We start from the raw sequence: 55,236 nt of genomic DNA, 5'->3' as shown, positions 1-55,236 counted from the left end.
GGTACCCCGTAAGGACCTGGCCAGTGACTGTGACCGCGACCATGTGACGAATTCGCCGGACACGCATGCGAGATTCCGGGGTACAGTGGTAATGCGCCCGCTGAGTGTTCGGCGGGCTTAACGAATGAGGATGCCCGGTCGGTGGCCCGATCGGCTCCGACCCGACAGCCCTCCGGGCGGGCCGCGCAGCTGCGGACTGCACGAGGAGGGAACCTCAGCGGTAAGAGCGCTCGAGCGCCGGCAGTGGTCCCGCGCCCCCGGCCCGCCCGACAAGCGGCCGGCGGTAGTGGCACGGTCACGACCCCCAGCGTTCGCCTCGCGCCGCGTCTCACAGAAGAGGCATAGCCCTGACTACGACTTTCCGAGAGCTCGGGATTCTTCCCGAGACGGCCGAGGCCCTAGAAGCCGTCGGCATCATCAACCCCTTCCCCATCCAGGAGATGACGCTCCCCGTCGCCCTCTCCGGCACGGATGTCATCGGCCAGGCCAAGACCGGCACCGGCAAGACGCTCGGCTTCGGCCTCCCGCTCCTGGAGCGCGTGATCGTCCCCGCCGACGTCGAGGCCGGCCGCGCCACGCCCGAGCAGCTCACCGAGGCGCCGCAGGCCCTCATCGTGGTCCCCACCCGCGAGCTGTGCCAGCAGGTGACGAACGACCTCCTGACGGCGGGCAAGGCGCGCAACGTCCGCGTCCTCGCCATATACGGCGGCCGTGCGTACGAGCCGCAGGTCGAGGCCCTCAAGAAGGGCATCGACATCGTCGTCGGCACGCCGGGCCGCCTCCTGGACCTCGCGGGCCAGCGCAAGCTCGACCTCAAGCACATCAAGTGCCTGGTCCTCGACGAGGCCGACGAGATGCTCGACCTGGGCTTCCTGCCCGACGTCGAGAAGATCATCAACATGCTTCCGGTGAAGCGCCAGACGATGCTGTTCTCGGCGACCATGCCGGGCGCCGTCATCGGCCTCGCCCGCCGGTACATGTCGCAGCCCACGCACATCCGCGCCACCGCGCCGGACGACGAGGGCCAGACCGTCGCGAACACCAAGCAGTACGTGTACCGCGCGCACAACATGGACAAGCCCGAGATGGTCTCGCGCATCCTGCAGGCCGAGGGCCGCGGACTCGCGATGATCTTCTGCCGTACGAAGCGGACGGCCGCCGACATCGCCGAGCAGCTGGAGCGCCGGGGCTTCGCCTCGGGCGCCGTCCACGGCGACCTCGGGCAGGGCGCGCGCGAGCAGGCGCTGCGCGCGTTCCGCAACGGCAAGGTGGACGTGCTCGTCTGCACGGACGTCGCCGCGCGCGGCATCGACGTCGGTGGCGTCACGCACGTCATCAACTACCAGTCCCCCGAGGACGAGAAGACCTATCTGCACCGCATCGGCCGCACCGGCCGCGCGGGCGCCAAGGGCATCGCGATCACGCTGGTCGACTGGGACGACATCCCGCGCTGGCAGCTCATCAACAAGGCGCTCGACCTCGGCTTCAACGACCCGGTCGAGACGTACTCCAGCTCTCCCCACCTCTACGAGGACCTCGACATCCCCGCGGGCACCAAGGGTGTCCTGCCGCGCGCCGAGCGGACCCGTGCGGGTCTGGGCGCCGAGGAGATCGAGGACCTCGGCGAGACGGGCGGACGCGGGCGTGGCGGCGGTCGCAGGGACCGCGGCCGGCCGGCCGCGGCGGCCCCGGCCCAGGCTCCGGAGCAGGAGCGCCCGGCGCGTACGCCGCGCCGTCGGCGCCGCACCCGGGCCGGCAACCCGCTGGACACCGCGGCGGCCACGCCGGTGACCACGGAGGCCCCCGAGGCACCGGCACCCACCGCCGCGGAGCCGCGCACCCCGCGGCGGCGCCGCAGGACGCGTGGGGGCGGCGGCGCGGACGCGGCGGTCGCCGAGGCCGTGATCCCCGAGACGGTCGCCCCGGAGGCAGTGGTCCCCGCTGCGGTCGTCGAGACGGCGGTCGCCGAGGCGGCGGTGGCCGAGGCTCCCGTCGCCGAGAAGCCGAAGCGGCGCACCCGCAAGGCCGCGCAGCCGGCGGCCGAAGCCGAGGCTCCCACCGAGGCCCCGGCCGAGGAGAAGCCGAAGCGCCGGACGCGGAAGGCCACGAAGCCCGTGACCGAAGCCGCGGTCGCCGAGACCCCGGCCGAGGACAAGCCCAAGCGCCGCACCCGCAAGACCGCCGAGCCCGTCGCCGAAGCCGAGGCCCCCACCGAAGCCCCGGCCGAGGAGAAGCCGAAGCGCCGGACGCGGAAGGCCACGCAGCCCGTGACCGAAGCCGCGGTCGCCGAGACCCCGGCCGAGGACAAGCCCAAGCGCCGCACCCGGAAGACCGCCGAGTCCGTCGCCGAAGCCGCGGTCGCCGAGACCCCGGCCGAGGACAAGCCCAAGCGCCGCACCCGCAAGACCGCCGAGCCCGTCGCCGAAGCCGAAGCCCCCACCGAGGCCCCGGCCGAGGACAAGCCCAAGCGCCGCACCCGCAAGGCCACGCAACCCGTCGCCGAGGCGGAGATTCCGGCGCAGTCGTCGGAGGAGCCGAAGCCGCGTCGCCGTACGCGGAAGGCGGCTGCCGCTCCGGAGTCGACGACCGAGGCCGCCGTCGCCGCGCCCCGGCGCCGTACGCGCAAGAAGGCAGAGCCCGTGGAGACCCCGGAGAGCTGATACTCCGCCCCTCCGCAACGCGAAAGGCCCGCCCCCGCCGGGGTGGGCCTTTCGCGTTGCCCGGCACCCGAGGCCCCGAGCCGTCGGCTCACCCCGCGGACCGGCGCCCGCCCCGCTGTCCTCGGCGACCCGCCCACTCCGGAGTACCGGGCGGGCGGACGGACGAACGGGCGGGAAACCCGCCGCGAAACGGCGAGAACAGGGAGACGCGCGGCGCAACGCCCGCCCACCCCGCGGAGTACCGACACAGCAGAGGCCCCCACCCCCAAGGCCCAGGGGCCGGCATTAGCCTCGGTGTCATGAGCCGGCCCCCCACCTTCACGCCCCCGCCCTGCGCGGCGGCCCGCCCCCTCCACACCCCGCGCGGCACCTTCGCCACGCTGGACGCGGCCCCTGCCGGGGGCGCCGAGGCGCGAGGGACCGTCCTGCTGCTCCCCGGCTTCACCGGCAGCAAGGAGGACTTCATCGCCCTCCTGGAGCCCCTGACCGCCGCCGGCTACCGCGCCGTCAGCGTGGACGGCCGGGGCCAGTACGAGACGGCGGGCCCCGCGGACGTGGCGGCGTACGCCCAGGAGGAGCTGGCCCGCGACGTCCTCGCCCAGGCGGCGGCCCTGGGCGCCCCCGCCCCGCCGCACCTGCTCGGCCACTCGCTCGGCGGCCAGATCGCCCGCGCTGCCGTACTCCTCGCCCCGGACGCCTTCGCCTCGCTCACGCTGATGTCCTCGGGCCCCGCGGCGATCGTCCCCGCGCAGCAGGCCCGCGCCAAGATGCTGGCGGACGCCCTCGCCGTGCTGTCGATGGAGGAGGTCTGGCAGGCGATGCGCGCCATGGAGCCGCCGCCCCCGCAGGACGCCGACACGGGGGGCGCCACGGCCGAGGGGGACGACGACAGCGAGGCCCTGCGCGCCCGCTGGCTGCGGCACAACCCCGCCCAGCTCATCGCCACCGGCGGCCAGCTCTCCCGGGAGCCGGACCGCGTGGCCGAACTCGCCGCCGCGCCGCTGCCGAAGCACGTGGTCTCGGGCGAGCGCGACGACACCTGGCCCGTACCGCTCCTGGATGACATGGCGAGCCGCCTGGGCGCCCACCGCACGGTGATCGGCGGCGCCGAGCACTCCCCCAACACGGACCGCCCACGGGAGACGGCAGCGGCCCTGACGGCCTTCTGGGACGGCCTGCGGTAAGGCGCCGGTCCCGGCCCCCGCACAGCCCCCGCGCGCAGGGTGTACGTACCCCCTGCGCACGCCCTCAGTACAACGTCTGCAAGTGCTCCCAGAACCCGTCCCGCAGCGCCCTCCGCAGATCGGACTGCCCCCGCAGCGAGTACTGCAACAGCCGCTCGGCCTCCACCAGCAGCTCCTGGTCCACGGAGCCGGGCAGGTACGGGTGGCCCGGCAGCAGCCCGGCCAGCGCCTCGCGCCCCCGCGCGGAGAGCCACTTCGCGGCGATCTGCGCGCCGACGAAGCGGACGTCCTCGCGGGAGGGCCGCTGCGCGGTGGGCCCGGCCTCGTACGTCGTGACGGCGCGCCGGCTCACGTACGGCTTGAAGAAGTCCAGGTCGAACGTGCGCTGGCTGTCGACCTCCCACAGCAGCGGCTCGGCCTGGTTGCGGCCCTCGGGTGCCTCGATGCCCCAGAGGTGGACGCGCGCGCCGTACCCCTGCGCGGCCTCGACCGCCGAGACGAGGTCCTCGTCGCCGCCGATGAGCGCGGCGTCGCTGATGGCGCGGTGCCTGGCCAGTGATTCCAGGTCGCTGCGGATGAGGGAGTCGACGCCCTTCTGCTGGTTGTTGGCGTTGAGGTTGCCGAGCCTGACCTTGACGTCGGGCAGCTCCGCGATCGACTGCTGTTCGGTGGTGTGGATGCGGCGCCTCGCGCCGTCGTACCAGTAGACCCGCAGCAGCCTGCTGTCGGCGAAGATCGTGCGGGCCTTGTCGATGAGCGCCTCGATGAGCCCCTCGGCGTCGAGGTCGAAGGCGCGCCGGTCCTCGGTGCCGGTGGCGAGCCGTCCCGCGGCCGCGTACAGGTATCCCGCGTCGACGAAGATCGCGTGCGTGGACGGCGTCTTCGCCACTTCGGCGAGCATGCGTTCGAGCAGCCCGTTGGTGCGCTCCAGCTGAGCGCTGATGTCAGCGGCACCGGGGCCGTGCTCGGCTGCGCTGTGGTCGGCGTCGTTCATAGGAGACCCAGTCTCCCGCTGGTCACACAGCGAACACAACCGGTGCCGCTACTCGCAGGTAATTAGGTACTCGAAAAATTTCCTTAGCGTAGGGAATGTTTGCAGGGGGCAACTCGTTTTACCCATCAGGAACGCTGGGCACAGTAGCCCGGCAACCCGCACTTATCGGACAGGCAACGGCCTGGCCGTCCCAGTAGTTCTCCTTCAGGAGGATGACCAGACGAAGGGAGAAGCCCTATGCGCTTCGAAATCATGCGACTCGACGACGTCGACGGCAACGCCGTGGACAGCACCGTCGTGGACGCCGCCTCCGTCAACCGGATCGTGCAGCAGGCCGCAGCGATAGGCCAGCGCATCTACATCCGCCCGGCCGACTCCTCGGCCTCGTAACGCAGACGACGCAGCAGACGACGAAGGCCCCCGTGCGGACCGGAGGAATCCGGGTTCCGCGCGGGGGCCTTCGTACGTGCGTCACGCGCCGTTGATCACCTGCGTGACCCCGTTGATGATCTGCTGTACGGCGATGGCGGAGAGCATCATGCCGGCGAGCCGTGTCACGAGGACCACCCCGCCGTCCTTGATGACGCGGATGATCAGCAGCGAATACCGCATCACCAGCCAGAGCACCACGTGCATCGCCACGATCGCCGACCAGACGGAGACCTGCGTACCGACGCTGTCGGCGTCCTGGACGGCGAGGATGACCGACACGATGGCGCCGGGCCCGGCGAGCAGCGGCATGCCGAGCGGGACGAGCGCGACGTTGACGTCCTTGGTCTGCTTCGGCTCGTCCGTCTTGCCGGTGAGCAGGTCGAGCGCGATGAGCAGCAGCAGGAGGCCGCCCGCGATCATCAGCGCGGGGACGGAGACGTGCAGGTAGTCCAGGATCTGGTGGCCCACGAGGCCGAACACCGAGATCACGCCGAAGGCGACGCAGACGGCCTGGAAGGCCATCCGCTGCTGCACCTTGGCGGGACGTCCCGCGGTGAGGCCGAGGAAGATCGGGGTGATGCCCGGCGGGTCCATGATCACGAACAGGGTGAGGAAGAGGGAGCCGAAGACGGCGACGTCGAACACAGTGATGCCTTGCAGAGAGTCGTAGCAGGTCGTACGAAGGGCCGCGCCGACCGGCGCCGGGCGCGAGGGCACGGCGGCCCGCCGCCGCGGAACGGTGGGGAGCGGTGAGGGAGAAGAGGGTCTTACGCGGCCGGGCTTCCGCCCGCGCCCGGTACGGGGAAGGCGCCCGTGGCCCGGCGGGTGATCTCGCCGTAGACCTCGGGGTCGGTGGTGAACTCCCCGAGCACGCACGTCTTGCGGCTGCCGTGGTAGTCACTCGATCCGGTGGCCAGCAGGCCGAGGTCCGCCGCGAGGCCGCGCAGCCTGGCGCGGGTCTCGGGGGCGTGGTCCATGTGGTCGGTCTCGATGCCGTCGAGGCCCGCCGCGGCGAGCTCCCCCACGACGGCCTCGGGCACGGTCCGGCCGCGCTTGGCGGCGGCGGGGTGCGCGAAGACGGTGACACCGCCGGCCGCCTTGACCAGGCGGACGGCGTCGAAGGGGTCGAGCTCGTGCTTCTCGGCGTAGGCACGGCCGCCGTCGGCGAGCCACTGCGGGGTGAAGGCGTCGGAGACGGTGGGCACGACGCCCAGCTCGACGAGGGCCTCCGCGATGTGGGGGCGGCCGACGGAGCCGTCCCCCGCGATCCGCGCCACCTGCTCCCAGGTGACGTCCACGCCCAGCTCACGGAGGCTGGCGATCATCGTCTTCGCGCGCGGCACCCGGTCGTCGCGGACCAGCTCGCGCTCACGGGCGAGTTCCGGCTCGTCGGGGTCGAAGAGGTACGCCAGCATGTGCACGCCCACGCCGTCGAGGCGGCAGGAGAGTTCCGCGCCGGTGACGAGGGTCAGCCCCGCCGGCTCCGGCAGTCCGCGCACGGCGGCGATCGCCTCCGCGTGGCCCCGCGTGGTGTCGTGGTCGGTCAGCGCGACGACGTCGAGACCCGCGGCGGCGGCGTTGCGCACCAGCTCGGCGGGGGTGTCCGTGCCGTCGGAGGCGGTGGAGTGAGTGTGCAGATCGATGCGCACGATGCTGACTCCAGGCTCTGACGTGGGCGGACGGCGGGGACGCTCAAGGATAACGGGACCCGGACGCTCCCCCGGCCGCTGCCGACGAGGCGTCCCTCACGGCGACCGCGGCGCCCCCGGGGCCGAAGCCGCCGTGAAGCCCCGCGGAACCGCCGAGGTCACGGGGTGAGCAGCCGCGGCGACAGCGCCCCGCACGGCAGCAGGTCCACCTCGGCGCCCGCGTCCCGCAGGTCGGTGAGGACCAGTTCGTCGTACATCAGGAGTCCCGACTGCTCCGGCCAGGCGATGGCCCACAGCCACAGGCCGCGCGCCTCGCCCGCGAAGACCGCGCGGTCGTCCGGCGTTCCCGACACGTGCCAGAGCGCCGTGGGGCGCCCCGCGGCGAGCACCTTGGTCTGCGGTGGCTTGTCGACGTTCATACAGGGCCCCGGATCGGGTCCTTCGATGCCCGCGTACCGCGCGCCGAGGCCGACGCCCAGCTCCTCCGCGACGAGCACCAGCTCGCCCACGCCGCCGAGCGGGGCGGGCCCCGAGCAGGCCACCGCGGTCGCCCTGCCGCCGCTCCTGTCGTCTCCCGCGCAGGCCACGCCCGTGAAGAGCCAGCCGACCGGCAGCGGCCACGGCATCCACACCGGGACCTGGGTCCGGTGCACCACGACCTGGACCGCCTCGACGCTCGGCGGGATCACGGGCTGCAGCGGATACACGGTGCCGTGCGCGTCGCACTGCCAGGAGTCGGCAAAGAGACCGGGAGCCCTGACCCGGCCACCACACTTCGGGCAACTGGGTTCGCCCCTCATGCTGCCCAACGGTCCTCCCCGGCCGCCCCCTCGTCAAGGACGATCACCCGTCCGGTGGCCCTGTCACCGGGCAAAACTAGATGTAACTTGCATTCATTAGCCTCGCTAACTTAATGTATGTATACGTCAACGATTTCTGTCGACCGCTGTGGAGACAGCGAAGGAGCGGCTGTATGAACAGCAGCACAGGGGTTCCCGCGGAAGGGGACCCGTTCGACGCCGGGGCGGGCGGCATCCTGCGCCAGCCGAAGGCCGTGTGGGCCACGGCAGGCGCGTCCGTCGTCGCCTTCATGGGCATCGGGCTCGTCGACCCGATCCTGCCCTCCATCGCCGAGGGCCTGGACGCGAGCGCGAGCCAGGTCTCCCTCCTGTTCACCTCGTACTTCCTGATCACCGCCCTCGCGATGCTGGTGACCGGCTTCGTCTCCAGCCGCATCGGCGGCAAGAAGACCCTGCTCCTCGGCCTCGCCCTGGTCGTGGTGTTCGCCGGCCTCTCGGGAACCTCGGGCTCGGTCGGTGAACTCGTCGGATTCCGGGCCGGCTGGGGACTCGGCAACGCGCTCTTCGTGTCGACCGCCCTCGCCGTCATCGTCGGCGCGGCGGCCGGCGGCAGCGCCGCCGCGATCCTGCTGTACGAGTCCGCGCTCGGCCTCGGCATGGCCTGCGGACCGCTGGTCGGCGCGCTGCTCGGCGACGCGAGCTGGCGCTACCCGTTCTTCGGCACCGCCGTGCTGATGGCGATCGGCTTCCTCTGCATCACGGCGTTCCTGAAGGAGCAGCCGCGGCCCGCGAGGAAGACCTCGCTGCTCGACCCGGTCAAGGCGCTCGGCCACGGCGGGCTCGCCTCGGCGGCGGCCTCGGCGTTCTTCTACAACTACACGTTCTTCACCGTGCTGGCCTTCACGCCGTTCGTGCTGGACATGACCCCGTACAAGTCCGGCGCGGTCTTCTTCGCCTGGGGCGTGCTGCTCGCGGTCTTCTCGGTGCTCGTCGCGCCGCGGCTGCAGGAGCGGTTCGGGTCGCTGAGGGTGCTCGGCGGTTCGCTGGTGCTGCTCGCCGCGGACGTGCTCGTGCTCGGCTACGGCAACCACACCACCGCCATCGTCTGCACGATCCTGTCCGGCGCCTTCATCGGCGTGAACAACACCGTCTACACCGAACTCGCCCTCGGCGTCTCCGACGCGCCGCGCCCGGTGGCGAGCGCCGGCTACAACTTCGTGCGCTGGTTCGCGGCCGCTGCCGCGCCGTTCTTCGCACCGAAGATCGAGGAGTGGAGCGACATCCACATGCCGTTCGTGGTCGCGGCCGTCACGGCGGTGCTCGGCGCGGTCGTCGTCCGGCTGCGCCGCGCGTCGCTGACGCGCGAGGCCGAGGAACTGGAGCCGAAGCACGCCTCCGAGGACGGCGTCGGCGCCTTCGCCGGCTGACCCGCCCGGCCGACCCGCCTCTCGGGGACCCCCATGCGGCCCCTGAGGGGACGTCGGCCCAGTTCCTGAGGGAGCCTCAGCTCAGCTCCTGAGGGAGCCTCAGTCCGGCTTCCGAGGGGGCCGGGCTTCAAGTTCGGCTTCTGAGGGGGCCTCAGTCCAGCGGTACGGACTTGCGCAGCGGATCGCGCAGATCCGTACCGCTGTTCAGCCAGCGCTCCTGGAGGGCCGCCGCACCGTGCACCCGCTTCCACGCGGCCTCGTTCGGCGTCATGGGCAGCAGCGGCAGAAAGCGGACCGGGTCCATGGGGGCGTCCAGGTCCAGGTCCTCGACCAGCCCCCCGGACTCCGCGACGAGCACCGAGGTGAACGGCGCGCCGGGCCACAGCGGCTCCCCGACGTCCAGTGAGGCGCCGGGCGCCACGACGAGGCCCTCCACCTGCGGCGAAGCGGCGAGCACCGCGAGCGGGCGCAGCACCTTGTCCGTGTCGGCGAGACCGCCGCGTACGGAGAGCACCAGCTCGGCGCGCGGACCCTTGACCGGGTCGGCGAGCGCGGCGGTCGGGTCGGTCATCGGCTGGGCGGACATGCCGAGCGTGGCGTAGCGCACCACGTCGCCGTCCGTGAACCGCAGCACTTCCACGCGGTCGGTGCCGAGGAAGGTCACCGCGGCGCGCGCGCCGGGTTCTCCGAGGCCAGTGCGGAGACGGGCCTCGACCAGCGCAAGAACATCTGCCATGACGCGAGCATAGAACTCGTCAGGGGAGGGCAAAGCGGGGGCTTGACACTTCAGTCGGCTGATAGTGTTGGCAGCTGGCTCAGGGCAGCACGCAGAAGCGTCGCTTTCAAGCCCTGCAGACAGACACTGACTCTGCGCCACGGGCGCAGAGGGCGCATGGGACTTCCCTTACGGGGGACCGGCCGGAGGAGGTGGGGCTGCAATGGACCGAAGTCGACCGTGCAGTACCACCCGCTCTTCCGCCCGGTGATCCACGCAGCCCGGTAGCTGCGCACGCACACACACGCACCTCACGCACTGTTCGTGCCGTGTGCGACGGAAGAGCACTTCGTTTTCACCTGATCTGTCTGAGTTATCTGATCTGTGTCAGTAGCGAAGCTGCCACCGCGACGGTGCGGTGCTCCCCGCTTTGCGGACGTGCCAAACATTTCTTTCGCAGGACGTCCCCATTCCGGGCAGTTCCAACCGTTGCAGGCGGCCTCCGTCGAAGGAGCCTGCCCATGTCGATGATCCGCGACCTCCGTGCCGCCGTCCGCCCCTCGCTGCGCAAGGAGGGCGGCCCCTACTCCGGCTCGTACGACTCCTACGACGCCACCCGCGACGCCGCGTCAGCCGTCGTCGACTGCGCCGTCTACCGCGACGGACGGCGCCTGGAGTGCGCCGACACCCTCTCGCCGCACGAGGCGATGCTCCAGGTGCGCCGCGAGGGCGGCTTCGCCTGGATCGGGCTGCACGAGCCCACCGAGGCCGAATTCGCGGGTATCGCCGCCGAGTTCGGGCTGCACCCGCTGGCCGTGGAGGACGCGGTCCACGCCCACCAGCGGCCCAAGCTGGAGCGGTACGACGACACGCTCTTCACCGTCTTCAAGACCATCCACTACGTCGAGCACGCCGAACTCACGGCCACCAGCGAGATCGTGGAGACCGGCGAGGTGATGTGCTTCACCGGCCGGGACTTCTTCATCACCGTCCGGCACGGCGGACACGGCTCGCTGCGCGCCCTGCGCCGCCGTCTCCAGGAGGACCCCGAGCTGCTCGCCAAGGGCCCCTCCGCGGTCCTGCACACCATCGCCGACCACGTCGTCGACGGCTACATCGCGGTCGCCGACGCCATGCAGGACGACATCGACGAGGTGGAGACCGAGGTGTTCTCCGCCCCGAGCAAGGGCAAGGGCTCCGCGCGCGGCGTCGACGCCGGGCGGATCTACCAGCTCAAGCGCGAGGTCCTGGAGTTCAAGCGGGCCGTCTCCCCGCTCCTGCGGCCGATGCTGCTGCTCAGCGAGCGGCCCATGCGGCTCGTCGACCCCGACATCCAGAAGTACTTCCGTGACGTCGCCGACCACCTGACGCGCGTCCAGGAGCAGGTCGTCGGCTTCGACGAACTGCTCAACTCGATCCTCCAGGCCAACCTCGCGCAGGCCGCCGTCGCGCAGAACGAGGACATGCGCAAGATCACCTCGTGGGCGGCGATCATCGCCGTGCCGACGGCCGTCTGCGGGGTGTACGGCATGAACTTCGACCACATGCCGGAGCTGCACTGGCGGTTCGGCTACCCGATGGTCCTCTGCCTCATCGGCGGCGTCTGCTACGCGATCCACCGGACCCTGAAGCGCAACGGCTGGCTCTGAGCGCCGGTCACTCCGCCCTTCGGTCGCCCCGGGCGCCAGTCGATAGGCTGCCGCCATGACTGCTGACCCGTTGCTCGACCGCGCCCTCGTCGAGGAGGCCACCAAGAAGTCCGGCCTCATCTGGGTGCGGGGCGAGGGATCGCCCGCCCGGGCGCTGTGGCACGTCTGGCACGAGGGCGCCGCGCACCTGGTCGGCGACGGCCCCGGTGAGCAGCCGCTGCCGGGCCTCGTCGACGGGGGCTCCGCCGAGGTGACCGTACGCAGCAAGGACAAGGGCGGGCGGGTCGTCGCCTGGACGGCCGAGGTCCGCGAACTGCCGCCCGGTTCCGAGGCGTGGGAGGCGGCCGTCGCCGAGCTGAAGGGCAAGCGGCTCAACGCGCCGGACGCCGAGCGGATGACCGAGCGGTGGGCGCGGCAGTGCAGGGTCGTGCGGCTGGCGCCGAGCGGTGTCGTCCCGGGGCTGCCCGACGACTCCCTCGCCGCGGCGCCGCTGCCGAGCGCGGCGACCACCCGGCTGCCGGCCCCGGTGGCCCTGCCCCGGCTGCTCCTCAGGCGGAGGCGGGGCTGACGCCCCCGCGTTCCCGGCCGTCCCGCGGCCGCTACGACGTCGGCAACTGCTTGCCGTAGTCGACCATCTCGGACGTGCCCGGCTCCCGCAGGGGGAAGTCCTTGTTCCACTCCGTCAGCTTCAGCGTGCCCGCGTGGCCGCCGCGCTCGAACCGCAGCGGGTACGGCCGGCCGTCCAGGGCGACGCTGAGCGTGCCGCCCGCGCCCTGATCACCGGTGATCTTGATGGTGCGTATGGCGCCCGTCTTGCCGCGGTCGCCCTTGGCCAGCTTGCCGTGCAGCGTGAGCATGCCCGCGAGGAGCACGCCCTTGTCGGTGAAGCCGCTGAGCTGCTCGTACGCCGGGTCGCCCTTCGGCACCTTCACATACTTGCCGTCCAGCTTGGCGGCCGCCGCCTGGTCCGCCTTCCGCGGCTGCTCGCCGTCGCCCTCGTGCGTCCAGAACTCCGAGCCGGCCTTCAGGAACAGCTGCTCGCCCACACGGAGCAGCTGGAACGTCTGCCCCTTGGAGGTGACGGAACCAGTGCCTCCGTCGTCCTTCAGCCGCATGTCGAGGGAGTAGGTGTGCCCCTTGCTCACCACCGTGCCGGAGAGCCTGACCCCCGACGCCGCCTCCGCGACCTTGCCGGCCCTGCTCTGGATCTTCGAGGCCGAGAGCCTGCCGACGCCGTTCGTGCCCGCGTCCGGGTCCTCGCCGCCGCCACCGCACCCGGTCAGACTCGTGGTGCCCGCGACCACACCGGCGCACACCGCGCCCACGAACGCTGCCCTGCGGACTCGGCTGGCCAGGGGAAGTGCGGTCACAGGTGGCGCTGCCTCTCGTGCGGACGGCCTACGGCTACGGCAGTACGGCAGCGTACCTGGGCCGGACGAGTGACCCGGCGCCAGTCCGTACGGACCCTCCGCCGGGGCGTCGGCGACCGGGACGGGCTAGCCTGAAGTCCGTATTGGCGGACGAAACGCCGGAAACCCGCAGCAGGAGGAGGCGCACGCATGGCGGCAGGCGCCCCCCGGGTGTTCGTGTCACACCTCTCCGGCATCTCCGTCTTCGACCCCAACGGCGACCAGGTCGGACGCGTCCGCGACCTCGTGGCGATGCTCCGGGTGGGCCGCAGGCCCCCGCGGCTGCTCGGCCTCGTCGTCGAGCTGGCGACCCGGCGCCGCATCTTCCTGCCCATGACGCGCGTCACCGGCATCGAGTCCGGCCAGGTCATCACCACCGGCGTGCTCAACGTACGGCGCTTCGAGCAGCGGCCCACCGAGCGGCTCGTCCTCGGCGAGATGCTCGACCGCCGGGTCCACCTCGTCGAGACCGGCGAGGAGGTGACCGTCCTCGACGTGTCGGTCCAGCAGCTTCCGGCCCGCCGCGACTGGGAGATCGACCGGATCTTCGTACGCAAGGGCAAGGCAGGCACCTTCCGGCGCAAGGGCGAGACGCTCACCGTCGACTGGGGTGCTGTGGACGGCTTCTCCCTGGAGGAGCACGGGCAGGGCGCCGAGAACCTCCTCGCCACCTTCGAGCAGCTGCGCCCCGCCGACCTCGCCAACGTCCTGCACCACCTCTCCCCCAAGCGCCGCGCCGAGGTGGCCGCCGCCCTCGACGACGACCGGCTCGCCGACGTCCTCGAAGAGCTGCCCGAGGACGACCAGATCGAGATCCTCGGCAAGCTGAAGGAGGAGCGCGCCGCCGACGTCCTGGAGGCCATGGACCCCGACGACGCCGCCGACCTCCTCGCCGAGCTGCCCGAGGAGGACAAGGAACGCCTGCTCACCCTGATGCAGCCGGCCGACGCCGCCGACGTGCGCCGCCTCATGGCCTACGAGGAGCGCACCGCCGGCGGGCTGATGACGACCGAGCCGATCGTGCTGCGCCCCGACGCGACGGTCGCCGACGCCCTGGCGCGCGTCCGCATGGAGGACCTCTCCCCCGCGCTCGCCGCCCAGGTCTACGTCTGCCGTCCGCCCGACGAGACGCCGACCGGCAAGTACCTGGGCACCGTGCACTTCCAGCGGCTGCTCCGCGACCCCCCGTACACGCTCGTCGGATCGATCATCGACGACGACCTGCAGCCCCTGGCGCCGGGCGCCGACCTGCCCACCGTCGCCGGGTTCTTCGCGGCGTACGACATGGTGGCGGCGCCCGTCGTCGACGAGGGCGGCTCGCTGCTCGGGGCGGTCACGGTCGACGACGTACTGGACCACATGCTGCCCGACGACTGGCGTGAGACGGAGTTCCATCTGGAGGAGGAGGCGGCGGACCATGGCGGCGGCTGACCGGGAGCGCGAGAACCGCGCCGAGCCGCGGACCCAACGGTTCCGCCTCGACCAGCCGCGCACTCCGCGCCCCAAGCTGCTGCCGGACTACGACCCGGAGGCGTTCGGCCGGCTCTCGGAGCGGATCGCGCGCTTCCTCGGCACCGGCAGGTTCATCGTCTGGATGACGGTCGTCATCATCCTGTGGGTGGTGTGGAACGTCACGGCCCCCGGCCACCTGCGCTTCGACCAGTACCCGTTCATCTTCCTGACGCTGATGCTCTCCCTCCAGGCGTCGTACGCCGCCCCGCTGATCCTCCTCGCGCAGAACCGCCAGGACGACCGCGACCGCGTCAACCTCGAACAGGACCGCAAACAGAACGAGCGGTCGATCGCGGACACCGAGTACCTCACCCGCGAGATCGCCTCGCTGCGCATGGGACTCGGCGAGGTGGCGACCCGCGACTGGATTCGCAGCGAGCTCCAGGACCTGGTCAAGGAGCTGGAGGAGCAGCGGATCGGGCAGCATCCCGAGAGCCGGCCGGAGAACCGCGTGGTATTCCCGTCCGACGGCGGACGGGGACGTGACGCAGACGACCGCTGACGGGCCTTTCCCGCCGGGGGTTACCGCGCCGTACTATCGGTTCCATGGCTACGGAAGACGCGGTGCGTGAAGCACTGGCGACGGTGAACGACCCCGAGATCCACCGACCCATCACCGAGCTGGGGATGGTCAAATCGGTGGACATCGCGGCCGACGGGACGGTGGCCGTCACCGTGTACCTCACGGTCTCCGGCTGCCCGATGCGCGAGACGATCACCAAGAACGTGACGGACGCGGTCGCCGCCGTCGAGGGCGTCACGCGGGTCGACGTCACGCTCGACGTGATGAGCGACGAGCAGCGCAAGGAGCTGGCGGCCGCCCTGCGCGGCGGGACCGCCGAGCGCGAGGTGCCCTTCGCCAAGCCCGGCTCGCTGACCCGTGTCTACGCCGTCGCGTCCGGCAAGGGCGGCGTCGGCAAGTCCTCGGTCACGGTGAACCTCGCGGCGGCGATGGCCGCCGACGGCCTCAAGGTCGGCGTCGTGGACGCGGACATCTACGGCCACTCCGTGCCGCGCATGCTGGGCGCCGACGGCAAGCCCACCCAGGTCGAGAACATGATCATGCCGCCGTCGGCGAACGGCGTGAAGGTCATCTCCATCGGCATGTTCACCCCCGGCAACGCCCCGGTCGTCTGGCGCGGCCCGATGCTGCACCGCGCCCTCCAGCAGTTCCTCGCCGACGTCTACTGGGGCGACCTCGACGTCCTGCTCCTCGACCTGCCGCCGGGCACGGGCGACATCGCGATCTCCGTGGCGCAGCTCGTGCCGAACGCCGAGATCCTCGTCGTGACGACGCCGCAGCAGGCGGCGGCCGAGGTCGCCGAGCGGGCGGGTTCCATCGCCGTACAGACCCACCAGAAGATCGTGGGCGTGGTGGAGAACATGTCGGGGCTGCCCTGTCCGCACTGCGACGAGATGGTCGACGTGTTCGGCACGGGCGGCGGCCAGAAGGTCGCCGACGGGCTCACGCGGACGACGGGCGCCACGGTGCCGGTCCTCGGCTCCATCCCGATCGACGTCCGTCTGCGCGAGGGCGGCGACGAGGGCAAGCCGGTCGTCCTGACCGACCCGGACTCCCCCGCGGGCTCGGCCCTGCGTTCCATCGCCGGCAAGCTGGGCGGCCGTCAGCGCGGCCTCTCGGGCATGTCGCTGGGGATCACGCCGCGCAACAAGTTCTGAGGAGCCGCCGTACCCCGAGAGCGCGCCGCGGGGCGCTCTCGGGGGCGCGCTCCGGCTCGCCGCCGGTCAGGCGTACGCGCTGATGTCCTTGACCACGGCGAAACCCAGACCGTACGGGCTCATGCCGCGCCCGTAGGCACCCAGGTGCACGCTCTCCTTCGTGGAGCCCGCGATGACCCAGCCGTACTCGGACTCGCGGTAGTGGAAGGGTGTGGGGACGCCGTCCACCGGCAGGGAGAGCGACGACCAGTCGGCGCCCTCCAGATCGTCCGCGAGGACCCACGCCGTCTCGGTCTGCTGGTCCAGCCAGTCGTCGCGCAGCGTGTGTTCCATCTGGCTCGGCCAGGTGTGCGACAGGAGCCCCACCCCGGCGAGCCAGGCCGCCGACGAGACCGACGTGGCCTCCAGGACACCGGTGCCGTCCGCGGTGCGCCGCACCGGATTGGCCGCGACCGTCACCACGACCGTGAAGCGCTCGTTGTCGCTGTTGCCGATGGTGCCCTCACCGCGGACCGACGGCTCCTCGCCGTGGCCGATCGAACCGTGCTCCACCGAACCGTCCGCCGTCGCGCCGACCTGCATCAGCCAGCGCGGTCCCGTGAAGGCCTCGTCCAGGCCGTACCAGGGGAAGGGCGCCAACAGGTAGCCGTCGACCGTGCGCCGGGCGGAGGGCGCCGCTTGTGCGGTGCCGTCCGCGACCGCCGCCTTCGTGCCCACCCGACTCGTCGTCTCCATGTACCCGGCCGCCTCCTCGCTCTCGTAGGTCCGGAGCGGCCCGCCCCCCTCGGGCGTCCTCACGCCGGACAACAAGGCAGGATAGCCACACCGGTGGGCGGCGACGGGTCAGGCGAGGCCTCAGGTGGCGTCCGCGTCGAACGGGGGACGGTCGCCGGAGGAGGGGTTCGCGGGCTTCTTCTGCATGTCCACGCGGGTGCCGGACGAGGAGGCGGCGGTCTCCGCGGAGGCCGGGGACGTGGAGTCGGAGTCGCTGTCGCGGCCGTGCACGGCGTCCGCGACCTCGTTCATCTCCTTCTTCAGGTCGAAGCCGTTGCGGATCTCCTTGAGCCCGAGCTCGTCGTTGTCCAGCTGCTTGCGGATGAACTTCTTCGGATTCAGGTCCTCGAACTCGAAGTCCTTGAACTCCGGGCCCAGCTCCTGCCGTATGTCCGCCTTCGCGCTGTCCGAGAACTCCCGGATCTTGCGGATCGTGCGGGAGACGTCCTGGATGACCTTCGGCAGCTTGTCGGGACCGAAAATGAGCACGGCGAGGACGACCAGCGTCACTATCTCGAGTGCGCCAATGTCATTGAACACCTTGAGCTCCTTGCGATGTCCTCAGGCCGGACCGCGTCCACGGTACCCGCCACCGGTGTCTGTCCGGTAGCCGCTGCACCACAAACCGGATCAGTCGCCGCTCGCCGCTCCGAGCACCAGGGTCACCTCCCGGTCACTGCCGTCACGCTCCACCGTGAGGTCGAGGCGGTCCTTGGGCCGGTGCGCGCGGACCTTGACGATCAGCTCGTCGCTGGAGTGCACGGCCTGGCCGTCCACCTCGGTGATGACGTCGCCGGGCTTGAGGCCCGCCTTCTCGCCGGGGCCGTTCTCGCTGACGGAGGGGCCGCCGTCCTTGCCCTTGTCCGCGATGCGGGCGCCGTCGCCCGTGAACTCGGTGTCGAGCGTGACCCCGATCACGGGGTGCGTCGCCTTGCCGAAGTTGATCAGCTCCTCCGCGACGCGCTTGCCCTGGTTGATGGGTATCGCGAAGCCGAGGCCGATGGAGCCCGCCTGGCCGCCGCCCTGCTCCGAACGGTCGCCGGCGGAGCGGATGGCGCTGTTGATGCCGATGACGCGTGCCTTCGAGTCGACCAGCGGACCGCCCGAGTTGCCCGGGTTGATCGGCGCGTCGGTCTGCAGGGCGTCCACGTACGAGGTGTCGCTGCCGTCGCCCTTCTCGCCGCCCGCGGTGATGGGCCGCTCCTTGGCGCTGATGATCCCCGAGGTCACCGTGTTCGCCAGGTCGAAGGGGGCGCCGATCGCCACGACCGGGTCGCCGACCCGGACGTTCTCGGAGTTGCCGAGGGTCAGCGGCTTCAGGCCCCGGACGCCCGAGACCTTGACGACCGCCAGGTCGTAGCCCGAGTCGCGGCCGATGACCTCCGCCTCGGCGGTCTCGCCGCCGCTGAACGTCACCGATATCTCGCCGCCGGTGCCCGCGGGCTCGACGACGTGGTTGTTGGTGAGGATGTGGCCCTTGCCGTCCAGGACGAAGCCGGTGCCCGTGCCCTGCGCCGAGTCGCCCCGGACGTGCAGGGTGACCACGCCGGGCAGGGCCGCGGAGGCGATCCCGGCCACGCTGCCCTTGGGGCGGTCCTTGGACTCGGTGCCGGACTGGCTCAGCTCGATGTCGCCGACCCCGCCGTTGCGCTCGACGTAGGCGCCGATCGCGCCGCCGATGCCGCCGGAGACCAGCGTGACCATCATGACCCCGACGAGAAGCGTCCGCCGGACCCGCTTGCGCTTCTTCTCCTCGCCCTCCGGGGCGGGGGCCCCGGTCTGCTGGAGCGGCGCGTTCCACGGATCGTACGGCTGCCGGGGCGGCCCCTGGGGTGCGCCCTGGTACGGCGTGGGGGCGGCGTGCGCGACCGCTGCGGGGAGCGGGGTGCCGTGGCCGGGGGTGGCCTGCGGTTGCGGGGTGCCGTGCGTCGCCGCCGGGAGGGGCGTTCCGTGGCCGGGCGTGGCCTGGGGGTGCGGGGTGCCGTGCGGTGGCGTGCCGCTGTGCGCGACCGCCGCCGGGAGCGGGGCGCCGTGGCCGGGCGTGGCCATCGGGTGCTGTACGGGGGGCGCGGGCGCCCAAGGGCCGGGCTCGCCGTAGGGCGGCGTGCTGTACGGGTCCGGGTCGTGCAGGGGCCGCGCCCGCTCGTCGTCGGCGGCACCGCCGGGTGCCTGCGCGCCGGGCGACGGGGTGCCGGGCGGCGGGGTGCCGGGGACCTGGCTGCTCCCCAGGGGCGGCTGCGGCTGCGGCTGCCCGGTAGGCGGCTGGGGCTGGGGCTGGGGCTGGTCAGCCAGGGGCTGCGGTTGACCTGCGGGGTGCTGGGCGCTCGGCGGCTGCGGCTGACCGGCCGGGGGCTGGTCAGCCAGGGGCTGCGGTTGACCTGCGGGGTGCTGGGCGCTCGGCGGCTGACCGGCCGGGGGCTGCGTGCTCGGTGGCTGGTCCTGTGGCTGGTCGGGCGACGGCGCCGGAGCCTGTGGTGACTGATGGGCCGTTCCCGGCGTCTCCGTCCGGGGGCGGCTCCACCAGGCCCCCTGCGTGGGCTTGCCCTCGTCCATGCTCTCCCCACAACTGGCCCGCGGCGCACGCCGATACGAATCTCAACTCCGCGCCCGCCAAGTCCCCCCGGCGGGCACGGCCCACCGAGATTCAACCAGGTTCCCGCGCGTGTGCGCAGGGCGCCGTCGCGTCAGCGGAGCGCGGCCGTGCCCCGCGACGGGCCCGGACCCGGTGCCGCCGCGGTGGTGTCCGACGAGTCGGCGCCCCCCGCCTGCACGGACCTGAGCGCCGGCGGCACCGTCACGCCGGGCGGCGCGGCGCCGCGGTGGCCCGGCTGCGGCGGGCTTATCAGCGGGGAGACAGCGGCGGCGCCCGCGAGGAGCGGCGCCGTCACCGCGTACGCCGACGTCCGTGGGCGCAGCGGCTGCGCGGGGCCTCCCGGCAGCAACGGCCCCGTCACCTCGGCCGGCGCGACCGGCGCCGCGAGGGCACCGGGGCGCTGGCCCTGCACCGACAGCGGATTACCGGCCCCGCGGCGGCGCACGGAGTCGGGCGACACGGCGGAACCCGCGCCCTGGGGGCGCTGCGGCGTGACGTTGCTGTTGGCCTTGGAGCCGCCGGCCCTGGTGTCGCTCGTGTCGGCGGGGACGCCCGCCGTGACGCCGCCGAGCGCGATGGCGGCCAGGGACACCGCGCCGGCCGCGGCGAACGCGAAGCGGCGTCCGCGCCAGAGCGAGCGGTCGCCCTCGTGCCGCGTGACGTCATGGATGCGGAAACCGCGCCCCTCACCGGGCAGGACGGCCGCGTGGGCACCCGAGGGGACATACCCCACGAAGCCTTCGGTGTTCACGCCGAAGAGTCCGGCCCTCGGCAGCCCGGCGGAGCCGGCCCCGGTGGCGAAGCCCTCTCCGTCGCCCGGGGGTCTGGGACCGTCGGGCGGCTCCATGCCACCGGCGGGCAGGCCCTGGAGACGGGCCAGGAAGCTCTCGCTGGGCGGCGGCGGTGCCGCCTGCGCGAAGACGCTCTTCAGGCGGCGCTGTGCGTCGGCCTCGGTCTTGCACATCGGGCAGGTCGCCAGATGCGCGAGGACGCGCTCGCGCGCGTCATGACCCAACTCACCGTCCACCAGGGCGGCGAGCCGGTCTCCCAGATGCTGCTCCGCGTCGGCCAGGGGCCGCTCGGCGGGATTCGCCCGTGATCCACTCACGCGGTCGCGCCCCCTCCTCCCAGCGCCACGGCTCCGGGGGCCCCCACTGCCTGGAGGGCAGGGGTGTCGGCACCGAGCGCACGGCGCTCCGCGCGGGCCTCGGGAGAGCGGTGCTTGAGGGCCTTGCGGAGCTGGGAACGGCCCCGGTGGATACGGCTGCGGACCGTGCCGAGCTTGACGCCGAGGGTCGCGGCGATCTCCTCGTACGACAGTCCTTCGATGTCGCAGAGGACCACCGCGGCGCGGAACTCGGGCGCGAGGGTGTCGAGCGCCTGCTGGACGTCGGCGTCGAAGTGCGTGTCGTTGAACACCTGCTGCGGCGAGGGCTCGCGGCTGGGGAGGCGCTCGGCCGCGTCGTCCCCGAGGGCGTCGAAGCGGATGCGCTGCTTGCGGCGCACCATGTCCAGGAAGAGGTTCGTGGTGATGCGGTGCAGCCAGCCCTCGAACGTGCCCGGCGTATAGGTCGAGAGGGACCTGAAGACACGGACGAAGACCTCTTGGGTGAGGTCCTCGGCGTCGTGCTGATTGCCTGTCAGGCGATACGCCAGGCGGTACACGCGGCCGCTGTGTGTGCTGACGATCTCCTCCCATGTGGGCGGAGTCCACGCCTGCGATTCCGCGTCAGCGGCAAAGGTCGCGGTCTGAGCGGAGTCGTTGGCACGGATGCGGTCAGCGGTGTCGGTCACGGATTTCGGCTCACCCGCCAATCCGAGAAAGCGCCGGAGCACTCCTCCCCGATCCGCGGACGCAGCCGCACCTCCCCTGTCGGCTCTGGTGGTGTCCAGTGGAGCCCCTACCATAACCACCTCGCCCGTTAGCTCCGGATAAGCGTTTTTACGTGAATTTGGTACGGGCTTCTCAGCGGTTGTCCTGCCGCTTCGAGGCGCCCGCTTCAAGACTTGATCCATCCGTGACCCCCGCCGTCCTCACACCCCCTATTAACGCCCGGCCTCATCTGCGGGTTCCCGGCGCCAACGGATACAGTCACGGCCAGGCAACCACGGGGACAGGAGAGGGCCATTACCGGCAACCGGCAGACGAGCTGGGCGTTCGCCGACGCCTTTGTCGCCGAGGACGAGGCGCTGCGCTGGGCCCGTGACCGGGCCCGGGAGGCAGGGCTGCCCTCGGTGTCGCCCGGCACCGGCGCCGCGCTGCGGATGCTCGCCGCCACGGTTGACGCGAAGGCAGTGGCCGAAATCGGTACGGGGACCGGGGTGTCGGGCATCCACCTGCTGCACGGCATGCGGCCCGACGGGGTCCTGACCACGGTCGATCCCGAGCCGGAGCGGCAGCAGTTCGCCCGCCAGGCCTTCCGGGCCGCCGGCTTCGCGGGGAACCGGGCACGGTTCATTCCGGGGCGGGCGCTGGACGTCCTGCCGCGGCTCGCCGACGGCGGTTACGACCTCGTGTTCTGCGACGGGGACCGCATGGAGTCCCTCGAATACCTCGCTGAATCGTTGCGCCTGCTGCGGCCGGGTGGGCTCGTCTGCTTCGAGGGGGCCTTCGCGGACGGGAGGACCGTCGATTCCGGGCCGCAGCCCGTCGAAGTCCTCTGTCTGCGGGATCTGCTGCGGACCGTGCGGGAGAGTGTGGAGCTCGTGCCTTCGCTGTTGCCTGTGGGGGATGGGTTGCTCTGTGCGGTCAAGCGGTAGCTCTGCGGTGGCCTTGGCGGTTCTTGCGGGGTGCCTCGCGGTTCCGTGCTGCAGCTCTTGGCTCTGTGCGGTGCCCTGTGGTTCCGTGCTGCACCTCTAGGCTCCGTACGGTTTTGTGGTTCCGGGCCGCGCCTTTCAGCTCTGTGCGCGGTTCCTCGCGCCCCTGACGGGCCTCGCCTACGCCGTCCCGTGCCGCGCCTCTTGGCTCTGTGCGCGGTTCCCCGCGCCCCTTTCCGCCCCGCCGCGTGGTTTCGTGCCGCACCTTTCAGCTCTGTGCGCGGTTCCCCGCGCCCCTGACGGGCCTCGCCCACGCCGTCCCGTGCCGCGCCTCTTGGCTCTGTGCGCGGTTCCCCGCGCCCCTTTCCGCCCCGCCGCGTGGTTTCGTGCCGCACCTTTCAGCTCTGTGCGCGGTTCCCCGCGCCCCTGACGGGCCTCGCCCACGCCGTCCCGTGCCGCGCCTCTTGGCTCTGTGCGCGGTTCCCCGCGCCCCTTTCCGCCCCGCCGCGTGGTTTCGCGCCGCGCCTCTTGGCTCTGTGCGTGGTTCCCCGCGCCCCTTTCCGGGTCTCGCCTCTCAGTGAAGGGCCCCCGGCCAGGAAAAAGCACTGCCCCGGGTCCGCTCGGGAGCCGGGGCAGTGGGAAGTTTGGGCGCGCTTCCGCGTCAGCCGACGACCTTCTTCAGGGCGTCGCCGAGCGCGTCGGCCTCGTCCGGAGTCAGTTCGACGACAAGTCGTCCGCCGCCTTCGAGCGGAACGCGCATGACGATGCCCCGCCCCTCCTTGGTCACCTCGAGCGGGCCGTCGCCCGTCCGCGGCTTCATGGCCGCCATGCTCGTTCCCCTTCCTGAAACCAGCTCATCGCAGCCGACAACCCAGGTGTCACCGGCATCGAACATATTGCTTCCAGGCCATTATCCCGCATGGCGGGACCCGATGACCAACATCGGTCGGCATCGCTTGCGCAACGCGCGCCCGCAAAACCACCCAATTCGGCGATGTGCCTGCGATACTTCGCCGCCCCGCATGCCCCGTCGGCCCGCAATTGTTAGACGCAGGTCACATATCCGCCCTCATGCCGGACCTCGATGATCTCCGTCATGCTGAGGAGCCACGTACCGGACAAACGGAAGGGTTCACCATGGCCGACAGCGTGCTCTACGAGGTCAGCGACGGACTCGCGACGATCACGATCAACCGTCCCGAGGCCATGAACGCCATGAACACGGAGGCCAAGGCCGCCCTGCGGGACGCCATCAGGTCCGCCGCCGACGACCCCGCCGTGCGCGCCGTGCTGCTGACCGCGACCGGGCGCGCCTTCTGCGTCGGCCAGGACCTCAAGGAGCACATCGGCTCCCTCATGGCGGACCGCGAGGCCGGCACCGGGCAGACGATGAGCACCGTCAAGGAGCACTACAACCCCATAGTGCGCGCGCTGGCCGGCATGCCGAAGCCGGTCGTGGCCGGGGTCAACGGCGTCGCCGCGGGAGCCGGCCTCGGCTTCGCGCTCGCCGCCGACTACCGCGTGGTCGCCGACACCGCCAAGTTCAACACCTCCTTCGCCGGGGTCGCCCTCACCGCCGACTCGGGCGTCTCCTGGACGCTGCAGCGCGTGATCGGCCCCGGCCGCGCCGCGGACCTGCTGCTCTTCCCGCGGAACATCACCGCGCAGGAGGCGTACGACCTGGGCATCGCCACCAAGGTCGTGCCCGCGGACCAGCTCGCCGCCGAGGCCGCGAAGGTGGCCCGCGCCCTGGCCAAGGGCCCGACCCTCGCCTACGCCGCGCTCAAGGAGTCCCTCGCCTACGCGGCGGAGCACTCCCTGGACGAGGCCCTGGACAAGGAGGACGAGCTCCAGACCAGGGCGGGCGCCTCCGAGGACCACGCCATCGCCGTCCGGGCCTTCATCGCCAAGGAGGAGCCGAAGTACCTGGGCCGCTGACCTTCGGGCTACGGTCTCGGCGCCTCGCGGGCCACGCAGTCCGCGAGGTGGTCGTTGACCAGGCCGCAGGCCTGCATCAGGGCGTACGCCGTGGTGGGGCCGACGAAGCGGATGCCCCGCTTCTTGAGCGCCTTGGAGAGGGCCGTGGACTCCGGGGTGATCGCCGGGACGTCGGAGAGCGACCTCGGGGCCGGGCGCGAGACCGGGTCGGGGGCGAACGACCAGATCAGCTCGTCCAGTTCGCCCTCGGACCAGCCGGCGAGCACGCGCGCGTTGGCGAGCGTCGCGTCGATCTTCGCGCGGTTGCGGATGATCCCGGTGTCGGCGAGGAGCCGCTCGCGGTCCTCGTCGGTGAACTTCGCGACCGAGGCGATCTCGAAGCCCGCGAAGGCCGCGCGGAAGCCCTCGCGGCGGCGCAGGATCGTGATCCAGGACAGGCCCGACTGGAAGGCCTCCAGGCTGAGCCGCTCGTACAGGGCGTCGTCGCCGCGGACGGGGCGGCCCCACTCGGCGTCGTGGTACAGCACGTAGTCCTCGGTGGACAGGCCCCAGGGGCAGCGCAGGCCGCCGTCGGGCCCCGCGACCGCGTCGCTCGTCGTGCTCACTTGTCGTCGCCTCTCTCGCCGCGCTCGTCGTGGACTCCCTCGGAGGGGCGTGGCGCGTCGTCGAACCCGTCCTCGGCGCGCGGCGGGGCGGTGTACGGGTCGTCCGCCCGCCTCGGCGCGTACCCGTCGAAGAGGGACGGGCCCGCCACCGCCGTGGCCTGGGCGCCCGCGAGGGCCGCCTCCAGCTCGGCGATGCGGGCGTCCCGCTCGGCGAGCTCCGCGCCCAGGCGGCTGAGGGCCTCGTCGACGTCCACCATGTCGTAGCCCCGCAGGGTCAGGGGGAAGCGCAGCGCGTCGACGTCGGCGCGGCGCAGGGGCCGGTCGGGGGGCAGCGGGTCGGTGAGGCGCTCGGGCGCGGCGTCGGGCAGGGCCCCGCTCTCGCCGCCGCCCACGACGGCGAGGGTCACCGCGCCGACCACCACGACGAGGGCGATGACCAGGAACAAGAACAAGACCATGGCTGCAGGCCCCCACGCTCGACTGCCCGTGCTGAAAGTGTCAGTGTCCGATCGTGCCATGCGGCTGTGACAGTTAAGGTCGCAGGCGGCCGAACCGCGACGAGGACCCAGGAGGGCCACAGGGGATGCTCAGGCTTGGACGGCGCGAGTTCGACGCGCACGAGCCGGTGATCATGGCGATCGTGAACCGGACACCGGACTCGTTCTACGACCAGGGGGCGACGTTCCGGGACGAGCCGGCCCTGGCCCGCGTGGAGCAGGCGGTGGCCGAGGGCGCCGCGATCATCGACATCGGGGGCGTCAAGGCGGGCCCCGGCGACGAGGTGTCCGCCGAGGAGGAGGCGCGCCGTACGGTCGGCTTCGTCGCCGAGGTGCGCAAACGCTTCCCGGAGGTGGTGATCAGCGTCGACACCTGGCGGCACGACGTCGGCGAGGCCGTCTGCGAGGCGGGTGCCGATCTGCTGAACGACGCCTGGGGCGGGGTCGACCCCCGGCTCGCCGAGGTCGCCGCGCGGCACGGGGCGGGGCTCGTGTGCACGCACGCGGGCGGGGCCGAGCCGCGCACGAGGCCGCACCGCATCGCGTACGAGGACGTGATGGCCGACATCCTGCGCGTGACGGTCGGCCTGGCCGAGCGCGCGGTCGCCCTCGGGGTGCCGCGCGACGCGGTCCTCATCGACCCCGGGCACGACTTCGGCAAGAACACCCGGCACAGCCTGGAGGCCACCCGCAGGCTGGGCGAGATGGTGGAGACGGGCTGGCCGGTCCTGGTCTCGCTCTCCAACAAGGACTTCGTGGGCGAGACCCTGGACAAGCCGGTCAAGGAGCGCGTCATCGGCACCCTGGCGACGACGGCGGTCTCCGCCTGGCTCGGCGCGCAGGTCTACCGCGTCCACGAGGTCGCGGAGACGCGCCAGGTGCTCGACATGGTGGCGACGATCGCGGGGCACAGGGCCCCCGCCGTGGCGCGGCGCGGACTGGCTTGAGCGGCCCCGCGCGGGCCTCGGCACGCGCGCGGGGGCCCCGACGGGCTCCCGCGCGCGTGGGGGCTACTTCCCGACTTCCTTCGTCACCAGGGAGATGGCCTCTTCCACGTCGTCCGTGACGTGGAAGAGGAGGAGGTCGGCCTCGGAGGCCTTGCCCTGGGCGATGACGGTGTTCTTCAGCCAGTCGACCAGGCCGCTCCAGTACTGCGTGCCGAAGAGGACGATCGGGAAGCGCGTGACCTTGCGGGTCTGCACCAGGGTGAGCGCCTCGAAGAGCTCGTCCAGGGTGCCGAGGCCGCCGGGCAGGACGACGAAGCCCTGCGCGTACTTCACGAACATCGTCTTGCGGACGAAGAAGTACCGGAAGTTGACACCGATGTCGACGTACGGGTTGAGCCCCTGCTCGAAGGGCAGCTCGATGCCGAGGCCGACCGAGGTGCCCTTGGCGTCGACGGCCCCCTGGTTGGCGGCCTGCATCGCGCCGGGCCCGCCCCCCGTGATGACCGCGAAACCGGCCTCCACGAGGGCTCTGCCGATCTCCACGCCCGCCGCGTACTCCGGTGAGTCCATCGGGGTGCGCGCCGAGCCGAAGACGCTGATCGCGGGCGGCAGTTCGGCGAGCGTGCCGAAGCCCTCGATGAACTCCGACTGGATGCGCAGGACCCGCCAGGGGTCGGTGTGGACCCACTCGGAGGGGCCGTCGGAGTCGAGGAGACGCTGATCGGTGGTGGTTCCGGCCTGCACCTTGTCGCGCCGGCGCAGCACCGGGCCCACCTGCTTCTCGTCGGGGCGCTTCCCGGCAGCGGGGACGTCGTGGTCGGTCATCGTCTGCTCCCTCCATGCGTACGGAACCACAGCCTAGGTCCACGCAGGTGACGACCGAGGGACCTCGGGATGTCCGGCACCGTGCCGGGGGACCCGGTCACGACGTCAGCCAGTTGCGCAGCCGCTCCTCCGCCTCGGGGATGAGCGAGGCGCGTACACGCTCGTCGACCTTGTGGGCGAGCAGGGGGTTTCCCGGGCTGAAGTTGACCGCGGGCACGCCGAGCGCGCTGAAGCGGGAGACGTCCGTCCAGCCGAACTTGGGGCGGGCCTCGCCGCCGACGGCCGCCATGAAGGCGGCGGCCGCCGGGTGGTCGAGGCCGGGGCGGGCCGCGCCCGTGTGGTCGTCGACGACGAACTCGTCGACGCCGCAGTCCGCGAAGTAGTCGCGCACGAAGGCGAGGGCGTCCTCCTCGCTGCGGTCGGGCGCGTAGCGGAAGTTGACGGTGACCGTGCACTCGTCGGGGATGACGTTGGTGGCGACGCCGCCCTCGATGCGGACGGCGTTGAGGCCCTCGTGGTACTCCAGGCCGTCCACCACCGGCTTGCGCGGCTCGTACGCGGCGAGCCTGACGAGGATCGGGGTGGCGGCGTGGATGGCGTTGGAGCCCATCCACGCGCGCGCGGAGTGCGCCCGTACCCCCTTGGTCCTCAGCAGCACCCGCAGGGTGCCCTGGCAGCCGCCCTCGACCTGGCCGTCGGTCGGCTCCAGGAGGACCGCGAAGTCGCCCGCGAGCCAGTCGGGGTGCGCCTCGGCGATGTGCCCGAGTCCGTTCAGGTGGGCGGCGACCTCTTCGTTGTCGTAGAAGACGAAGGTGAGGTCGCGGTTGGGCTCCGTGACCGTCCGGGCGATGCGCAGCTGCACGGCGACACCCGACTTCATGTCGCAGGTCCCGCAGCCCCACAGGACGCCGTCCTCGTCGAGGCGCGAGGGCACGTTGTCCGCGATCGGCACGGTGTCGATGTGCCCGGCGAGGACGACCCGTTCCGCGCGGCCGAGGTTCGTGCGGGCCACCACGTTGTTGCCGTGCCGGTCGACGGTGAGGTGCGGCAGGCCGCGCAGGGCCGTCTCGATGGCGTCGGCGAGGGCCGCCTCCGAACCGCTCGGCGACGGGAAGTCGACAAGGCGGGCGGTCAGCTCGGCGGCGTCCAGCGTGAGGTCAAGCGGGGTCTGAGACATGCGGACGACCCTAACCTCCGAGGGCGGGACGGCCCGTCGGCGGACTCCAGTACCTTGGACGCGTGCCAGAGCCACCCACCATCCCCCGGCGCGGCCGCCTCACCCGTCTCGGCACCGCGGTCGCGGTGCTGCTCGCCGTCGCCGGCTATGTCGCCGTGCAGTACGTGTACGGCGGCAAGCCCTCCCCCCGGTGCACGGTGGTGTCGGCCAACGGCGACGGCGCCTCGTACGAGTTCACGGCCGAGCAGGCGGAGAACGCCGCGACGGTCGCCGCCGTCGGCACCTCGCGCGGCATGCCCGAGCGGGCCGTGACCATCGCCCTCGCGACCGCCCTCCAGGAGTCGGGCCTGCGCAACATCCGCTTCGGCGACCGCGATTCGCTCGGCCTCTTCCAGCAGCGCCCCACGCAGGGCTGGGGCGACGAGCGCCAGATCATGGACCCGGCCTACTCCGCGGCGCGGTTCTACGCGCACCTGGCCGAGGTCCCCGGCTACTCGCGGCTGCCCCTCACGGTCGCCGCGCAGCGCGTGCAGCGCAGCGGCTATCCGCAGGCCTACGCCAAGCACGAGCCGGACGCCCTGCTGCTCGCCGCCGCGCTCACCGGCCGCGCGCCCGCGACGTTCAGCTGCGAGGGCCGCCCCGGCGCGGCCCCCGGCGGCCCCGCGGAGGTGCGGGCCGCGCTGGAGCGTGACTTCGGCCGTGCCGTGCGCCCGGAGGCGGCCGGGGGCCGCACGGTGACGGTCCCGGTGCCCGCCACCGCGGCGGCGGGCGGCGAGGCGCCGCGGCGCGGCTGGGAGCTGGCGCACTGGGCTGTGGCGCAGTCGTCGGCGCTGGGCGTGGAGCGCGTCTCGTACGCGGGCCGTGAGTGGCGCGCGGGCGGTTCGGGTACGTGGCACGAGGTGGCGGCGGGCAGGGCCGCGGGCCCCGGTGCGGCCGACCGGGTCCGGATCGTCACCGCGCAGTAGTGCGACCCGTCCCCCTGCGGGGGCATGGAGACCGTCCTTCGGCGGGCGGGCGGTCACTCCGCCCCCGACCTGCTGCGCCTGCCCCTGATCCCTTGGGGGCAAAGGGAATGAAGGATTCTGCGGGTGTCACGAGACGTGCGTTCTCTGCCCGCTTTTGTCCGGAGCCGATTATGCGACGCATTGCCGACTCTTTACGTTGGCCCGCCGTAACCAATCGGGGCCTTGAGCGGTATTCACTGCGTCCGAGCGCCGGAACCCATCCGGTGGGACGCCGGGGACGATCCGGCCGGACACCTCACCGTCTTCTCCCGTCTGAAGGAGCATCATGTCCCTCCCCCTGACCCGCCGGATCGCCCGCGCGGCGCTGCTCAGCGCTGCGGGAGCAGCTTCCGTGGTCGGTGCGGCCGGCTCCGCAAGCGCCCTCCCCGCCGCTCCCGACCTGGGCGGGCTCACCGCGCTGGACACCGCGAACCTCGGCAACACCGTCGACGGCGCCGCCCAGAACACCGGCAACCTCGCCGGTGAGGCCGGCAGCAAGGCCGTGAAGAAGTCCGTGCCCGCCGCCACGAAGATCGTCGGCCAGAGCGCCAAGACGACGACGCCGGTCGCCCAGAAGGCCGTCGGCGACGTCGCCGGCGCCGCGGGCAAGGTCGTCGGCGACACCGCGGGCACGGCCACCGAGGGCGGGCTGCCCACCGACGCGCTGACCGAGGGCGGGCTGCCGACCCAGGGTCTGCCGCTCGGCTGATCGAGCGACCCCCATGACGTAGGGCCCCGAGCCACTCGGCTCGGGGCCCTACGTCATGCCCCGCTTCTTGGCTTCTTGGCTTCTTGGCTTCTTGGCTTCTTGGCTTCTTGGCAGCCCTATGCCATGTCCGGGCGTCCCTCAGAGCGCCAGGCGTTCGACCGCCGCCGCCACGCGCTCGTCCGTCGCCGTCAGCGCCACCCTGACGAACCGCTCGCCCGCGGGACCGTAGAAGTCGCCTGGCGCCACCAGGATGCCCAGGTCCGCGAGATGGCCGACGGTGTCCCAGCAGGACTCCCCGCGCGTGGCCCACAGGTAGAGGCTCGCCTCGCTGTGCTCGATGCGGAAGCCGTGCTTCACCAGGGCCTCGCGCAGGGCGGTGCGCCGGGCCGTGTACCGCTCGCGCTGCTCGCGCACGTGCTGGTCGTCACCGAGCGCCGCCACGACGGCCGCCTGGGTGGGCGCCGACGTCATCATGCCGCCGTGCTTGCGGATCTGCAGCAGATCGCCGAGCACGGCCGGGTCACCGGCGATGAACGCGGCGCGGTAGCCGGCGAGGTTCGAGCGCTTGGAGAGCGAGTGGACGGCGACGATGCCCTCGTAGGAGCCGCCGCACACGTCCGGGTGCAGGACGGAGACCGGGTCGGCCTCCCAGCCGAGCTCCAGGTAGCACTCGTCGCTGACGAGCAGCACGCCGTGCTCGCGCGCCCAGGCCACGGCCCGCCTCAGCTCGTCCCCGGAGAGGACGCGGCCGGTCGGGTTGGAGGGCGAGTTGAGCCAGAGGAGCTTCATCCCGGCCGGGTCGAGGCCCGCCACCGCGGCGTCGGAGGCGAACACGTCCGGGTCGTAGGTGACGTATTCGGCCCTGGCCAGGCGCGCGCCCACCTCGTACGTCGGGTAGGCGAGCCGGGGGTGGGCGACGACGTCGCCCGGACCGAGGCCCAGCTGCGTCGGGAGCCAGGCCACCAGCTCCTTGGAGCCGACGACCGGCAGGACGTTGCGGTGCGTGAGGCCGGCCGCGCCGAGGCGCCGCTCGCACCAGCCGGTGAGCGCGTCATGCAGCTCGGGCGTGCCCCACACCGTGGGATAGCCCGGCGAGTCCGCCGCCGCGATCAGCGCTTTCTGGATCAGCTCGGGCACCGGGTCGACCGGCGTGCCCACCGAGAGGTCGACGATGCCGCCGGGGTGGGCGGCCGCCGTGGCCTTGTAGGGCTCCAGCTTGTCCCAGGGGAAGGTGGGAAGGCGGTCGGAAACTGCGGACACGTACGGACTCCCGGCTTGCGTGGATGGACAAACGCCCCGGTCCCGTACGCGGGACATGCCGTACGGGACCGGGGCGGCGCTTGACGCCGCTGCTACTGGTTCTGCGGCGGCAGGGCGGCGATGAAGGCGTGGTCGCGCTCGATCAGGCCGAGCTTGCTCGCGCCGCCGGGCGAACCCAGCTCGTCGAAGAACTCGACGTTCGCCTTGTAGTAGTCCTTCCACTCCTCAGGAGTGTCGTCCTCGTAGAAGATCGCCTCGACCGGGCACACCGGTTCGCAGGCTCCACAGTCGACGCATTCGTCCGGGTGGATGTACAAGGACCGGGAGCCCTCGTAAATGCAGTCGACCGGGCACTCCTCGATGCACGCCTTGTCCTTGACGTCGACACAAGGCTGCGCGATGACGTAGGTCACGCTGTCGTTCCTCCTCGATACGGGCGTTGGCGGGCCGTCCTCAGGCTCCGCTCGCCTGGCGCGCGGGAGCGCGGCGTCGTCGATGCCCGCCCCTAGTATCTCCGTTCCTGGGCATGATCCGAACAGGAGGGGCTCGAGAACCGGTGGAATTCACTGCGGGCGGACGGCTTGAGGTCCGCATCACTGCCGCTGACGTGGGCAAACGTGTATCAGTCCGGCGTCGGACCGACCCCGGCGAGCGCGGCGGCGGTTTCACCGACACGGTCGGCGTTCTCACATCGTGGGACGACGGTGTGGTGCTCATCACACGAAGGGGTGGCGAGAGCGTCCGGATCGCGGAGGACACGCTGGTCGCGGGCAAGGTCGTGCCCGCCGCGCCGGCGCGCAGACGCGGCCCCGCCGCCTCCTACGAGGAGCTGGCGCGGGTCTCGGCGCGCGCCTGGCAGCCGGTGGAGAGCGAGCCGCTCGGCGACTGGGAGCTGCGGGCCGCCGCCGGGTTCACGCGGCGGGCCAACTCGGCGCTGCCGCTCGGCGACCCAGGACGGCCCCTCGACGAGGCGCTCGATGAGGTACGGGAGTGGTACGGGGCGCGCGGGCTGCCCGCGTACATCCAGACCGCGACCGGTGCCGAAGGCACCCAGGAGATGCTCTGCGCGGAACTGGCGGCACGGGGCTGGGAGCGCGAGGTCAGCGCGGAACTGCACATCGGCGCGCTCGCCCCCGTCGGGGATCTGGACGCGGAAGGGGCGCGCGTGGAACTCTCGCGCTCCTGCGACGAGGGGTGGCTGCGGCGCTACGGCCGGACCGGGACTCCGGGACCGCATGTGCGCAAGGTGCTGGCGAGCGGGCCCTCGGTGTGGTTCGCTTCCGTGCCCGGGAGCGGTGACGTCCCGGCCGCCATCGGCCGGTGCGTGGTCGACGGACGCTGGGCGGGGTTCATGGCGGTCGAGGTGGACCCCGGGCGCCGCAGGCAGGGGCTCGCCACCTCGGTGATGGCCGCACTGGCCCGGCAGGCGCTGTCCGACGGCGCGTCGGCGGCCTGGCTGCAGGTCGAGAACGGCAATGACGGCGCGCGGGCGCTGTACGGCGGGATGGGCTTCGCGGCGCATCACACGTACCACCACTACCGGCACGGACGGGCCTGAGCGGGCAGCGGGGCGGCCGGGCACGACACGGCACACAGCAACAGCGCCCCACCGGGGCATGAGACACGAGGCACGTATGCACGCGGAGTCCGGCGAATGGCGGCGGCGGTTCGCCGAGGAAGTACGGTCCGAACGGCCCGGTCTCGCCCTGCTGTGCCTGCTGATCGGCACGGAGGCGGACCCCTCGCTCGGCCAGGAGGGGATCGACACCGCCGAGATCGAACTCGACCGGCTGGCGGGGCTGCTGCCCTTCCGGCCCGGCGGGCCCCGCGCGTGGGCGTCCGCCCTCGCCGAACTCCTGGGCGAGCAGTGCGGCTTCCAGGGCACGCCGAGCGACTACCAGCGCCTGGACTCCTCCCTGCTGCACCTGGTCCTGCGGCGCCGCAAGGGGCTGCCGATCCTGCTGTCCGTGGTGTGGATGGAGGTGGCGCGGCGCGCCGGCGCCCCCGTCTACGGCGTGGCGCTGCCCGGCCACTTCGTGGTCGGCTTCGGACCGCGGGACGAGCAGGTGCTCGCCGATCCGTTCGACGGCGGCCGCATCCTGACCGGGCAGGACGCGGAGATGCTCGTGGCGGGGACCGCGGGCACGGGGCTCCAGCCCTCGATGCTGACGCCCGCCGACCCGCTCAACATCATCCAGCGCATCCTCAACAACATCCGCGCCTGGGCCGCCGCCCGCCCCGAGCGCTCGGAGGTCGCGCTGTGGGCGCTCGACCTGTCCCTGCTGCTGCCCGCGCACCCGGCCCGGCTGCGCTACGAGCGGGCGCAACTCCTCGTCCAGCGGGGTGACTTCCTGGGGGGCGCGGCGGAGCTCGACGAGTACGCCGATGTGGTGACGGCGGTCGAGCCGACCACCGCCGAACGGGTCCGCCAGCAGGCACGGGCGGCCAGGGCCATGCTGAACTGAGCCGTCCGGCGCGGTAAGCGATCGGTCCGGCCGGGCACCACCGACGTATGCGTTCCCGATCCCCCGGAACCACCGAGTGGCGGCGGCTGTTCGCGGCCGAGGCCGGGGCCCCGCACCCCGATCTCGCGCTGCTGTGCCTGCTGATCGGCACGGAGGCGGACCCCTCCCTCGACCGGGAGGGGATCGACACGGCGCGGCGGCTGCTCGACCGGCTCGCCGACGAGGCCGTGTCCGGCCGGGGCGGCCACCGCCCCGACACCCCGTGGGCCTGGGCGGCGGCCGTCGGGGAACTCCTCGGCGGGCGCTGCGGCTTCCGGGGCAGACCCGGTGACTACCAGCGCCTGGAGTCATCCCTGCTGCACCGGGTCCTGCGGCGCCGCAGGGGCCTGCCGATCCTGCTCTCGGTGCTGTGGATCGAGGTGGCGCGGCGCGCGGGCGCCCAGGTCCACGGGGTGTCGCTGCCGGGCCACTTCGTGGTGGGCTTCGGGCCCCCGGACGACCTGGTGCTCGCCGATCCGTTCGCGGGCGGCCGGGTCCTGACGGCCGCGGACGCCGAGCTGCTCGTGGCGGCGGCCACCGGGGAGCCCCTCGTGCCGGCCATGCTGGGGCCCGCGCGGACGCTGGACATCGTGCGGCGGGTCCTGAACAACATCCGCGCCTGGGCCGGGCCGCGCCCCGAGTGCTGCGACGTCTCCCTCTGGGCGCTCGATCTCTGCCTGCTCCTGCCGTCGCCGCCGCCCCGGCTGCGCTTCGAGCGCGCCCAGCTCCTCGTGCAGAGGGGGGACTTCGTCACCGGCGCGCGCGAGCTCGACACCTTCGCCGACGAGGTGGCCGGCACGGACGAGGCGACCGCGGACCGGGCCCGGCGCCAGGCGCGGGTGGCCCGCGCCAGGCTGAACTGAGCGACCGGGGCGGTCAGGGCGTCCGTGGCGCCGGCGCTCAGAGCCAGCCCTTGTCGCGGGCGGTGCTGACCGCCTCGGCGCGGTTGCGGACGGCGAGCTTCTGGATGGCCGTGGAGAGGTAGTTGCGGACGGTGCCCTGGGACAGGTGGAGGGTGCCCGCCAGTTCGGCGTTGGTGGCGCCGCCCGCCGCCGCGCGCAGGACCTCGCGCTCACGGCCCGTCAGGGGGTTCGCGCCCTCGGCGAGTGCCGCGGCGGCGAGGACGGGGTCGATGACCCGCTCGCCCGCGAGGACCTTGCGCACGGCGGCGGCGAGCTGGGCGGCGGGGGCGTCCTTGACCAGGAACGCGTCGGCGCCGGACTCCATGGCGCTGCGGAGGTGGCCGGGGCGGCCGAAGGTCGTCAGGATCACCACCTTCACGGCGGGGAGCGAAGCGTGCAGCCGGGCGGCCGCCTCGATGCCGGTGCAGCCCGGCATCTCGATGTCGAGCAGCGCGACGTCGACGGCCGCCTCGCGCGCCGCCGCGAGCACCTCGTCGCCGCGGGCCACCTGGGCGACGACCTCGATGTCCGGTTCCAGGCCGAGCAGCGCCGCCAGGGCCTCGCGGACCATCCCCTGGTCCTCCGCGAGCAGCACCCTGGTCACCGTGTCGCCGCCGCGGCCGGCCTCGCTGGTCATGAGGGGAATCCTACGGCGGTGCCGGAGAGCGGGACTCGGGCCGCGAGCCGGAAGCCGCGGCGCCCGGCGGCCCCCGCGTCCAGCTCCCCGCCGACCGCGGCCACCCGCTCGGCGAGGCCCGTCAGACCGTTGCCCGCGGCCCCCGCGCCGCCCCTCCCGTCGTCCTCCACGCGGAGTTCGAGGCGGGGCCCGGCGAGGGTCCGGCGGACCGTGAACGCCACCGTGCAGCGCCGGGCGCCGCTGTGCCGGACGACGTTGGTCACGGCCTCCCGCAGCGCCCAGGCGAGCGCCGCCTCGCCCTCCTCGTCCGGCAGCGTCTCCGGTGCCGCCGGCGGCAGGTCCGCCTCGATGCCGGCGGCGGTCAGCACCGTACGGGCGCCCGCGAGCTCGCCCGCCAGAGTGCGCCTGCGGTAGCCGGAGACGGCCTCGCGCACGTCCACCAGGGCCTGGCGGCCGACCTGTTCGATGTCGGCCACCTGCTTGGCCGCCGTCTCGGGGTGGTCGGGGAGCATCCGCCCCGCCAGCTCGCTCTTGAGCGTGATCAGGGAGAGCGAGTGGCCGAGCAGGTCGTGCAGGTCCCTGGCGAGGCGCAGCCGCTCCTCGTTGGCCGCGAGCTGGGCGACGGTGGCGCGGGCCTCGCGGAGCTGGATCGTCGTACGCACCAACTGGCGTACGCCGGTCATGGCGAAGCCGACCAGGACGTCGAGGACGGCGAGGTTGCCGACGAGGCCCGGGGGGCTGTCCGCGCCCAGGCCGGTCAGGGCCATCACGGCGGTGACGGCGGGGATGCCCCAGGCCGCGTGCCGCGGTGGCGCCACGGCCCCCACGGAGACCGACACGTACACGAAGAGGCCGAGCCAGTGCGCGCCGAAGCCGAGCGCGAGGACGACGGCCAGGGTGAGCTGGAGCGTGAACGACACGCCCACCGCGCGCCGGTCGGGTGCCTTGCTCGTGTACCGGAAGACCAGGGTGAGGTAGCAGGCCACGAACGCCGCGAGGCCCAGCGCGCCGAGGACGGTGGCCGCGGTCCCGCGCTCCGTGTGCAGCAGGTCGTTCACCGGGGCGGCGAGGAACACCAGCCAGACGCCGATCCAGAGCGCCTTGGAGAGGAGGAGACGGCGGTCCCTGACGGGCCTGCCCGCGGTGCGGCCGGGGCGGCTTCCGTCGGACGGGAGGTCTTCGCACGCGTCCCGGGCGCGGGGGGTCTCGCTCACGCCTTCATCGTGTCCTTCGGTCGAGCGCCCGCCCCGGGCGGTGCCGCGGTCGTCGTCATGGGGACCATCGTGGCCGGGTCGGGGCGCCGGCGGGCGGTGCCGCGTGTGCCGGGTCCGTGACGACGATGTCGTGCCGGAGGCCGGGCGCCCCGTCGAGGGGGCGGCCCGGCCTCCGGTCGCGTACGAGGATCAGCTCGCGTTCGTCTCGATCACGCCGATCCGCTCGGCGGGCGTCTTGCCGACGAGTGCCTTGCCCATCGCCTGGGCGACGTCGGTCGGCTGGACCGGCGTCTTGTCGCCGTTGCCGCGCTGGATCAGGACCCCGTCGAAGACGTTGCCGTAGAGCTTCTCCAGCTCCTCCAGGTTGTAGTACACCTGGAGGGTGCCGTTCTTGAGGACCTTGGTCTCAAGGATCTTCGGCAGCGACTTCTCCGGGCCGAACGGGATCGACTTGGCGCCCGCCTTGACGGTGACGTTGGCGGACATCGCGGGCTCCGCGAACCGGGTCATGAACTTGTCGACCTCGGTCTTGGAGACCGTCGGCTTCCGCGTGGTCACCGGCACCTGGACGGTGCCCGCGCTGCCCGTCTCGACCTGCTTCTTGTAGGCGTCGGCGACGGCCTTGGTGGACGCCCCGGCGTCGATGCCCTTGCCGACCTTGCCGTAGACGGGCACGGCCTTGCCGGGCACGAACTTGACCGTGCCCTCCTTCGCCGAGCCCGAACCGCCCGCGGCGCGCTCCAGGGCGGCGGCCAGCTTCTCCTCGTCGACGGGCATGACCGGCTCGACGACGCGCTCGCCGCCGAACAGCGAACCGACCACGGAGACCGGGTTGTAGTCGCTGCTCGCGGCCGCGCGGACGGTGGCCTGGCTGTCCAGGGTCAGCCCTGCCTGGTCCGGCTTGAGCGTGACCTCCTCGCCGGCCACCGACAGCTTCAGGGGCTTCGCCACGCGCTCACCGATGGCCTCGTCGAGCTTCTTGACGGCCTCGTCACGGGTGCCGCCGCCGATGTCGACGCCGAGCACCGTGGTGCCCTTCGGCACGTCGGCGTGGTTCATCAGCAGGCCCGCGCCGTACGCGCCGCAGGCCACGACGACCGCGGCGACCGCGAGGAGGACCAGCTTGTTGCGGCCCTTCTTCTTCTTGGCGGCGGGCGCCGGGGCGGCCGGTACGTCGGAGCGCACCGGCTCGGGCAGCTTCGGCGGGGTGTGCGCCATCGCGCCGTCCGCGCCGGGGCCCGGCGGGAAGGGGGAGTCGCCCTGCGTCGGCGGTACGACCGGGATGCCGCTGGTCAGCGTCGTGCCGGAGACGTTGCCGCCGGGCGGCGGTGCGGCGGGGCCGGACTTCTGCGGGGTGAGGATCGCGGTGTCGTCGCCCAGGGCGCCCGAACGCGGCGGGCCGCCCGCCGGGTTGCCGGGGCCGCCGGGCGGCGAGTGCCTGCCGGGGCCCGGGGGCGGCGCCATCGGGCCGTCGCCCGTGACGGGGCCGCCGGTCGCTCCCGTGGGGCCGCCGGAGAAGTAGGGCAGGTCGCCGCGGGTGGCGTCGCCGCCCTTCGGGCCGCCGCCGAGGGGGCCGGACGCCACGGCGCCCGACACGTCGAATGAACCCGTACCGGAACCGTTCCTGCCGGGGCTTGCGGGGCCCGTGGGGCCGCTGGGAGCGCCCTGGGGGGCGCCGGGGCCGCGGGAGGCGCCGGAGCCGCCGGGGGCGGCCGAAGCGGGGGCGGACGGGCCGCCGTTGGGCCGGGGGCCGCCCGCGGCCCCGGCGCTCTCGGCGCGCGCGGGCTTGCGGGGCGCGAACCAGTCGCTCGTCTTCTCCTCGGCCGCTCCCGCGCCCGAGGAGTTCGGGGCGCCCTCGCCCGCGGCGGACCCGGCACCGCCGCCGGAACCCGAAGCGGAACCGGAACCCAGCGATCCATCGGCGGCGGAGGAGGTCTGCCCCGCGTCGGCGGCGCCGGGTGCCCCCGGTGCCGCGCCGTCACGGCGGCCGTCCTCGTCCGGCGCGTCCCCGCGCGCGGCCTCGTCACCGACGGGCGTCCGCATGACGACCGGCGGGATCGGCCGCGAGCCGGGGATGTTGATCCGGATGCGGGTGGTCAGCGTGGTCTGGGTCTCGGGCTCCTCGGGCCGCTCGTCGGCGGCCTGCCGCCGCCCTCTGTCCGCGCCGCCGTCGGCAGCGCCCTGCGCCGGGGAGCCGTACGGCGGCGTCCCCGAGGGGTATGCGGCTCCACCGCGCCCCTGGGGCCCGGCAGACGAACTGTCATTTTCACGACTCAAGGCAGGTTCTCCTGGTTGACTCCGCCGCCCGTCTCGACCTCATCCGGGGTCCCCCAGGCCGGAGGTGGGGGAGGCTCGGCGGCCGCACCACCATACTGGCCGCCGTCGGCGCTCTCTCTGCGACCGGCGTCAAACCCGTGCGGAACACGGTCCGAAGTGGTACGTCACTTGGCAAGTCGGGCGGCGGACCCGGTCGGTTGCGGTCCCCGGCCGAGCGTGGCGCACATCACAGCCACGGCCATCCCGCCGAGCAGGTACGCGTAGCTGCCGAGTCCCGCGCCGAAGAGGAAGTCCCCCTCGGGTCTGGTCGCGGTGAGCAGCATGACCGCCACCAGCCAGCCCGCGGCGGGCGCCACCGCCCCGGCCCTGGTGCCGGCCGCGCGCCCCCCTCCGTAGAAGGCGCCGGCCGCGCCGACGAGCGCGAGCAGCAACCCGGCGGGGAAGAAGCCGCCTTGGACGAGCGCCCCGGCGACGCCGACGACCGCGCCGAGGACGAAGAGGCCGGCGTAGACGGCGACGCGTCCCACCCGCAGCGGCTGCGCGAGGAAGCTGCCCGCGGGCGCGGGGGCGGGGGTGGGCGTGGGCTTGGAGGAGCTGGAACCGGCGCCGGACGACGCCCTGGACCGCGTACTCACAGCGCCCTCCCCTCGGCCGCGTCCGCCGGTCCCGCGAGACCCGCGAGACCCGCGAAGAGATCCGTCTCCCGGTCCCGGCCCGGCGTGGACGCTCCGGACGCTTCTCCCCGCACGAGTTCGTAGTACTCCACCTCGAAGAGGGGTTGCGCGAGGTCGTTGGAGAGGACGAAGAGGGGCCCGTCGACCGTGACCTGGGTGGCGTGCGCGGCCATCGCCGCCGCCTTCGCCGTCCGGAAGAGCGCGCCGTCGATCTCCGTGGTGATCCGCTCGTCGTCCGTGACGCCCGGCACGTCCGAGGGGGTGCCCGGGGTGCTGAAGGACGACTGCGGGAGCACCTCGCGCAGCCACCGGAAGCGCTCGTCGACCACGGAGCGCGGGGCGCGGTTCCAGTAGATCTTGGCGATGGTGTGCGGCTCGCCGAGGTCGGCGCGGAAGCCGGGGTCGGCCGCGAGGTCGGCGGCGCGCATGGCGACGCGGTGCGCCTGGATGTGGTCGGGGTGGCCGTAGCCCCCCTCGGGGTCGTAGGTGACGAGGACCTGCGGCCTGACCTCGCGGACGACCGCGACCAGATGGGCCGCCGCCTCGTCGAGGCCGGCCGACCAGAAGGCGCCGGGGCGGCGGTTCTGCTCGGTGCCCATCATCCCGGAGTCGCGGTACCGGCCCGCGCCGCCGAGGAAGCGGTGGTCGGTGACCCCCAGCTCCTTCATGGCGGCGGCCAGCTCCCCGACGCGGTGGGCCCCCAGGCGGTCCTCGCGGTCCGCTGCGAGATGGGCGAGGCCGTCCGGGATGACCTCGCCCTCCTCGCCCAGCGTGCAGGTGACCAACGTGACATGGGCACCCTCGGCCGCGTACTTGGCCATGGTCGCGCCATTGTTGATCGACTCGTCGTCCGGGTGCGCGTGCACGAGCAGCAGGCGCCGGGCGGGCAGTTCCGTCATGGGACCACCCTACGAGGAACGGCGAGGCCGCCGAGGATGCCGGGGGGAGGGCTCAGAACTTGATGTCGCCGATCATCCCCGCCACGTTGGTCGTCAGCTCGTTGATCGTCGGAGCGATGGACGAGCTGGCCAGGTAGAAACCGAGCAGCGTACAGACCACCGCGTGCCCCGTTTTCAGACCTGACTTCTTGACCAGCAGGAAGACGATGATCGCCAGCAGCACCACCGCCGAAATCGAGAGTGCCACGGCGGTCACCTCCAAGTCGTAGCCGTAACCCAGTGCGGACGCCAGCAGGTACATACCCACCAAGCGCTACGGATCATAACTATCCGTGTGGACGCATGACTCGGAGCACGGCAGCACAAGGGGGCGCATGCGCCATAGGCTCGGGGGATGACCACCGAAGACCCCGGAGTTCCCAGGCCCGGCGAGAGCCCGGCGCAGCCGCTCTCCTTCCCGCGTCAGCAAGCCCGTACGCAGCGCTTCACCCTCGGCGCGCCCCGTGCGTTCACGGTGGCTCCCGACGGCTCCCGCGTCGTCTTCCTGCGCTCCTCCGCCGGCTCCGATCCGGTGAGCCGGCTCTGGGTACTGGACGTGGAGGACGGCCGCGAGCGGACCGCCGCCGACCCCGAGGCGCTGCTCGGCGGCGCGGCGGAGCAGCTCTCCCCCGTCGAGCGCGCACGGCGTGAGCGCAGCAGGGAGAGCGGCGCGGGCATCGTGGCGTACGCCACGGACGCCGCCGTGGAACTGGCCGCGTTCGCCCTCTCGGGCCGGCTCTTCGCGGCGGAGCTGCGTGCGGGCACGACCCGTGAACTGCCCGCGGCGGGACCGGTGATCGACCCGCGGCCCTCGCCCGACGGGCGGCATGTCGCGTACGTCTCCGGGGGCGCCCTGCGGGTCACGGGCGCCGACGGCGGGGGCGACCGGGTGCTCGCGGCGCCGGAGCCCGGCGAGGCGGAGACGGTGACGTACGGCCTCGCTGAGCACGTCGCGGCCGAGTCGATGGCGCGGTACCGGGGTTTCTGGTGGTCCCCGGACTCGGCCCGGCTCCTCGTGGCGCGGGTCGACGACGCGCCCGTGCGGCGCTGGTGGATCGCCGACCCGGCCCGTCCCGAGCGCGAGCCGGTGAGGATCGCGTACCCGGCCGCGGGCACCGCCAACGCCGACGTACGCCTGTTCGTCCTTGGCCTGGACGGGTCGCGCACCGAGGTGGTGTGGGACCGGGGCCGCTTCCCCTACCTCGCCCGGGTGCACTGGTCGGCGGACGGCCCTCCGCTGCTGCTCGTGCAGTCCAGGGACCAGCGCGGGCAGCTCTACCTCGCGGTGGACCCGGAGAACGGCTCGACGCGGATGGTGCACGCGGAGGAGGACGAAGATTGGCTTGAACTGTTCCCCGGTGTGCCCTGCTGGTCGCCCAGCGGGAAGCTGGTGCGGATCGTCGACGAGGGCGGCGCGCGCGTCCTCGCGTGGGGCGAGCGGCCGCTGACGGGGGCGCAGTTGCACGTCCGCGCGGTCCTCGACGTGACGGAGGAGGACATCCTGCTCTCGGCGTCGGCGGGGCGGGCCGCCGCCGGTCCGGAGACCGGCGAGGTGCACGTCTACCGCGTGAACGAACTGGGCGTGGAGCGCCTCTCGCGGGAGCCCGGCGTGCACTCGGCGGTGCGGGCGGGCGGCCTCACCGTGCTCGTGTCGGCCGCCCTCGACCACCCCGGCTCCCGGGTGCGGGTGCTGCGGGACGGCAGACGCGTGGCGAACGTGGCCTCGTTCGCCGAGCGTCCGGGGCTCACTCCGCGCGTGACACTCACCGAGGGGGGCACGCGCCGGATTCCGTGCGCCGTCCTGCTCCCCACGGAATACAAGGCGGCGGACGGACCGCTTCCGGTACTGCTCGACCCGTACGGCGGGCCGCACGGACAGCGCGTGCTCCACGCGCACAACGCCCACCTCACCTCGCAGTGGTTCGCCGACCAGGGCTTCGCGGTGATCGTGGCGGACGGCCGCGGCACCCCCGGCCGCTCCCCCGCCTGGGAGAAGTCGATCAAGAACGACCTGACGCTGACGCTCGACGACCAGGTCCACGCCCTGCACGCCCTCGCCGGCACGTACCCGCTCGACCTGGAGCGGGTCGCGATCCGCGGCTGGTCCTACGGCGGCTACCTCGCGGGCATGGCCGCACTGCGCCGCCCGGACGTGTTCCACGCGGCGATCGTCGGCGCCCCGGTCACCGACCTGCGGATGTACGACACGCACTACGAGGAGCGCTACCTCGGCGACCCGACGAAGACCCCGGAGACGTACCGCCACAACTCCCTGGTCGGCGACGACGGGCTGATCGGGGCGGCCGAGCCGCACCGCCCCATGCTCGTCGTCCACGGCCTCGCCGACGACAACGTGGTCGTGGCGCACTCCCTGCGCCTGTCGTCCGCGCTGCTCGCCGAGGGCCGCCCGCACGAGGTCCTGCCGCTGTCCGGCGTGACGCACATGATGGCGCACGAGCGGACCGCGGAGAACCTGCTCCTGTTCCAGGCGGACTTCCTGAAGCGCTCCCTGGGCCTGTAGGCGGCGGGGCCGCGGCGCTAGGGCACCACCCGCTTCTCCTCGGCGAAGTGGCAGGCCGAGTCGTGCGCCGCGGGGCCCTCCTCGTACCGGAACTCCGCCGGCACCGCGAGCGCGGGCACCTCAAGGGCGCACCGCTCGCGCGCCTTCCAGCAGCGGGTGCGGAACCGGCAGCCCGAGGGCGGGTTCGCCGGGGAGGGCACGTCGCCGCTGAGGAGGATTCGCTCCCGGTGCTCGCGGGCCTCGGGGTCGGGGACCGGCACGGCGGAGAGCAGGGCCTGGGTGTAGGGGTGCGTGGGGTGGTCGTAGATCTCCTCGTCCGTGCCGGTCTCCACGATCCGCCCCAGGTACATCACGCCGACCCGGTCGGAGATGTGCCGCACGATCGACAGGTCGTGGGCGATGAAGACATAGCTGAGGTCGAACTCGGCCTGGAGCTTCTCCAGCAGGTTGACGACCTGCGCCTGCACGGAGACGTCGAGGGCGGAGACCGGTTCGTCGGCGACGATGACCTCCGGTCTGAGCGCGAGCCCGCGCGCGATGCCGATGCGCTGGCGCTGGCCGCCGGAGAACTGGTGCGGATAGCGGTTGATGTACTCCGGGTTGAGCCCGACGACGTCGAGCAGTTCCTTCACGCGCTGCCGCCGCGAGCCCTTCGGCGCCACCTCGGGATGGATCTCGTAGGGCTCCCCGATGATGTCGCCGACGGTCATCCGCGGGTTCAGCGAGGTGTAGGGGTCCTGGAACACCATCTGGATGTTGCGGCGCACGGCCTTGAGCGCGCGTCCCGACAGCCCGGTGATGTCCTCGCCCTTGTAGCGGATCTCGCCCGCGGTCGGCCGCTCCAGGTTGACCAGCATCCTCGCGACCGTCGACTTGCCGCAGCCGGACTCCCCGACGATGCCGAGCGTCTCGCCCTGCCCGAGGTCGAAGTCGACGCCGTCCACGGCCCTGACCGCGCCGACCTGCTTGCGGACGACGATGCCCCGGGTGAGCGGATAGTGCTTGACCAGGCCGCGGACCTGGAGGATCGGTTCACGCCCGGCGTTCGGGTGCGGCATCGAGCGTCTCCTTCCAGAAGTGGCAGGCGCTGCGGCGCTCGGCGGTCAGGCCCTCGTACGTCACCCGGGCCAGCGGCGGGTCGTCGGTGCGGCACACGTCCTGGGCCATGGGGCAGCGGGGGTGGAAGGGGCAGCCGGGCGGGATGTCCATGAGGTTCGGCGGCAGGCCCTTGATCGCGTAGAGGTCCTGGCCCTTCTGGTCCAGACGCGGGATCGAGGCGAGCAGGCCGAGGGTGTACGGGTGTGCCGGCGCCCGGTAGATCTCGTGGACGGGGGCCCGCTCGACGATGCGGCCCGCGTACATGACGGCGATGTCGTCGGCGACGTCCGCGACCACGCCGAGGTCGTGGGTGATGAGGATCAGGCCCATGTCCATCTCGCGCTGGAGCTCCGCGAGCAAATCCATGACCTGCGCCTGGACCGTGACGTCGAGGGCGGTGGTCGGCTCGTCGGCGATGATGAGCGCGGGTTCGAGCGCCATCGCCATGGCGATCATGATGCGCTGGCGCATGCCGCCGCTGAACTGGTGCGGGTACTGCCCGACGCGCTCCTCGGCGGCCGGGATGCGCACCCGGTCCATCAGCTCGACGGCCTTCCTCCTGGCGTCCTTGCGGGACATGCCCTGGTGGACGACGAACATCTCGCCGAGCTGCGCGCCGACGCTGAGCACGGGGTTCAGCGAGGACAGCGCGTCCTGGAAGACCATGGCCATTCCGGCGCCGCGCACCTTGCGCCGCTCGTCCTCCTTGAGCTTCAGGAGGTCCCTGCCGCGGAAGAGGATCTCGCCCGAGGTGATCCGGCCCGGCGGGGTGTCGAGGATGCCCATGACGGCCTGGGCGGTCACGGACTTGCCCGAGCCCGACTCGCCGAGCACGGCCAGGGTCCGGCCCGCCGCCACGCTGTAGTCGACCCCGTTGACGGCGTGGGCGACCCCGTCCCTGGTACGGAACTCCACGCGCAGGCCGCGCACGTCGAGCAGCTCGGACGCCGCGGGCGTACCGGACGGGGATGCCTCGGATGCCACGGTTGCCATGCGCCTACCTCAGCTTCGGGTCGAGGGCGTCGCGCACCGCGTCGCCGAGCATGATGAACGCCAGGACCGTGACCGCGAGCGCGCCCGCCGGCCAGAGCAGCATGTGCGGGGCGTTGCGGATGTACGGGGAGGCGGCGGAGATGTCGATGCCCCAGCTCACGGTCGGCGGCTTCAGACCGACGCCGAGGTAGGAGAGCGTGGCCTCCAGGGCGATGTAGGTGCCGAGCGCGATGGTGGCGACGACGATGACCGGCGCCACGGCGTTCGGCGCGATGTGCCGCAGCAGCATCCGGGAGTGGGACGCGCCGAGCGCGCGGGCCGCCTGGACGTAGTCGTTCTGCTTGGCGGTGATGACGGAGCCGCGCGCGATGCGGGAGATCTGCGGCCAGCCGAGCAGCACCATGAAGCCGACCACGGGCCAGACCGTGGAGCTGGTGACCACGGACAGGAGCACGAGACCGCCGAGCACGACGGGGATGGCGAAGAAGACGTCGGTGACGCGGGAGAGCACGGCGTCCCAGCCGCCGCCGAAGAATCCGGCGAGGCCGCCGAGGACGCTGCCGAGGACGGCGACGCCGAGCGTGGCGCAGACACCCACGGTGACCGAGACCCGTGTCCCGTACACGACGCGCGTGTAGACGTCGCAGCCCTGCTCGTTGAAGCCGAAGGGGTGCCCCGGCGACGACCCCTCCCGCGCGTTGCCGAGATCGCAGTCGAGCGGGTTGCCGGTGGCGATGAGCGAGGGCCACAGTGAGATCACCACGAGGAAGACGATGATCAGCCCGGAGACGAGGAAGACCGGGTTCCGTCGCAGGTCGTGCCAGGCGTCGGACCAGAGGCTGCGGGCGGGGGCCGAGGGCCCGGTGCCGTCGGGCCCGCCCGGCGTCCGCTCCAGGGTCGTCGCCTCGCTCGCGGCGAGGTCCATCGCCCCGCCCATGCCGGTGGCCGCGACGGCTCCCTCGGGCTCCTGGGGGTCAGGCATAGCGGATCCTCGGGTCGAGTACGGCGTACAGGAGGTCGACGATCAGGTTGGCCGCCAGGAAGACCAGCACCAGTACGGTCACGAAGCCGACGACGGTCTGGGTGCTCTGGCGCAGGATGCCCTGGTAGAGCTGGAAGCCGACGCCGTGGATGTTGAAGATCCGCTCGGTCACGATCGCGCCGCCCATCAGGGCCCCCACGTCCGTGCCGATGAAGGTGACCACCGGGATCAGGGAGTTCCGCAGCAGGTGCCGGGTGATGACGCGGTGCCGGGGCAGGCCCTTGGCGATGGCGGTGCGGACGTAGTCGGCGCGCCGGTTCTCCGCGATGGAGGTGCGGGTCAGCCGGGTCACGTACGCGAGGGAGACCGAGGCGAGCACGAGGCCGGGGACCAGCAGTTCGTCGTAGGACGCCTCGCTCGACACGGACGGCTTGATGGCGCCCCACTGGACGCCGAGCAGCAGCTGCAGGACGAGTCCGGTGACGAAGGTGGGGACGGAGATGACCACGAGCGTGAGCAGCAGCACGGCGGTGTCGACGGGGCGCCCGCGCCGCAGCCCGGTCAGCACGCCGAGCGAGATCCCGATGACGATCTCGAAGACGATGGCGACGATGGTCAGCCGGATCGTCACCGGGAAGGCGGCCGACATCAGCTCGGTGACCTTCTGGCCGTTGAAGGCGGTGCCGAAGTCGCCGGTGAAGACGTTGCCCATGTAGGTCAAGTACTGCTGCCACACCGGGTCATCGAGGCCGAACTCCTTCTTCAGGCGCAGGGCCGTCGCGGGGTCGCACCTGCGGTCCCCGCACAGCCCGGCGACGGGGTCGCCCATCACGTGCACCATCAGGAAGATCAGCAGCGTGGCGCCGATGAAGACCGGGATCATCTGGAGCAGACGCCGGATCACATAACGTCCCATGGGGGCTCCGGGGGTAGTGGGGGCTCCGGGGGCCGGAGGCGCGCGGGAGGGTGGCTGTGGTGAGGGCGCCTCGGCCGGTCTCTCACTCGACCTTGATCCGGTCGTACACCGGCACGCTGAACTGGTTCAGCGACACGTCGGAGAGCCGGTCGGAGTAGCCCGCGCTACCGTTCTGGTACCAGAGCGGGATGGCCGGCATGTCCTCGGCGAGGATTTTCTCGGCGTCCTGGAACGTGCCGACGGCCTTGGCGGTGTCCGTCTCCCCGTTGGCCTCGTTGACGAGCTGGTCGAACTTCGCGTCGCTGTACTTGCCGTCGTTGGACGGGGCGTCGGTGAAGTAGTTCGGTTCGAGGAAGTTCTGGATCAGCGGGTAGTCCATCTGCCAGCCCGCGCGCCAGGCGCCGTCGAGTTCCTGCTTGGATGCCTTGCCGCGGAAGTCGGCGAAGGTGCCGATGGGGTTGCCGACGCAGGCCTTGTCCTTGCCGAGCGCCTTGTTGACAGAGTTGCACAGGGCGTCGACCCACTCCTTGTGCGAGCCGGTGTCCGCGTTGTACGTGACCTTGAGCTGCCCGCCGGGGATGCCGCCGCCCTCCTCGACGAGCTTCCTGGCCCTGGCCGGGTCGTACGTGCACGCCTCGCCGCACAGCCCCTTCTCGAAGCCGCCGTCGTCGCCGAGCACCGGTGACGTCCAGTCGGACGCGGGCGTCCGCGTCCTGTGGAAGATGGTCTCGGTGATCTGCTCCCGGTTGATCGCCATGGAGATCCCCCGGCGGACCTTCTCCCTGCCCGGCTCCGTCCACTCGCTGTCGTAGAAGGGGAAGGCGAGGGTCTGGATGATGCCGGCGGGGGTGTTGATGTAGCGGTCGCCGAGGTCGTCCCCGGCGTTCTTGAGCTGTGCGGCGGGGACGTCGTCGACCAGGTCGAGGTTGCCCGCCATCAGATCCGTGTAGGCGGTGTTGTTGTCGGTGTAGACCTTCATGTCCACCCCGTCGTTCCGTGCCTTGTCGTCGCCGGGGTATCCCTTCCACGCGCGCAGCGACATCTGCGAGCCCTTGGTGTACGAGTCCACGGTGTACGGTCCGTTGCCCACGGGCTTGGAGAGCCAGGACTCGTGGTCGTCGTAGAACGCCTTGGGCAGGGGCGCGAAGGCCGGGTAGCCGAGGGTGTCGGGCCAGGTGGAGAACTTCTGGCTGAGCCTGACGGTGAACGTCTTCTCGTCGACGGCCTTCAGCCCCGACAGGGTCTCGGCGCTCGGCTCGCCCTTCTCGGGGTGGACCTGGTCGTACCCCTCGATGTAGCCGAAGAAGTACGCGTTCTTCTGGTTGTTCTTCAGGTTCGCCCCGTAGTTCCAGGCGTCGACGAAGGACTTGGCGGTGACCTTCTCGCCGTTGCTGAACGTCCAGCCGTCCTTGATCCTGACCGTGAAGTTCCGCGCGTCCTCGGTCTCGATCGACTCGGCGACCATGTTCTCCGCCCTGCCGGTCTTCGGGTCGTACCGCTTGAGGCCCCGGAAGATCATGTCGAGGATCTTGCCGCCCTGCACCTCGTTGGTGTTCGCGGGCTCCAGCGGGTTCTGCGGATCGCCCCAGGAGGAGCTGACGATCGCGGAGTCGCCACCGCCGCCGCTCCCCCCGCCCCCGCACGCCGTCGCGGCGAGGACGACGGTCACCGCGCATGCGGCCCACCTGGCGTGCGTGGCTCCACCCATGGAGTCCTCCTGTCCCGGTGCTGCCTCGGCTTCACGTATCGCCAAATATCGCCGCAGGCCGGATGAACCGCACATTTACCCCGCCCGTACGAGTCGGAGCTCCTCCGGATGTACGTATTCCGAGACACCCGCGCCCGTATATCGAACTCATTGCCTGGATTACGAGGAGTCGCCGCACTTTGTCCATCACGCTTGATTACGCCAAGGTAAAGTCATGGGATTTATCAGGTAAAGCTATGGTCAAGGATCTCAAGAGCCCGCCAAGGCGGCTGAGGATTCATTGACCGAGCGGGAAATGCCTTGCGACAGTCGCGCCTAGCCCGTAGGTGCCTGCTCGTCCTGCGGAATCCTGATGACCCCTCCGGGCCTGGAGCGCCATGACCTCGCCAACTCCCGCCGCACCCGCCACTCTTGAAGTGACGGACAAAACCGGCACCCCGCCCACGCCCAACACCCAGGGGAGCACGGGGCGTTCGCCGGGGCGGCTCGCCTGGACCCGGTTCAAGCGGGACAAGACCGGCGTGATCGCCGCCTGCGTGGTCATCTTCTTCTTCGTGGTCGCCCTGTGCGCGCCGCTGATCGCGAAGCTCTACGGAAAGGACCCGTACACGACGTACGGGGTCGACGACCCGTCCCTGCTCAACGAGTTCAGCTACCCGGTGAAGCCGAACGGCGGCATCGACGGGGAGTTCTGGTTCGGCATCGAACCGAGCCTCGGGCGGGACGTCTTCACCTTCCTCCTCTACGGCATGCGCAACTCGCTCCTGATCGCCGGCGCGACGACGCTCCTCGTCACCTTCTTCGGGATCGTCATCGGCGTCACCGCCGGCTACCTGGGCGGCAAGACCGACTACTTCATCGGCAGGGTCATCGACATCCTGCTCGCGTTCCCCTCCACGCTCTTCTTCATCGCCTTCTGGCCGGTGATGATCTCGATCCTCGTATCGCCCGAGGAGAACACTCCGGTCTGGCTGACCGTCGTCAGCCTCATCACGGTGATGACCGCCTTCGGCTGGGCGTCCATCGCCCGGCTCCTGCGCGGCGAGGTACTCGCCCTGCGGGAACGGGAGTTCGTGGAGGCCGCGAAGGTCACCGGCGCCTCACCGGCCCGGATCATCTTCAAGGAACTGCTCCCCAACCTCTGGACGCCGATCCTCATCCAGTCGACGCTCGCACTCCCGGCCTTCGTCACCGCCGAGGCCGGGCTGGCCTTCCTCGGCGTGGGTCTGAGCGACCCGACGCCGGACTGGGGCGTGATGATCCAGAACGGCTCGAAGTACTACCAGGACGACATCACCTTCATGCTCTTCCCTGGCCTGTCCATGGTGATCTTCGTCGTCGCCTTCAACCTCCTCGGCGACTCCGTGCGCGACGCGCTGGACCCCAAGACCAGGCGCTGACACTCCCCGATCCGGCCGGGCGACGGGGCCCACCGCCGGAAGCATCCGCTGTCTCTCCACCGAAACCAGACAGGAAGCCATGTCCTTCTCTCGCAGAAACTTCATCATCGCCACGTCTGTCGCGGCCGGCGGTTCCATGGTCCTGTCCGCGTGCAGCAGCGGCGGAGGAGGTGGCGACAGCAAGGGCCCCGCGGGTTCCAAGGAGTACACGGGCGCCTCGGTCACCGTCGGCACCGCCGAGGACTCCCAGGGCCCCGCCCCCGAGGTCAAGGGAGCGCGCAAGGGCGGCACCATCTACGGCGTCTCCCCCGACGACCTCTCGCACCTCGACCCGCAGCGCATCTACTACGCGCTCAACTCCACCGGCGCCATGCTCTTCGCCCGGTGCCTCACGGGCTACAAGACCGCCGAGGACGGCTCCCAGAAGCTGGTCGGCGACCTCGCCACGGACACCGGCAAGATGTCCGACGGCGGCAAGACCTGGACCTTCACGCTGAAGGACGGTCTGAAGTGGGAGGACGGCAGCGAGCTGACCGTCGAGGACGTGCGCCACGGCTTCGAGCGCTCCTGGGCCAAGTTCGTCACCGAAGGCGCCACGTACGCGCAGATCGCCCTCACCGGCAAGGACGACTGGCGCAAGGAGTACGAGGGCCCCTACGGCGGCAAGCACCTCGACGCCATCAAGATCGACAAGGCCAAGAAGACCATCACGTTCCATCTGGCCCAGCCGCGCTCCGACTTCAACTTCACCCTGGCGATGCACTCCTACGCCGCCACCCCGGTGAAGATGGACACCAAGGAGAAGTACGACAAGAAGCCGGTCTCCTGCGGCCCCTACCGGCTCAAGCACCGCTCCATCGACAAGTCGATGACCTGGGTGCGCAACAAGCACTGGGACGCGAAGACCGACCCGATCCGCAACGCCTACCCGGACACCCACGAGTTCGAGTTCGGCACCGAGGGCCTGGACCTCGCGGACCGCCTCATCGCGGACCAGGGCAAGGACCAGTACACGATCACCATCTACAACAACGTGCCCGCCGAGCGCATGCAGAAGGTCCTCACGGACCCGGACCTGAAGAAGCGCAGCTTCAACGGCCTGCTCACCGGCATCTACTACTACGCCATCAACTGCAAGCGCGTCACCGACCTCGACGTGCGCAAGGCGCTCATCCACGCCTGGCCGCTGGAGCAGATCCGCAAGATCTACGGCGGCCAGAACTCCGGCGACTACGCGACCACGATCCTCAGCCCCGACATCCAGGGCCGCGAGAAGTACGACCTCTACGGAAAGCTCGACAAGCCGCAGGGCGACCCCGAGGCCGCGAAGAAGCTGCTGAAGAAGGCCGGCAAGCTCGGCATGAAGGTCGTCTACGCCTTCCCGAAGAGCCCGACGTACGACAAGACCAAGGTCGTCATCGAGGCCGCGCTCAAGAAGGCCGGCTTCGACCCGGTCATCAAGCCGATCGACTCCACCACGTACTACGACCAGGCGCAGCAGGTCGACAACAACTTCGACGTGATGTGGTTCGGCTGGTCCCCCGACTGGCCGACCGGCTACACGCTGCTCCAGCCGCTCTTCGACGGCACCACCATCGGCAACGGCTCGAACAACGTCTCGCAGCTGGACGTCGACTGGGTCACCGAGGCCATCAAGAAGAACGTGAAGCTCTCCGACCCCGACGCGGCCAACAAGGCCTGGGCCGAGCTGGACAAGAAGATCATGGAAGAGGAGGCGCCGATCATCCCCGAGATGTACCAGCGCCGCTTCTACCTGCACGGCTCCAAGGTCGGCGGCGCGCAGTTCGACCCGCAGTTCTCCGCGACCCTGATCAACAAGGTGTACGCCAAGGCCTGACGCCCGGCCTCCGTGGCGGGGCGGCCCACCGGGCCGCCCCGCCCCCGCTCCCCCGTCGGCATCCGTCAGGAAACCTCCGCCATGTTCCGCTTCCTCCTCCGCCGCATCGTCGGCGGCGCGGTGATTCTGCTGATCATCAGCGCCATCGTGTTCCTCCTCTTCTATGCCGCCCCGCGCGACCCCGCGCGTCTGGCCTGCGGCAAGGTCTGCACTCCCGAGACCCTGGCACTGGTGCAGAAGAACCTGGGGATCGCCGACCCGCTCCCGGTGCAGTACTGGCACTGGTTCGAGGGCCTCTTCGTGGGCCGTGACTACGCGACGTTCGGGAACTGCCCCGCGCCCTGCCTCGGCTACTCGTTCCGCAACAGCGAGCCCGTCCTCGGCACCATCCTGGACCGCTTCCCGACGACCATCTCGCTCTCGCTCGGCAGCGCCGCCGTCTTCGTCGTCTTCGGCGTCGGCACCGGCATGCTCGCCGCGGTCAAGCAGGGCAAGGCGCTCGACAAGATCGCGTCCTCCGCGTCGCTGATCGGCTCCTCGCTGCAGATCTACATCGTCGGCGTCTTCGCCATCTACCTCTTCACCAACCAGCTCGGCTGGCTGGAGCGGCCCTCCTACACGCCGTTCACCGACGACCCGGGGGCCTGGTTCGCCGGGCTGCTGCTGCCGTGGATCGTCCTCTCGGTCATCTTCACCGCGAACTACACCCGCATGACCCGCTCCCAGTTGGTCGAGACGCTCAACGAGGACTACGTCCGCACCGCGAAGGCCAAGGGGCTCTCGTCCCGTACGGTCTTCTTCCGCTTCGCCTGGCGCGGCGCCATGGGCCCGATCGTCACCATCTTCGGCCTCGACCTGGGTGTGCTCTTCGGCGGCGCGATCATCACCGAGAAGACGTTCAACCTGCACGGCATCGGCGAACTCTCGGTCAAGGCCGTGAGCACCAGCGACCTGCCCATGCTGCTCGGCGTCGTCCTGGTGGCCGCGGCGGCGATCCTCATCTTCAACATCATCGTCGACGCGGTGTACGCCCTCATCGACCCGCGCGTGCGCCTCGCCTAGGAGCCGGACCCATGAGCACCCCCTTCCTCTCCGTACGCGATCTGCGCGTCCACTTCTCCACCGAGGACGGCATGGTCAAGGCCGTGGACGGCCTCGACTTCGAGCTGGAGAAGGGCAAGACCCTCGGCATCGTGGGCGAGTCAGGTTCCGGCAAGTCGGTGACCAACCTCGCCATCCTGGGCCTGCACCACAAGGACAGCACCACGATCGACGGCGAGATCCTGCTCGACGGGCAGGAGCTCCTCACCGCCACCGAGCGGGAGCTGGAGCGGCTGCGCGGCAACAAGATGGCGATGATCTTCCAGGACGCCCTCGCCTCGCTGTCGCCGTACCACACCATCGGCCGGCAGATCGGCGAGACGTTCCGCAAGCACACCGGTGCCTCCAAGAAGGAGGCGCGGGCGCGGTCGATCGAGATGCTGACGAAGGTCGGCATCCCGCAGCCCGATCTGCGGGTGGACGACTACCCGCACCAGTTCTCCGGCGGTATGCGGCAGCGCGCGATGATCGCGATGTCCCTGGTCTGCAACCCCGCCCTGCTGATCGCCGACGAGCCGACCACGGCCCTCGACGTGACGGTCCAGGCGCAGATCATGGACCTCCTCAAGGACCTCCAGCAGGAGTTCGGCACGGCGATCATCTTCATCACCCACGACCTCGGCGTCATCGCCGACATCGCGGACGACGTCCTGGTGATGTACGGCGGCCGGTGCGTGGAGCGCGGCACCAAGAAGGAGGTCCTGCGCACCCCGCAGCACCCCTACAGCTGGGGCCTGCTGGGTTCGATGCCGTCGCTGGAGGGCCCGGTGGACGTCCCCCTGTCCCCCATCCCCGGCACCCCGCCGAGCCTCCTCAACCCGCCCACCGGGTGCCGCTTCCACCCGCGGTGCGCGTTCACCGAGCAGGTCGGCGGCGAGCGCTGCTCCCGCGAGCTGCCGCTCCTTGAGCTCAACGGGGGGCGGGGCGCCGCCTGCCACCTCACCGACGCGCAGCGGACGGAGTTCTTCTCGGACTTCGCGGGCTCGCGGACCGACTGACGCCGACGGCGCCGCCGTACAAGAACCGACTGACGACCGACGTAATCGAGACGGGACCCACCACGATGAGCAGCACCACACCCCCTCCTCTCCTGGACGTCAGCGGGCTGACCAAGCACTTCCCCGTCATGGGCGGCTTTCCGTTCAAGCGGAGGATCGGTGCCGTGCAGGCCGTCGACGGCCTGGACTTCACCGTGGGCGAGGGCGAGAGCCTGGGCCTGGTCGGCGAGTCGGGCTGCGGCAAGTCGACGACGGGCCGCCTGATCACGCGCCTCCTTGAGCCGACCGGCGGCAAGATCTCCTACCGCGGCCAGGACATCACGCACGCCTCGCGCAAGCAGCTCGCGCCGGTCCGCTCGGAGATCCAGATGATCTTCCAGGACCCGTACGCGTCGCTGAACCCGCGGCAGACGGTCGGCAAGATCATCTCGGGTCCGATGGAGGTCAACGACATCAACCCCGCGGGTGGCCGCGAGGCGCGGGTCCGCGAGCTCCTGGAGACGGTCGGTCTCAACCCGGAGCACTACAACCGCTTCCCGCACGAGTTCTCGGGCGGTCAGCGCCAGCGCATCGGGGTCGCCCGTGCCCTGGCCCTGGAACCGAAGCTGATCGTGGCGGACGAACCGGTGTCGGCCCTGGACGTCTCCATCCAGGCCCAGGTGGTGAACCTCCTCCAGAAGCTCCAGAAGGACCTGGGCATCGCCTTCCTGTTCATCGCCCACGACCTGGCGGTGGTCCGGCACTTCTCGCAGCGGGTCGCCGTCATGTACCTGGGCCGGATCGTGGAGATCGCGGACCGCGAGGACCTCTACGGCAACCCGCGCCATCCGTACACCAAGGCGCTCCTGTCCGCCGTGCCCGAGGCGACGGCGGACGACGTCCCGCGCCGCGAGCGCATCCTCCTGACGGGAGACGTCCCGTCCCCGGTGAACCCGCCGTCCGGCTGCCGCTTCCGCACCCGCTGCTGGAAGGCCACGGAGAAGTGCGCGTCGGACGACCCGCCGCTGGTCCGGGTGGACGGCAACCGGGAGGGCCACCTGACGGCGTGCCACTACCCCGAGGACACGGCCGGCCTGGCGGTCCCGGCGGCCCGCAAGTCCCTCTGACCCCCGGCCCCCGTCACCTGGGTCCGGCCCCGCCCTCCCCCTTGACCCGAGCGGGGTGGGGTCGGCTCCGGGGCTTTAGGGTGCCTGAAGCGTCGGTGGGCCGGGGGCGTTGTCTAATTGCCGGGGCCGCCCGGTTCCCCGGAAGTGTGGCGCCTCCGCCCCGCCAGTAAAGGGCGCTCCCTGTCGGTCGCGTCGGCTGCGCCGATTCCGCT

General features: G+C 71.9%; 53 protein-coding genes. 24 read left to right on the top strand and 29 right to left on the bottom strand.

Annotation, left to right across the window (positions count from 1 at the left end; genetic code table 11):
* Positions 1 to 440: 440 nt before the first annotated feature.
* Complete coding sequence (locus tag AB0I16_RS29405) at positions 441 to 2,660, top strand: DEAD/DEAH box helicase (RefSeq protein WP_363252643.1); 2,220 nt, start codon at positions 441 to 443, stop codon at positions 2,658 to 2,660.
* A gap of 299 nt (positions 2,661 to 2,959) precedes the next feature.
* Positions 2,960 to 3,844 carry an alpha/beta hydrolase gene (locus AB0I16_RS29400; protein WP_363252642.1) on the top strand — a complete coding sequence of 295 codons (885 nt, stop codon included), beginning with the start codon at positions 2,960 to 2,962 and terminating at the stop codon, positions 3,842 to 3,844.
* 64 nt (positions 3,845 to 3,908) lie between these two features.
* On the opposite strand, the gene AB0I16_RS29395 is transcribed toward AB0I16_RS29400, so the two are convergent.
* Positions 3,909 to 4,838 (bottom strand): NYN domain-containing protein, encoded by a 930-nt coding sequence (locus tag AB0I16_RS29395; protein WP_363252641.1) that lies wholly within the window; start codon positions 4,836 to 4,838, stop codon positions 3,909 to 3,911.
* 237 nt (positions 4,839 to 5,075) lie between these two features.
* On the opposite strand from AB0I16_RS29395, the gene AB0I16_RS29390 reads away from it, so the two are divergent.
* Positions 5,076 to 5,228, top strand: coding sequence for a hypothetical protein (locus AB0I16_RS29390; RefSeq protein WP_164551819.1), 153 nt, complete (start codon positions 5,076 to 5,078; stop codon positions 5,226 to 5,228).
* A gap of 81 nt (positions 5,229 to 5,309) precedes the next feature.
* Here the strand turns inward: AB0I16_RS29390 and AB0I16_RS29385 are convergent, their stop codons facing one another.
* From AB0I16_RS29385 to AB0I16_RS29375, 3 genes are all read right to left on the bottom strand, one after another.
* Positions 5,310 to 5,915, bottom strand: coding sequence for a MarC family protein (locus AB0I16_RS29385; RefSeq protein ID WP_062779879.1), 606 nt, complete (start codon positions 5,913 to 5,915; stop codon positions 5,310 to 5,312).
* Positions 5,916 to 6,037: 122 nt separating this feature from the next.
* Positions 6,038 to 6,919, bottom strand: coding sequence for a PHP domain-containing protein (locus tag AB0I16_RS29380; protein WP_363252640.1), 882 nt, complete (start codon positions 6,917 to 6,919; stop codon positions 6,038 to 6,040).
* Between the two features lie 158 nt (positions 6,920 to 7,077).
* On the bottom strand, positions 7,078 to 7,719 hold the full coding sequence (locus AB0I16_RS29375) for a DUF6758 family protein (protein WP_363252639.1): 642 nt from the start codon (positions 7,717 to 7,719) through the stop codon (positions 7,078 to 7,080).
* 173 nt (positions 7,720 to 7,892) lie between these two features.
* Here AB0I16_RS29375 and AB0I16_RS29370 point away from each other — a divergent pair, with 173 nt between their 5' ends.
* Positions 7,893 to 9,146, top strand: coding sequence for an MFS transporter (locus AB0I16_RS29370; protein WP_363252637.1), 1,254 nt, complete (start codon positions 7,893 to 7,895; stop codon positions 9,144 to 9,146).
* A 151-nt stretch (positions 9,147 to 9,297) separates the two neighbouring features.
* Here the strand turns inward: AB0I16_RS29370 and AB0I16_RS29365 are convergent, their stop codons facing one another.
* The gene (locus AB0I16_RS29365; protein WP_363252636.1) at positions 9,298 to 9,882 is read right to left on the bottom strand and encodes a suppressor of fused domain protein; all 585 of its coding nucleotides are present in this window, start codon (positions 9,880 to 9,882) and stop codon (positions 9,298 to 9,300) included.
* A 500-nt stretch (positions 9,883 to 10,382) separates the two neighbouring features.
* On the opposite strand from AB0I16_RS29365, the gene AB0I16_RS29360 reads away from it, so the two are divergent.
* Both AB0I16_RS29360 and AB0I16_RS29355 read left to right on the top strand, forming a co-directional pair.
* The gene (locus tag AB0I16_RS29360; protein ID WP_363252635.1) at positions 10,383 to 11,510 is read left to right on the top strand and encodes a magnesium and cobalt transport protein CorA; all 1,128 of its coding nucleotides are present in this window, start codon (positions 10,383 to 10,385) and stop codon (positions 11,508 to 11,510) included.
* Between the two features lie 55 nt (positions 11,511 to 11,565).
* Positions 11,566 to 12,078 carry a hypothetical protein gene (locus tag AB0I16_RS29355; protein WP_363252634.1) on the top strand — a complete coding sequence of 171 codons (513 nt, stop codon included), beginning with the start codon at positions 11,566 to 11,568 and terminating at the stop codon, positions 12,076 to 12,078.
* A 31-nt stretch (positions 12,079 to 12,109) separates the two neighbouring features.
* Here AB0I16_RS29355 and AB0I16_RS29350 read toward each other — a convergent pair whose 3' ends face one another.
* A complete protein-coding gene (locus tag AB0I16_RS29350) occupies positions 12,110 to 12,880 on the bottom strand; it encodes a hypothetical protein (RefSeq protein ID WP_363252633.1) in 771 nt (256 codons plus the stop codon).
* A 189-nt stretch (positions 12,881 to 13,069) separates the two neighbouring features.
* Between AB0I16_RS29350 and AB0I16_RS29345 the strand changes: the two genes are divergently transcribed.
* From AB0I16_RS29345 to AB0I16_RS29335, 3 genes are read left to right on the top strand one after another with little or no spacing between them, the layout of a single operon-like run.
* Positions 13,070 to 14,350: a CBS domain-containing protein gene (locus tag AB0I16_RS29345; protein WP_363252632.1), complete on the top strand. Its 1,281-nt coding sequence runs from the start codon at positions 13,070 to 13,072 to the stop codon at positions 14,348 to 14,350.
* Positions 14,337 to 14,933, top strand: a complete 597-nt coding sequence (locus tag AB0I16_RS29340; protein WP_363252631.1) for a DUF1003 domain-containing protein — start codon at positions 14,337 to 14,339, stop codon at positions 14,931 to 14,933. The genes AB0I16_RS29345 and AB0I16_RS29340 overlap by 14 nt, the downstream gene beginning before the upstream one ends.
* Positions 14,934 to 14,977: 44 nt before the next feature.
* Positions 14,978 to 16,111 carry an Mrp/NBP35 family ATP-binding protein gene (locus AB0I16_RS29335; protein ID WP_363252630.1) on the top strand — a complete coding sequence of 378 codons (1,134 nt, stop codon included), beginning with the start codon at positions 14,978 to 14,980 and terminating at the stop codon, positions 16,109 to 16,111.
* Between the two features lie 66 nt (positions 16,112 to 16,177).
* Here AB0I16_RS29335 and AB0I16_RS29330 read toward each other — a convergent pair whose 3' ends face one another.
* The 3 genes from AB0I16_RS29330 to AB0I16_RS29320 all read right to left on the bottom strand — a co-directional run bounded on the left by AB0I16_RS29330 (position 16,178) and on the right by AB0I16_RS29320 (position 18,934).
* The gene (locus tag AB0I16_RS29330; protein ID WP_363252629.1) at positions 16,178 to 16,846 is read right to left on the bottom strand and encodes a hypothetical protein; all 669 of its coding nucleotides are present in this window, start codon (positions 16,844 to 16,846) and stop codon (positions 16,178 to 16,180) included.
* 120 nt (positions 16,847 to 16,966) lie between these two features.
* Positions 16,967 to 17,425, bottom strand: coding sequence for a sec-independent translocase (locus AB0I16_RS29325; RefSeq protein WP_363252628.1), 459 nt, complete (start codon positions 17,423 to 17,425; stop codon positions 16,967 to 16,969).
* Between the two features lie 90 nt (positions 17,426 to 17,515).
* Positions 17,516 to 18,934: a trypsin-like peptidase domain-containing protein gene (locus AB0I16_RS29320; RefSeq protein WP_363252627.1), complete on the bottom strand. Its 1,419-nt coding sequence runs from the start codon at positions 18,932 to 18,934 to the stop codon at positions 17,516 to 17,518.
* A 75-nt stretch (positions 18,935 to 19,009) separates the two neighbouring features.
* Here AB0I16_RS29320 and AB0I16_RS29315 point away from each other — a divergent pair, with 75 nt between their 5' ends.
* A complete protein-coding gene (locus tag AB0I16_RS29315) occupies positions 19,010 to 19,363 on the top strand; it encodes a hypothetical protein (protein ID WP_363252626.1) in 354 nt (117 codons plus the stop codon).
* Between the two features lie 206 nt (positions 19,364 to 19,569).
* Here AB0I16_RS29315 and AB0I16_RS29310 read toward each other — a convergent pair whose 3' ends face one another.
* Positions 19,570 to 20,586, bottom strand: coding sequence for a zf-HC2 domain-containing protein (locus tag AB0I16_RS29310; RefSeq protein ID WP_363252625.1), 1,017 nt, complete (start codon positions 20,584 to 20,586; stop codon positions 19,570 to 19,572).
* Positions 20,583 to 21,386: an RNA polymerase sigma factor SigE gene (sigE, locus tag AB0I16_RS29305; protein ID WP_363252624.1), complete on the bottom strand. Its 804-nt coding sequence runs from the start codon at positions 21,384 to 21,386 to the stop codon at positions 20,583 to 20,585. Before sigE ends, AB0I16_RS29310 begins: the two co-directional genes overlap by 4 nt.
* Before the next feature lie 153 nt (positions 21,387 to 21,539).
* Between sigE and AB0I16_RS29300 the strand changes: the two genes are divergently transcribed.
* Positions 21,540 to 22,238 (top strand): O-methyltransferase, encoded by a 699-nt coding sequence (locus tag AB0I16_RS29300; protein ID WP_363252654.1) that lies wholly within the window; start codon positions 21,540 to 21,542, stop codon positions 22,236 to 22,238.
* Between the two features lie 658 nt (positions 22,239 to 22,896).
* Here the strand turns inward: AB0I16_RS29300 and AB0I16_RS29295 are convergent.
* Positions 22,897 to 23,064, bottom strand: a complete 168-nt coding sequence (locus AB0I16_RS29295) for a DUF3117 domain-containing protein (protein WP_003966491.1) — start codon at positions 23,062 to 23,064, stop codon at positions 22,897 to 22,899.
* A 308-nt stretch (positions 23,065 to 23,372) separates the two neighbouring features.
* Between AB0I16_RS29295 and AB0I16_RS29290 the strand changes: the two genes are divergently transcribed.
* Complete coding sequence (locus AB0I16_RS29290; RefSeq protein WP_363252623.1) at positions 23,373 to 24,173, top strand: enoyl-CoA hydratase-related protein; 801 nt, start codon at positions 23,373 to 23,375, stop codon at positions 24,171 to 24,173.
* An 8-nt stretch (positions 24,174 to 24,181) separates the two neighbouring features.
* Here AB0I16_RS29290 and AB0I16_RS29285 read toward each other — a convergent pair whose 3' ends face one another.
* Together AB0I16_RS29285 and AB0I16_RS29280 are read right to left on the bottom strand one after the other, a co-directional pair.
* A complete protein-coding gene (locus AB0I16_RS29285; protein ID WP_363252622.1) occupies positions 24,182 to 24,778 on the bottom strand; it encodes a DNA-3-methyladenine glycosylase I in 597 nt (198 codons plus the stop codon).
* Positions 24,775 to 25,236, bottom strand: coding sequence for a DivIVA domain-containing protein (locus AB0I16_RS29280; RefSeq protein ID WP_363252621.1), 462 nt, complete (start codon positions 25,234 to 25,236; stop codon positions 24,775 to 24,777). Before AB0I16_RS29280 ends, AB0I16_RS29285 begins: the two co-directional genes overlap by 4 nt.
* Positions 25,237 to 25,361: 125 nt before the next feature.
* Here AB0I16_RS29280 and folP point away from each other — a divergent pair, with 125 nt between their 5' ends.
* Positions 25,362 to 26,222, top strand: a complete 861-nt coding sequence (gene folP, locus AB0I16_RS29275) for a dihydropteroate synthase (RefSeq protein WP_363252620.1) — start codon at positions 25,362 to 25,364, stop codon at positions 26,220 to 26,222.
* A gap of 63 nt (positions 26,223 to 26,285) precedes the next feature.
* On the opposite strand, the gene AB0I16_RS29270 is transcribed toward folP, so the two are convergent.
* Together AB0I16_RS29270 and dapE are read right to left on the bottom strand one after the other, a co-directional pair.
* Positions 26,286 to 27,047: a TIGR00730 family Rossman fold protein gene (locus AB0I16_RS29270; RefSeq protein ID WP_363252619.1), complete on the bottom strand. Its 762-nt coding sequence runs from the start codon at positions 27,045 to 27,047 to the stop codon at positions 26,286 to 26,288.
* 97 nt (positions 27,048 to 27,144) lie between these two features.
* Positions 27,145 to 28,224, bottom strand: a complete 1,080-nt coding sequence (dapE, locus tag AB0I16_RS29265) for a succinyl-diaminopimelate desuccinylase (RefSeq protein WP_363252618.1) — start codon at positions 28,222 to 28,224, stop codon at positions 27,145 to 27,147.
* A 62-nt stretch (positions 28,225 to 28,286) separates the two neighbouring features.
* Here dapE and AB0I16_RS29260 point away from each other — a divergent pair, with 62 nt between their 5' ends.
* Both AB0I16_RS29260 and AB0I16_RS29255 read left to right on the top strand, forming a co-directional pair.
* Positions 28,287 to 29,189 (top strand): heavy metal transporter, encoded by a 903-nt coding sequence (locus AB0I16_RS29260; RefSeq protein WP_363252617.1) that lies wholly within the window; start codon positions 28,287 to 28,289, stop codon positions 29,187 to 29,189.
* Between the two features lie 325 nt (positions 29,190 to 29,514).
* Entirely contained in the window at positions 29,515 to 29,937 is a 423-nt protein-coding gene (locus tag AB0I16_RS29255) for an ATP-binding protein (RefSeq protein ID WP_363252616.1), read from the top strand.
* A gap of 138 nt (positions 29,938 to 30,075) precedes the next feature.
* Here AB0I16_RS29255 and AB0I16_RS29250 read toward each other — a convergent pair whose 3' ends face one another.
* Together AB0I16_RS29250 and fdxA are read right to left on the bottom strand one after the other, a co-directional pair.
* Positions 30,076 to 31,197 (bottom strand): bifunctional succinyldiaminopimelate transaminase/glutamate-prephenate aminotransferase, encoded by a 1,122-nt coding sequence (locus tag AB0I16_RS29250; protein ID WP_363252615.1) that lies wholly within the window; start codon positions 31,195 to 31,197, stop codon positions 30,076 to 30,078.
* 92 nt (positions 31,198 to 31,289) lie between these two features.
* Complete coding sequence (gene fdxA / locus AB0I16_RS29245) at positions 31,290 to 31,610, bottom strand: ferredoxin (protein ID WP_030573070.1); 321 nt, start codon at positions 31,608 to 31,610, stop codon at positions 31,290 to 31,292.
* A 143-nt stretch (positions 31,611 to 31,753) separates the two neighbouring features.
* Between fdxA and AB0I16_RS29240 the strand changes: the two genes are divergently transcribed.
* From AB0I16_RS29240 to AB0I16_RS29230, 3 genes are all read left to right on the top strand, one after another.
* Positions 31,754 to 32,755: a GNAT family N-acetyltransferase gene (locus tag AB0I16_RS29240; protein ID WP_363252614.1), complete on the top strand. Its 1,002-nt coding sequence runs from the start codon at positions 31,754 to 31,756 to the stop codon at positions 32,753 to 32,755.
* A gap of 76 nt (positions 32,756 to 32,831) precedes the next feature.
* Positions 32,832 to 33,662, top strand: a complete 831-nt coding sequence (locus tag AB0I16_RS29235; protein ID WP_103557423.1) for a transglutaminase-like domain-containing protein — start codon at positions 32,832 to 32,834, stop codon at positions 33,660 to 33,662.
* Positions 33,663 to 33,709: 47 nt separating this feature from the next.
* Complete coding sequence (locus AB0I16_RS29230) at positions 33,710 to 34,564, top strand: transglutaminase-like domain-containing protein (protein WP_363252613.1); 855 nt, start codon at positions 33,710 to 33,712, stop codon at positions 34,562 to 34,564.
* A gap of 37 nt (positions 34,565 to 34,601) precedes the next feature.
* Here AB0I16_RS29230 and AB0I16_RS29225 read toward each other — a convergent pair whose 3' ends face one another.
* The 6 genes from AB0I16_RS29225 to AB0I16_RS29200 form a co-directional block, all read right to left on the bottom strand.
* The gene (locus tag AB0I16_RS29225; protein ID WP_363252612.1) at positions 34,602 to 35,240 is read right to left on the bottom strand and encodes a response regulator transcription factor; all 639 of its coding nucleotides are present in this window, start codon (positions 35,238 to 35,240) and stop codon (positions 34,602 to 34,604) included.
* Positions 35,237 to 36,331, bottom strand: coding sequence for a histidine kinase (locus AB0I16_RS29220; RefSeq protein WP_363252653.1), 1,095 nt, complete (start codon positions 36,329 to 36,331; stop codon positions 35,237 to 35,239). The genes AB0I16_RS29225 and AB0I16_RS29220 overlap by 4 nt, the downstream gene beginning before the upstream one ends.
* A 312-nt stretch (positions 36,332 to 36,643) precedes the next feature.
* Positions 36,644 to 38,731, bottom strand: a complete 2,088-nt coding sequence (locus AB0I16_RS29215; RefSeq protein WP_363252610.1) for a hypothetical protein — start codon at positions 38,729 to 38,731, stop codon at positions 36,644 to 36,646.
* A gap of 164 nt (positions 38,732 to 38,895) precedes the next feature.
* A complete protein-coding gene (locus AB0I16_RS29210; RefSeq protein ID WP_363252652.1) occupies positions 38,896 to 39,264 on the bottom strand; it encodes a DUF6113 family protein in 369 nt (122 codons plus the stop codon).
* A 98-nt stretch (positions 39,265 to 39,362) separates the two neighbouring features.
* Positions 39,363 to 40,304, bottom strand: a complete 942-nt coding sequence (gene mshB, locus AB0I16_RS29205) for an N-acetyl-1-D-myo-inositol-2-amino-2-deoxy-alpha-D-glucopyranoside deacetylase (protein ID WP_363252609.1) — start codon at positions 40,302 to 40,304, stop codon at positions 39,363 to 39,365.
* 52 nt (positions 40,305 to 40,356) lie between these two features.
* The gene (locus AB0I16_RS29200; protein ID WP_062779883.1) at positions 40,357 to 40,551 is read right to left on the bottom strand and encodes a hypothetical protein; all 195 of its coding nucleotides are present in this window, start codon (positions 40,549 to 40,551) and stop codon (positions 40,357 to 40,359) included.
* A 147-nt stretch (positions 40,552 to 40,698) separates the two neighbouring features.
* Between AB0I16_RS29200 and AB0I16_RS29195 the strand changes: the two genes are divergently transcribed.
* Positions 40,699 to 42,864: a prolyl oligopeptidase family serine peptidase gene (locus AB0I16_RS29195; RefSeq protein WP_363252608.1), complete on the top strand. Its 2,166-nt coding sequence runs from the start codon at positions 40,699 to 40,701 to the stop codon at positions 42,862 to 42,864.
* 17 nt (positions 42,865 to 42,881) lie between these two features.
* Here the strand turns inward: AB0I16_RS29195 and AB0I16_RS29190 are convergent, their stop codons facing one another.
* The 5 genes from AB0I16_RS29190 to AB0I16_RS29170 form a co-directional block, all read right to left on the bottom strand.
* Positions 42,882 to 43,922: a dipeptide ABC transporter ATP-binding protein gene (locus AB0I16_RS29190; RefSeq protein ID WP_363252607.1), complete on the bottom strand. Its 1,041-nt coding sequence runs from the start codon at positions 43,920 to 43,922 to the stop codon at positions 42,882 to 42,884.
* Positions 43,897 to 44,955: an ABC transporter ATP-binding protein gene (locus tag AB0I16_RS29185; protein WP_363252606.1), complete on the bottom strand. Its 1,059-nt coding sequence runs from the start codon at positions 44,953 to 44,955 to the stop codon at positions 43,897 to 43,899. The genes AB0I16_RS29190 and AB0I16_RS29185 overlap by 26 nt, the downstream gene beginning before the upstream one ends.
* A gap of 4 nt (positions 44,956 to 44,959) precedes the next feature.
* Positions 44,960 to 45,937, bottom strand: coding sequence for an ABC transporter permease (locus AB0I16_RS29180; RefSeq protein ID WP_363252605.1), 978 nt, complete (start codon positions 45,935 to 45,937; stop codon positions 44,960 to 44,962).
* Positions 45,930 to 46,853: an ABC transporter permease gene (locus tag AB0I16_RS29175; protein ID WP_363252604.1), complete on the bottom strand. Its 924-nt coding sequence runs from the start codon at positions 46,851 to 46,853 to the stop codon at positions 45,930 to 45,932. The genes AB0I16_RS29180 and AB0I16_RS29175 overlap by 8 nt, the downstream gene beginning before the upstream one ends.
* A gap of 82 nt (positions 46,854 to 46,935) precedes the next feature.
* Complete coding sequence (locus AB0I16_RS29170; RefSeq protein ID WP_363252603.1) at positions 46,936 to 48,561, bottom strand: ABC transporter substrate-binding protein; 1,626 nt, start codon at positions 48,559 to 48,561, stop codon at positions 46,936 to 46,938.
* Positions 48,562 to 48,938: 377 nt separating this feature from the next.
* Between AB0I16_RS29170 and AB0I16_RS29165 the strand changes: the two genes are divergently transcribed.
* From AB0I16_RS29165 to AB0I16_RS29145, 5 genes are all read left to right on the top strand, one after another.
* A complete protein-coding gene (locus AB0I16_RS29165) occupies positions 48,939 to 49,961 on the top strand; it encodes an ABC transporter permease (protein WP_363252602.1) in 1,023 nt (340 codons plus the stop codon).
* Between the two features lie 79 nt (positions 49,962 to 50,040).
* Positions 50,041 to 51,819, top strand: coding sequence for an ABC transporter substrate-binding protein (locus AB0I16_RS29160; protein ID WP_363252601.1), 1,779 nt, complete (start codon positions 50,041 to 50,043; stop codon positions 51,817 to 51,819).
* A gap of 81 nt (positions 51,820 to 51,900) precedes the next feature.
* Positions 51,901 to 52,881 carry an ABC transporter permease gene (locus AB0I16_RS29155; protein ID WP_363252600.1) on the top strand — a complete coding sequence of 327 codons (981 nt, stop codon included), beginning with the start codon at positions 51,901 to 51,903 and terminating at the stop codon, positions 52,879 to 52,881.
* An 11-nt stretch (positions 52,882 to 52,892) separates the two neighbouring features.
* The gene (locus AB0I16_RS29150; RefSeq protein ID WP_363252598.1) at positions 52,893 to 53,918 is read left to right on the top strand and encodes an ABC transporter ATP-binding protein; all 1,026 of its coding nucleotides are present in this window, start codon (positions 52,893 to 52,895) and stop codon (positions 53,916 to 53,918) included.
* 65 nt (positions 53,919 to 53,983) lie between these two features.
* On the top strand, positions 53,984 to 55,024 hold the full coding sequence (locus AB0I16_RS29145; RefSeq protein ID WP_363252597.1) for a dipeptide ABC transporter ATP-binding protein: 1,041 nt from the start codon (positions 53,984 to 53,986) through the stop codon (positions 55,022 to 55,024).
* The last annotated feature ends 212 nt before the right edge of the window (positions 55,025 to 55,236 follow it).

Source organism: Streptomyces sp. NPDC050703 (assembly GCF_040654435.1).
GTDB lineage: Bacteria > Actinomycetota > Actinomycetes > Streptomycetales > Streptomycetaceae > Streptomyces.
The sequence above is the reverse complement of the archived record's forward strand: the minus strand, read 5'-3'. Positions and strand labels throughout refer to the sequence as shown.

What these genes read in the sequence shown, in the direction of transcription:
- AB0I16_RS29150 (WP_363252598.1), top strand. Translation starts at nt 52,893, where the DNA reads ATGAGCACCCCCTTCCTCTCCGTACGCGATCTGCGCGTCCACTTCTCC.
- AB0I16_RS29370 (WP_363252637.1), top strand. Translation starts at nt 7,893, where the DNA reads ATGAACAGCAGCACAGGGGTTCCCGCGGAAGGGGACCCGTTCGACGCC.
- folP (WP_363252620.1), top strand. Translation starts at nt 25,362, where the DNA reads ATGCTCAGGCTTGGACGGCGCGAGTTCGACGCGCACGAGCCGGTGATC.
- AB0I16_RS29360 (WP_363252635.1), top strand. Translation starts at nt 10,383, where the DNA reads ATGTCGATGATCCGCGACCTCCGTGCCGCCGTCCGCCCCTCGCTGCGC.
- AB0I16_RS29160 (WP_363252601.1), top strand. Translation starts at nt 50,041, where the DNA reads ATGTCCTTCTCTCGCAGAAACTTCATCATCGCCACGTCTGTCGCGGCC.
- sigE (WP_363252624.1), bottom strand. Translation starts at nt 21,386, where the DNA reads ATGGTAGGGGCTCCACTGGACACCACCAGAGCCGACAGGGGAGGTGCG.
- AB0I16_RS29400 (WP_363252642.1), top strand. Translation starts at nt 2,960, where the DNA reads ATGAGCCGGCCCCCCACCTTCACGCCCCCGCCCTGCGCGGCGGCCCGC.
- mshB (WP_363252609.1), bottom strand. Translation starts at nt 40,304, where the DNA reads ATGACGGAACTGCCCGCCCGGCGCCTGCTGCTCGTGCACGCGCACCCG.
- AB0I16_RS29335 (WP_363252630.1), top strand. Translation starts at nt 14,978, where the DNA reads ATGGCTACGGAAGACGCGGTGCGTGAAGCACTGGCGACGGTGAACGAC.
- AB0I16_RS29175 (WP_363252604.1), bottom strand. Translation starts at nt 46,853, where the DNA reads ATGGGACGTTATGTGATCCGGCGTCTGCTCCAGATGATCCCGGTCTTC.
- AB0I16_RS29170 (WP_363252603.1), bottom strand. Translation starts at nt 48,561, where the DNA reads ATGGGTGGAGCCACGCACGCCAGGTGGGCCGCATGCGCGGTGACCGTC.
- AB0I16_RS29155 (WP_363252600.1), top strand. Translation starts at nt 51,901, where the DNA reads ATGTTCCGCTTCCTCCTCCGCCGCATCGTCGGCGGCGCGGTGATTCTG.
- AB0I16_RS29390 (WP_164551819.1), top strand. Translation starts at nt 5,076, where the DNA reads ATGCGCTTCGAAATCATGCGACTCGACGACGTCGACGGCAACGCCGTG.
- AB0I16_RS29145 (WP_363252597.1), top strand. Translation starts at nt 53,984, where the DNA reads ATGAGCAGCACCACACCCCCTCCTCTCCTGGACGTCAGCGGGCTGACC.
- AB0I16_RS29320 (WP_363252627.1), bottom strand. Translation starts at nt 18,934, where the DNA reads ATGGCCACGCCCGGCCACGGCGCCCCGCTCCCGGCGGCGGTCGCGCAC.
- dapE (WP_363252618.1), bottom strand. Translation starts at nt 28,224, where the DNA reads ATGTCTCAGACCCCGCTTGACCTCACGCTGGACGCCGCCGAGCTGACC.
- AB0I16_RS29290 (WP_363252623.1), top strand. Translation starts at nt 23,373, where the DNA reads ATGGCCGACAGCGTGCTCTACGAGGTCAGCGACGGACTCGCGACGATC.
- AB0I16_RS29165 (WP_363252602.1), top strand. Translation starts at nt 48,939, where the DNA reads ATGACCTCGCCAACTCCCGCCGCACCCGCCACTCTTGAAGTGACGGAC.
- AB0I16_RS29405 (WP_363252643.1), top strand. Translation starts at nt 441, where the DNA reads ATGACGCTCCCCGTCGCCCTCTCCGGCACGGATGTCATCGGCCAGGCC.
- AB0I16_RS29195 (WP_363252608.1), top strand. Translation starts at nt 40,699, where the DNA reads ATGACCACCGAAGACCCCGGAGTTCCCAGGCCCGGCGAGAGCCCGGCG.
- AB0I16_RS29180 (WP_363252605.1), bottom strand. Translation starts at nt 45,937, where the DNA reads ATGCCTGACCCCCAGGAGCCCGAGGGAGCCGTCGCGGCCACCGGCATG.
- AB0I16_RS29375 (WP_363252639.1), bottom strand. Translation starts at nt 7,719, where the DNA reads ATGAGGGGCGAACCCAGTTGCCCGAAGTGTGGTGGCCGGGTCAGGGCT.
- AB0I16_RS29190 (WP_363252607.1), bottom strand. Translation starts at nt 43,922, where the DNA reads ATGCCGCACCCGAACGCCGGGCGTGAACCGATCCTCCAGGTCCGCGGC.
- AB0I16_RS29345 (WP_363252632.1), top strand. Translation starts at nt 13,070, where the DNA reads ATGGCGGCAGGCGCCCCCCGGGTGTTCGTGTCACACCTCTCCGGCATC.
- AB0I16_RS29340 (WP_363252631.1), top strand. Translation starts at nt 14,337, where the DNA reads ATGGCGGCGGCTGACCGGGAGCGCGAGAACCGCGCCGAGCCGCGGACC.
- AB0I16_RS29395 (WP_363252641.1), bottom strand. Translation starts at nt 4,838, where the DNA reads ATGAACGACGCCGACCACAGCGCAGCCGAGCACGGCCCCGGTGCCGCT.
- AB0I16_RS29225 (WP_363252612.1), bottom strand. Translation starts at nt 35,240, where the DNA reads ATGACCAGCGAGGCCGGCCGCGGCGGCGACACGGTGACCAGGGTGCTG.
- AB0I16_RS29330 (WP_363252629.1), bottom strand. Translation starts at nt 16,846, where the DNA reads ATGGAGACGACGAGTCGGGTGGGCACGAAGGCGGCGGTCGCGGACGGC.
- AB0I16_RS29295 (WP_003966491.1), bottom strand. Translation starts at nt 23,064, where the DNA reads ATGGCGGCCATGAAGCCGCGGACGGGCGACGGCCCGCTCGAGGTGACC.
- AB0I16_RS29235 (WP_103557423.1), top strand. Translation starts at nt 32,832, where the DNA reads ATGCACGCGGAGTCCGGCGAATGGCGGCGGCGGTTCGCCGAGGAAGTA.
- AB0I16_RS29255 (WP_363252616.1), top strand. Translation starts at nt 29,515, where the DNA reads ATGTCCCTCCCCCTGACCCGCCGGATCGCCCGCGCGGCGCTGCTCAGC.
- AB0I16_RS29185 (WP_363252606.1), bottom strand. Translation starts at nt 44,955, where the DNA reads ATGGCAACCGTGGCATCCGAGGCATCCCCGTCCGGTACGCCCGCGGCG.
- AB0I16_RS29365 (WP_363252636.1), bottom strand. Translation starts at nt 9,882, where the DNA reads ATGGCAGATGTTCTTGCGCTGGTCGAGGCCCGTCTCCGCACTGGCCTC.
- AB0I16_RS29280 (WP_363252621.1), bottom strand. Translation starts at nt 25,236, where the DNA reads ATGGTCTTGTTCTTGTTCCTGGTCATCGCCCTCGTCGTGGTGGTCGGC.
- AB0I16_RS29355 (WP_363252634.1), top strand. Translation starts at nt 11,566, where the DNA reads ATGACTGCTGACCCGTTGCTCGACCGCGCCCTCGTCGAGGAGGCCACC.
- AB0I16_RS29230 (WP_363252613.1), top strand. Translation starts at nt 33,710, where the DNA reads ATGCGTTCCCGATCCCCCGGAACCACCGAGTGGCGGCGGCTGTTCGCG.
- AB0I16_RS29270 (WP_363252619.1), bottom strand. Translation starts at nt 27,047, where the DNA reads ATGACCGACCACGACGTCCCCGCTGCCGGGAAGCGCCCCGACGAGAAG.